We start from the raw sequence: 54,805 nt of genomic DNA, 5'->3' as shown, positions 1-54,805 counted from the left end.
GGATGCCCGGGTAGCCACCGTCACGCAGATGATCCCGGACCCCGGCGGACTCGTCGATGCGCCCGCGACCGTCTTTCGGGAGTCACGCAATGTCCTGGACCTGATCACCGCCGGGAACCTCGACGCCGCAGGTGCCGCCGCCGCCGGACCCACCCTGACCGCCTACCACGAACTCAACGCCGCCCTGGTACTCATCCGAGCCGGGGCAGTCGACGCCATTGCCAGCGCCGCGGCCGAGGCCGGGTCGGTGGCCACCGCCAGCCGTTTCACCGTTGCGTTCTTTGTGCCAACCCTGGCGGTTGGCTTCGGCCTGATGCTGGTGCGACGCCGCCGTAAGCGTGAGCAGCTGGCGGCCGATCTCGAGCGCGAACGAACCATCAACCGCTCGAAGGATCAGCTGATCGCCAACCTCTCCCACGAGCTGCGAACCCCGCTCACCGGCATCTACACCTCGGCGCTCACGATCGAGGACCTCGGCTTCGAGGACCGCGAGATCGCCGCCGAGTTGAACAGCATGATCGTGGACCAGTCCGCCGACTTGAACCGGATGGTGGAGGATCTGCTCGTCTCCGCCCAGGCAGATGCGGGTCGGCTGTCGTTCGACCTGCGCCCCACCGACCCGGTCAACGAGATCGAGTCGGTCGTGAAGGAGTTGGGCCGGATGGGTACCCCGGTCCGAGTGGCCGCCGAGCCCGCGAGCGTGATCGCCGACGGCGGGCGGCTCCGCCAGCTGCTGCGCAATCTCGTGTCCAACGCCATCCGTCACGGGGGTCCTGACGTGGCGGTCCACGGCGTCAGCCAGGACAATTCGTATGTGATCCGGGTGGAAGACGACGGGCCAGGAGTGCCGGCCGACATCGAGGAGCGCCTGTTTCAGCGGTTCGTCCACCAGGGCGACCGGCCACTGATAGTCGGGAGCGTCGGACTCGGGCTGGCGATCACCCGGGTATTGGCCGAGGGGATGGGAGGGACGATCGACTACACCCGCCAGGACTCGACCACCCGGTTCGAGATTCGGCTCGGGATCGCGGCGAGTGCCGCGCCGGAACGGATCCCCTCAGGTCATGCCGCGCCGCAACGAGTCCCCACAGATGCTGTCGCGCCGGAACGCGTCCCCTCAGGTGATGCCGCGCCGGAACCTGCCCCCACAGGTGATGCCGCGCCGGAACGAGTCCCCACAGGTGATGCCGCCCCGGAACGATTCCCCGCAGGTGATGCCGTGCTGTTCGATGACGAAGAACAGCCGGCGCTGGCTCAGGTTCCGCGAACGTCTCATGACGAACTGGATGAAATCATCAAGGGACCCGGCTTGCTGAGCCCGACGATGACAGAAGCGGCGAGGGAGCGCGTCGCGTCACTTTCCGAGAGCCTTCCCCAGTACACGCACCTGTTGACCCAACACGCGGAGCTGCGTGCGGTCCTCGATGATCGGTCCGAGATAACTTCGGTCGATGTGGACGCCGCCATCGAAGAGGCGGTTCAGACCCATTCCCTGCTCGGCGAGTACCAGCGAGCCACCCGCAGCACTCAGAAAGAGAGCCTCTACGAGCATGTCCTGATCGCGTGCGCGTTGGCACCAAAGGACGAACTCGGCTACTTCACCGCTGCCGCGGTCCGAGAGCCTCTGTCTGCGATCATGGGCAGGCCGTACGGCACCCCCGCGTTCGCTCGCCATCTCAAGCGGTTCTCGGATGACGTCACCGGCGTGCTTGTCAAGGAAGGCGAACCACGGCACCACGTGTACCGATTCGAGAATCCGTCAATGCAGCCTTACGCCATCCTCACGGGGCTGTCCAAGGGAATCGTCAAGGAGAGTCAGGTACCGCAGCATCTGTCCGGCCCCGTTCCCGATCCCACCTCGCCTGAGCGGCTCATCGAGCTATTGCCGACCGCTCCGCATTGAGTTTCGCGGCGCGTGGGCCGTCATAGAGACCATGCGCCGATGGGACGAGGAGCAGTCGCGCGACTCAGACTGACCCACTACCGAACAGCCCGCCGGCGCGCCAGTAGTTCCCTGAGGACCTTCAGTCGAACGCGCCGCCTCCGCGCTGGCCACCGACCCGCATGCCCAATGCCTCGGCGAGGAGCCGGTTCATCAGGACGCTGATGCTGACCCCTTCCGACCGGGCACGACGGCGAATGATCCGGACCAGACTGACGGGGAGGCGAGCGTCAATGCGCTCCATGGGTTGTTCCCACTCGGGGGCCACCGGCTGGCCCCAATCGGCGAGTTCATACATGAGGTCGCCTCGAATCACATTGGTGTGATTTGACGACAACCTTAGCCCCCGTTACGGCACCAGTCAGGGATTTTCGCGCACTTTTCGTTGATGGGTCCCGCTGGGGGTCATCAACCGACCGGAGTGGCCTCGATCGTCCCTTCCGCAAACGTGCTGCCGGCGGGGGTGAGGATCTTGTAGAACAGATCCCAGCCGGAGCTGTTGACGGTGCCTTCGACTTCCATCGAGGCGCCGGTCAGCTGGTCGATGGAGAACGCAGTGAAGAAAACGATGCCGTCGGCAATGGTGAACTCCCCATCGCCCAGCAGCTCGTTGGTGAACTGATAGGGCCCTTCCTGGGAGAGGTCGATCTCGACGGTGAAGGGGTCGGGATCGGGAAAGCCGAACACGTTGCCGCCTAGATCGAGGGTGAACTGGGCGACCGCCGCGTCGGGGTCGACCACGATCGAGGCATCGACCGGGCCTGTGGACCCGAAGGTGGTGTTGTTCCACTCCCCTTCGTAATCGCCTTCCAACTCCTGAGCCGCCGCCACGCGCTCAGCGGTGGGGTCCACTGCGGCACTGGTCGTGGTGGCCGGGGCTCCCGTGGTCGTAGTCGCGGGTGCCGCCGTGGTGGTGGTAGTCGCCGGCGGCGCAGACGTGGTGGTCGAAGCGGTGTCGTCATCCCCGCATCCCGCAGCCAACAACATCAGCGCGAGCGCCATCGGGCCAAAGCGTCTCATGTCGACTCCCCTGATAGTTACTGCGAGAACCCTATCGGATTCGCACACCCCCGGGTTCCAGCCAATTGCCATTGCCAGGCGAGGCGAGGGCTCTTCGCGGGTTTCGCCCATCGCCGGCCGAGCGAAGCGAAGCTTCTTACGCCACTTCGAAGAGGCCGGCGGCCCCCATGCCGCCGCCGACGCACATCGTGCTGACCACGTAGCGGGCGCCGCGGCGCTTCCCCTCGAGGAGGGCGTGACCCACCATCCGGCTCCCGGACATGCCGTAGGGATGGCCGATCGAGATGGATCCGCCGTTCACATTCAGCAACTCGTCGGGGATCCCCAGCCGATCGCGGCAATATACGACCTGCACCGCAAAGGCCTCATTGAGCTCCCACAGGCCGATGTCGTCGACCGACAGACCTGCCCGGTCGAGGAGCTTCGGCACCGCGAAGACCGGCCCGATGCCCATCTCGTCGGGGGCACAACCTGCCACCGCGATCGCCCGGTAGTAGCCAAGGGGGGTGAGGCCCCGCTGCGAGGCCAGGTCGGCATCCATCACGACGCAGGCCGAGGCCCCGTCGGAGAGTTGGCTGGCGTTACCGGCGGTGATCGTGCCACCGTCGAACACCGGCGCCAGGCCGGTGAGCCCCTCGAGAGTGGTCTCGGGCCGGTTGCCTTCGTCACGCTCGAGCACGACATCCTCGCGGGTCTCTTCCCCGGTCTCCTTGTTGCGGAGCACCTTGGTGGCCTTGACGGCCACGATCTCGTCGTCGAAACGCCCCGCGTCCTGGGCGGCCGCAGTCCGTTGCTGGCTTTGGAAGGCGTACGAATCCTGGGCGTCCCGGCCCACCGAGTATCTCTCGGCCACGACTTCTGCGGTATGGAGCATCGGCATGTACATGTGAGGCTGGCGTTCGAGGAGGGCAGGGTCCATCGCCCGGAACTGGTTCATGTGCTGGTTCTGCACCAGGCTGATCGACTCGAGACCTCCGGCCACGACGATCGGCATGCCGTCGTGGATCACCTGCTTGGCGGCGGTGGCGATCGCCATCATCCCGCTGGAGCACTGACGATCCATGGTCATCCCCGCGACCGTGTCGGGCATGCCGGCGGTGAGGGCGGCTTGACGGGCGACGTTGAACCCGGTGGATCCCTGGGTGAGGGCGTTGCCCATGATGACGTCATCGGGCTCGCCCGGCTCCACCCCGGCCCGTTCGAGGGCAGCCCGGATCGCATGGGCTGCCAGCGAGGGGCCCTCGAGATCGTTGAACGCCCCCCGATACGCCCGGCCGATCGGCGTACGCGCCGTCGAAACGATCACCGCTTCCTTCATGAATCCTCCTCGAGTCCCGCCGAGGATACGGCGTGCGTGAGGAGGACGCCTCCCGTAAGAGGAAGGCCTTCCGCCTTCCGCCATCCGCCTTCCGCCATCCGCAAGATGCGGTCAGGGCCATCGCCGCGAACACCTGGCGCTTCCAGTCGATCGCGAGAGTCAGGCCTTTCCTCGGCCCCCAGACAGGAGAGTGCGAACTCGTCGTTTCAGCCGCGCTGCCTGCATCGTCGCCGTGCCACCGAGCCCGGGGGCGAATCCATCGATCACGAGGATCGGTCGGGTGGAGGTGGTCCACTCCATCTTCCAGGGATCGGCGGCACCGGCGAACTCGTACACCCGCACTTTCTCGTCGCAGGCGCGGCGAAGGGCTTCGGCCCGCAGCAGCGAGCCCGGTGAGAAACGGGACCAGGCCGGGTCGAAGCCGGTCTTGAGCAGCCACTCGGTGCCACCGTGCACCAACGACAGGTCAAAGGCGATCGGCCTGCCGGCCACCCGGAGGAACGCGATGCGAGCCATCCCCTCGTGCGCCGCCCAGCAGGTGACTTCGCGGTAGAAGCGCTCCACCCGGCGATCGCTGGCGATCGCGGTGCCTTGAGCATCCTTCCAACCGGAGCCTTCCACCGCGAATCCCTCGCTGAGCTGACGGTCGAGGTCATGGGTACCGTCGCCGACCACGAACTCCACCGCACCCTCTTCCTCCAGCCGGCGATGACGGCGGCGAAGCTCACGCCACTTCTTCGTCGACAGCGTTTCGACATAAGAGTCCCATCCATCGGAAAAATCGATGAAGGGCGACTCGAGCCGGGGACGCGACCGCACCCGGAAACCGTGTCGGCGAAGGGCTGCCTCGAAAGTCGACGCGGTCGGGCCGCCGGCAGGCACAAAGTCGATCGTCACTCGCCGCCGTTGGGTGAGCAGGTGCACTGCCAATGCCTCGAGCGCGTCCGCGTCGGCGGCAACGGCTTCGAGCATCGGCACGTGCCAGTCGGCGGCGGTGGCTACCGCCTTTGACCGTTCGGTCACCGGAGCGACCGCCACCAGCCTTCCACCCCTCCGCACCGTCGCCGCTCGTACGTCGCGCCCGAAGGCGTCGCCCCAGGCGTGCACCCACGCGGGTCGGGAGAACGGGGCCGCCCCGGTGCGAACCGCGAGGTCATCCCACTCGGTTTCGAGCCTGGAGCCGATCTCGACGGCGGCGGCCTGCAATAGATCTGTCATGCGACATGGTTTATCGGCTCGACGCCCTGTCAGCATGAGCGTTGCCCCCCACCCGCGTAGAGTGGCTGCAACATGACCAAGATTCGTGGGTTCGTCACCGTCGTCGTGCTGACGCTCGGTGCCACCGCGTGCACCGCCACGACCCTGCCGACGACTACCACCAGCAGCGTGCCCGATACGACCACCACCACTGCCGGCGGTCGGGTGACGCTCGAGGCGAACGGCCCCATCTTCATCGCGGCCGGTTCTCGCGGCGCATATGTCGAGGCACTGCAGTTCTATCTCGTGTGCACCGGCCATGTTGAGCCGGTCGCCGGCTCGGCGGTGACCGTTGACGGCTCCTTCGGCCCGATCACCTCCAAGGCCGTCGCCTGGTATCAGGCCGAGATCCGGAGGATCCCCACCGGCGAGCCCGATGAGGAGACCTTCTGGTCGCTCGCCCGCGACTGCGCCGACGAGCGCTCCGTCACCTTCCCGACCGGTGAGGTCGTCGCCGAGGTGGCGGGAGGCGTCACCACCAGTGATCCCGAGGTCTTCGCTTTCGACGGAGCCCAGGGGCAGATTCTCACTCTCGAGGTGCTCGAGGGCGCCATCACCCTTTCGGTGGTCGGACCCGACGGCGCCGAGGTCGAGACAACGGGTGACGAGGGCCAGATCCAGGCTGAACTCGCCGGTGCAGTCGGCTACACCATCCGGGTGAGTTCGAGCACCGACACCTCCTACTTGGTGCGGGTTTCGGTCAGGTCGCCCAATGTCGTCGCAGCCGATTTCGGTCCGATGGTCCTGGACACCGACGGGCTGGGGGTGGCCGCCTTCGGCGATGACGAAATCAACACCGTCGCTGTGATCGCCCTGCTCCTCGGGCAGCCCTGGGAGGATTCCGGCTGGCTCACCGATGAGGAGGGCTGTACCGGAGCGAACCGCCACGTGACCTGGCTGATCCAGGCCGACGATCCACCCGGGACCGACCACCCTGCCTTCCTGGTCGTCGACTTCACCGACACCGGCGGCGAGCCGTACTTCTCGCAGTACTCGTACCGGTCGGCCGACCTGGCCACCCTCGACCCGATCGCCGCCGGCCTCGACACCGACGAGGGAATCAGCCTGGGAAGCACCCTCGCCGAATTCACCGATGCGTACACCACCCCGACGTTCTTCGACACGAATCGAGGCCTGGCGACGTTCGCCGGCGACGAGATGGTGGTCGGAATGGCGATTTCGGGGACCGCCGCCAGCCCCGATGCGGACGCCACCCGGGTCTGGTACGTCAGCGCAGGAGCCGACGGCTGCGACGACTTCTGACCTTCCTCGCCGCATAGGCTGGTGACGCATGTACGACCTTCGCCTCGACGACCCGCTGGTGTCGCCTGCCCTGGTGATCGCGTTCGAAGGTTGGGTCTCGGCAGGTTCGGCGGGCACCGTGAGCGCCGGGCACATCGCCGGGGATGGCGCCGTACTCGCCACCTTCGACAGCGACCGCCTCTACGACTATCGAGTCAATCGCCCCACTATCGACTTCGTGGACGGGATGTTCGACGACGTCGCCTGGCCCACTACGACGCTGCGGCGGAGGAGGATCGGCGACCGCGACGTCCTGGTGCTGTCTGGGCCTGAACCGAACTGGGGTTGGCAGGCGCTCGGATCAGCGGTCGGCGACCTGGCGACCGACCTCGGTGTATTGCAGCACGTGTCGCTTGGCGGAATCCCGTGGGCGGCACCGCACACCCGTCCCACGATCGTGGTGACAACCGCATCACGGCGCGACCTGATCGGTGCCGACGCCAACTTCCCGGATGGCCTTCTCCGGGTGCCCGCCTCCGCCTCGTCGATCGTCGAGAAGGCGGTCGCCGATCGGGGGATCCCCACCGTCGGCTTTTGGGCCAGGGTGCCCCACTACGTCGCCGGGGCGTATTTTCCCGCAGTGGTGTCCCTGGTGGAGCGGGTGTCGCGATACCTCGGGGTCGACATTCCCCTGGGTTCCCTGGTCGACGACGCCGCCGCCCAGCGCCGCCAGCTCACCGACGCCCTCGACGATCAGCCGGCGATCCAGGAGATCGTCGACCAGCTCGAGGCCGTCTACGACGCCTCGGGGGAAGTCGCCACCGGCGAAGAAATCGCCGCCGAGATAGAGCGCTATCTGCGTGACCGGGGCGAATCCGAGTAGTCGACGGGCGGCCCCGTTGACCTGCCATCCTTGAGGCCATCGGCGAAGGCTGAGGCACTGACCAGACGGCGCCCTGGAAATCATCTCGTCGTCGGCGCGCTGCTGACGATGTTCGCCCTGCTTACCAGTGCGACTCCGGCCCGCTCGGCTGGGAGCCTCCGTTCGTTCACGATCGCGGCAGCCGGCGACGTGCTGATCCACCGCCGGATCACCGAGGTCGCCCGCACCGGCCCCGGGACGTACGACTTCTCGCCCATGTTCTCGTCGATCACGCCGTGGATCGAGGTGGCCGACCTCGCCATCTGCCACCTCGAGGTGACCCTCAGCCCGGACAATTCAGGGCTGTCGTTCTTCCCGAAGTTCGTCGCCCCGTATGAGATCGCCGACGCCATCGCCGCCGCCGGCTACGACACGTGCTCCACCGCCGGCAACCATGCGCTCGACGCCGGATGGTCGGGAGTGGTGACCACCCTCGACTTCCTCGACGCCGCCGGAGTCCGCCACGACGGAACCGCCCGCAGTGAGGAGGAGCGTCTGCCCGGCCTGTACGACGTGGCAGGGGTGAGCGTGGCGCACCTGTCGTACACCTACGGCACCAACGGCCAACCGATGCCCCGCGATCATCCCTACGCGACCAACATCATCGCCGTCGACGCCATCCTCGCCGACGCCGAATGGGCGAGGGACAACGGGGCCGAGTTCGTGATCGTGTCGCTCCACTGGGGTATCGAGAACGTGGTCGGGCCTACCGGAAGCCAGGTCGCCCTGGCCGAGGCCCTGCTCGGATCGCCTCACGTCGATCTGATCCTCGGCGCCCACGCCCATGTGGTCCAACCGATCGGCATGATCAACGGCAAATACGTGGTGTACGGGATGGGCAATCAGTTGTCGAACCAGAACGGCGCCTTCGGGGAGGAGTACTTCTCCACGGAGGACGGGCTGACGGTGCTGATCAGGGTGTCGGAACGCCCCGACGGCACCTTTGCTGCCGATGGCATCGACATCGTGCCCACCTGGGTGCGCAATCTCGACTACCGGGTGCTGCCGGTGCGGGCCGCACTCGTGGAGGAGGCCGCCCCCGCCTGGGCGCTGGAGACTTCGCTGGAGAGGACGGTCTCTCGGGTGCGCCTCCTCGACGCACCCGGGATCCGCCTCGCCCCGGTCCCTCCCCCGACGGCCCGGTGTGATTGCCGACAGACCATCGACGAGGCTGACTTCGAGATCCGCCGCTCGCCGCTGGTGGACTGAGCGTCACCTTCGTCCCGCCCAGTTGCGGCTTTCCACCCCCTCCACCGGCCAGCCGGCGAATTTGCGGGCGATGAGGTTGGTGACCCCGTCGCGATGCTCCAGGGTCCCGTCGATCACCAGGCCCGGGTTGCGGCGGGCCACATCGCGCTGGGCGTCCCACACCTCGGGGAGGACGATGACATTGAGCAATCCGGTCTCGTCCTCGAGGTTGATGAAGATCACCCCCTTGGCGGTCATCGGCCGCTGGCGGTGGGTGACCACCCCGCCCACCCGCACCCGCCGCCCCGCCCGTCGTCCTTCGAGTGCCTCGGCGATCGGGACACAACCGTCGGCCGCCAGGCGCTCCCGGACGAACTCGACGGGGTGGCGCACCGATACTCCAGTGGCCCAGAGGTCCGCCCGCGCCGCCTCGGTCTCCGGCATGAGGGGAAGGGCAGGAGCATCGGTGCCGGCCGCCAGGGGTAGCCGCCCCGGCCCCATCCCCGCCAGGGCACCCGCCGCCCACAGACCCTCCCGCCGCGACACCCCCAGCGATTCGAGTGCCCCCGACGCCGCCAAACCTTCGAGAGCACCCACCGGCAGCCCGGTTCGCTGTGCCAGATCGACCACCGAAGCGAACAGACCGCCTCCGAGCCGGGCTGCCTCAATCCTCGAGATCTCCGCCTCGCCCAGGTCACGGACATACCGCAGCCCCATGCGGACCGCGGTGGCCATTCGCATGGGATCGTCGACCGAACCCCTCCCCCGCCGCCAGGCCATCCCGTAATAGGTGGCGGTGTCCTCGGGGTTGGCGAAGTGCGCCACGACGGTGCAGTCGAATTCCGAATCGTTGACGTCAGGTCCCAGCACCACCACCCCGTGGCGGGCGGAGTCCTGCACCAGCGAGTTGGGGCTATAGAACCCCATCGGCTGGGCGTTGAGCAGCCCGGCAAGGAACTCGGTAGGCCAGTGATATTTGAGCCACGCTGACATGTAGACGATGTAGGCGAACGACACCGAATGGCTTTCGGGGAAGCCGAACGAGGCAAAGCCCTGGAGCTTCTCCCACAACTCGTCGGCCGCCGCCCCGGTGATGCCGTTGCGCCCCATGCCGGCCACGGTCTCGAGCCGCAGTTTCTCCATCTCCTCCTGCGACCGCTTGTGAGTCATCGCCTGGCGGAGGCGGTCCGATTGTCCCGGGCTGTAGCCGGCGCACACCCGGGCGATCTCCATCAGCTGCTCCTGGAACACCGGCACCCCGAGGGTCTTGGCGAGGATGGGCTCGGTCAAGGGGTGGGGATACCGCACCGGTTCCTCCCCGTTGCGCCGCCGCAGATAGGGATGCACCGAATGGCCCTGGATCGGGCCGGGGCGGATGAGGGCCACCTCCACCGCCAGGTCGTAGAAGGTCTTCGGCTTCATCCGGGGAAGGGTCGCCATCTGGGCGCGGGACTCCACCTGGAACACGCCGACGGTGTCGGCCTTGGTGAGCATCTCGTAGATGCGGGGCTCCTGGGGGATCGTGGCCAGGTCGATCGACACGCCATGAACCTCGTCGATCATGTCCACCGCCAGGTGGAGGGCGTTGAGCATTCCCAGGGCGAGCAGGTCGAACTTGACGATCCCCATCGAGGCACAGTCGTCCTTGTCCCACTGGAGCACCGAACGGTCCTCCATCCGCCCCCATTCGAGCGGCACCGCCTCCCACAGGGGACGGTCGGCGATGACCATGCCGCCCGAGTGGATGCCGAGATGACGGGGGAACCCGTCGAGGCGGCGGCAGGCGTCGAGGATGAAGTCGGTGGTGGCACCCTCCGGCAGGTCGAGGTACGTGTCGATCTTGCCCGGGTCCATGGTGTCGAGGTACTTGGTGAGCCCGTTGACCTGGGCCTGGGTGAGCCCGAATGCCTTGCCCACATCCTGGAGCACCGACCGGGCCCGGTAGGTGATCACGTTGGCCACCATCGCCGCCCGCTCCCGCCCGTATCGCTGATAGCAGTACTGGATCACCTCCTCCCGCCGTTCGGCCTCGAAGTCGACGTCGATGTCCGGGGGCCGGCCCCGCTCGGCAGAGAGGAACCGCTCGAACGGCAGGGCGAGGCGGATCGGATCGACCCGGGTGAGATCGAGACAGCGGCACACCGCCGAGTCGGCGCCCGAGCCGCGGATCTGGCAGTAGATGTCGCGCGACTCGGCGAAGCGGACGATGTCCCACACGATGAGGAAGTAGCCGGCGAATCCCAGGCCCTCGATAACCGACAGTTCGTGCTCGAGACGGGCCATCGCCACCGGGTCGATCGCTGCGGGCCCGTCGCCCGGATAGACCCGTCGAGCCCCCTCGATGGTGAGGTGACGCAGATAGTCCATCTCGTTGCGGAAGTCCCCCGGCATCGGGAAGTCGGGGAGGCGGGGGGCGACCAGACGAAGATCGAAGGCCAGAGCGCCTCCCAGTTCGGCTGCCCGCTCCACCGCCCCGGGGTAGCGGGCCATCCGCCGGGCCATCTCGTCGGGCGACTTGAGGTGGCGCTCGTCGGTGGCCGGCCAATGCCCATATCCGATGTCGAGGTCGCGCCGCCCGCCGATGGCAGCGAGCACCTCGGCGATGTCGGCCTCCGACCGGTCGTGATAGTGGACGTTGTTGGTGGCCACCAGGGGAATCCGCAGCCGGCCCCCCACCTCGGCGAGCAGGTCGTTGCGAGCGTCATCTCCCGGCATGCGGTGATCCGTCACCTCGAGGTACAGCCTCCCCGGGAACACCTCCCGAAGGCGGGCCGCCGCCGCCATCGCCCCTTCCAGGTCCCCGGCCGCCGCCGCCCGGGGGACCGCCCCCTGATGACACCCGGTGAGGGCGACGAGTCTGCCCCGCGCCGATGCCTCCACCAGGTCGGCCTCGGAGTAGACCGGCCGATCCTTCTCCCCCCGAAACTGCGCCCGGGTGATGAACCGCGATATGGCCGCATACCCCCGCGGATCAGGGGCCAACAACACCAGATGATCGGTAGACGGCAAGTTGATCGGTTTGGAGCCATGCATCCGATGGGTTCGGCCCCGTCGCTTCGCTCCGGGACCGCCCCCATCGGAGTCTCCAGTCCCCAGTCTCCAGTCTCCAGCAGGAAGAAGGCCATCCGCCTTCCGCCCTCCGCCTTCCGCAAGAGGTTCGGATCTGGCTGGTGACTGGTGACTGGAGACTGGGGACTCCATTCCCACCTCCACCCCATACACCGTCGCCATCCCCTCTTTCGCGGCGGCGATGCGGAAACGGGGGGCACCGTAGAAGCCGTCGTGGTCGGTGATGGCGAGGGCCTCGTATCCCAGTTCGGCGGCCCGCTCCACCAGTTCCCCCGGATGGGAGGCCCCGTCGAGGAACGAGAAGTTGGTGTGGCAGTGGAGCTCGGCGTAGCGCATGGGGAGAGGAGTGTACGCGAGTGATCGAACATGTGTTCGATTCGATGGGTGATGGGCGAATGGCGACGCCCTCTTCCCGCCTCCCGCCGCCCGCCTCCCGCAAGGCGTCCTCCTCCGTCGTCTTCGACGGGGGAGGTGGCGCCGCGGGCACTCCCCCGCGAGGCTGCCGGCTTACTCTTCTCTATGGCCCGCCTCGCCACCCCGAACGACATACCCGCCATTTCCCGGGTGCAGGTCGGCTCCTGGGATGGGGTTTATCGGGGATTGATTCCTGACGATGTCATCGATCGGTTGAATGTCGAGCACCGCGTCATTCAGTGGACGGCGTTCTTCGAGCGGGCCGATGATCGGGAGGCTCTGTTGGTGGCGCAGCATGACCACACGGTGGTGGGCATGGCTTCGCTCGGGCCGGCGCGCGATGAGGATCTCGAGGGACCGGTCGGCGAAGTCCGGGCTATCTACGTACTCCCCGATCACTGGGATCACGGGCACGGGCGCGATCTGATCAGCGCCGGCGAGGCTTGGCTCGCCGAGCACGGCTTCGAGGCGGCCATTCTCTGGGTTCTGAGGGCCAACGACCGGGCGCGGCGGTTCTACGAGACAGCCGGATGGAGTCTCGATGGTGCCACCAAGATCGAGGACATCTACGGCGCGCTGCTCCCCGAAGTCCGCTACCGGGTGGCCCTCGACCGGTCTGTTTGACAGTGACATCATTCTGATGTCACTATGCCGTCTATGAGCATTCCCGCAGCCGTCGAGCCCCAGACCCCCGTGCCGGCATCGTCGGGAATGCGCACCTTCTTCACCGTCTGGGCGGGCCAGTTGGTCTCGGTGGTCGGCACCACCCTGACGGCCTTCGGACTCCAGATCTGGGTCTACACGGAGACGGAATCGGTGACCGCGCTGGCGATCGCCAGCCTCGCTTACGGGGTGCCTGCGACGCTCATCTCTCCGATAGCCGGAGCCCTGGTCGACAAGTGGGACCAGCGCCGGGTGATGCTCGCCGCCGACTCGCTGGCCGGGGTCGCCACGCTGATCATCGCCGTGCTCTTCTTCACCGACTCGCTCGAGGTGTGGCACATCTACTGCCTGGTGGGGGTCGGCTCCATCGGGAACGCCTTCCAGAGCCCGGCGTGGATGGCGTCGATCCCGTTGATCGTCCCCAAGAAGCATCTCGGCCGGGCCAACGGCCTGGTCCAACTCAACGACGGCCTGTCGCTGGTGCTCGCCCCGGCGCTCGCCGGAGTGATCCTGGTCACCTTCGGCCTCGGCGGGGTGCTCATCACCGACGCGGCGACCTTCATGGTGGCGATCGGCACACTGATGATGGTCCGCATCCCTCGCCCCAAGGCCCATGCCGACACCGCCACCGGCTCGGTGCTCGGTGACGCCAAGGCGGGGTGGCGCTACGTCAAGGACCGCCCCGGCCTCTTCGGCCTCCTCTGGGTGTACGCCGGGGTCAACTTCGCCCTGGCGTTCGTCAACGTGCTCATCATCCCCTTGGTCCTGGCGTTCTCCACCGAGGCGGCCGTCGGGGCGATGTTCTCTGCGGTCGGCGTCGGCGCCATCGTCGGCAGCGTCGCCGTCAGCGCGTGGGGCGGGCCCAAGAAGCGGGTTCGAGGCACGATGATCGCCATCGCCGTCGCCGGGGCCGCCTCCGCGTTCGCCGGAATCGCCCCTTCCCTGCTGGTGGTCGGTCTCGGCGGGTTCTTCATGATGGCGGTGGTGCCGGTCGCCAACACCGCCAGCCAGGTGCTGTGGCAGACCAAGGTGCCGCCGGCGGTTCAGGGCCGGGTGTTCGCCATCCGGCGGATGATCGCCTCGGCGATCTCCCCGATCGCACTGCTCGCCGCCGGACCGCTCGCGGACAACGTCTTCGAACCCCTGCTCGCCGAGGACGGCGCCCTCGCCGGATCCGTGGGGGCACTCATCGGAACCGGTCCGGGACGGGGAGTCGGGTTCATGTTCATCCTCAGCGGCCTGATGGTGGTGGTGATCGCCGCGATCGGATATGCGCTCCCCCGGGTGCGCAACCTGGAGACCGAGTTGCCCGACCACATCGAGGAGTAGGCGGCTACTCGACCTCTTCCTCCTCGCGATGCTGGTCGACGGCGAGCAGCGCCCACCCGATCCCCTCGTCGGGCGACTCGGCGGCGATCGATCCGGACCATCCGGGCGGAGCCTCCTGCGGTTCCCACAGCACCCAGCGCAACGAGGCGAGATCGTTCACGAAATCGTCGGGATCGGGTGGCCATTCCACCCCGGCTAGTGCGGCCGCCGCCCACCACGCCCCGAACCGGCCCATCGGCGCCCCCCGGCGGCGACCGTACGCCCCGCCGCTGGCCGCGGTCCACGCCATCGAGGCGAGCGCGGCAGGACCGTCGACCGCGGCGGTGCGAACCGGCCCCGGCTCGAGAGCAGCGATGGCCGCCTCGGCGGTCCCCTCCACTGCGATCGCTTCTACCCGGCCGTTCGACTGCTCGGCCCAGGGCAGGGCCAGGGCCAACAGCGCCTCCGTCGACTCGCGGTCCTCGACCGGATCACCCGCTGCCACCGGCTTCGTCGCCTCCAGGTGCGGGAGGTCCGGGGTGGGGAAGTCGGCCTCGTTCGACCGATACGCCGCGAGCCCGAAACGGGGCTCCCAGGACATGAGCGACAGGGGCACGTCGAGCACGCCCCGATCGATGCTGTCGTCTCCGCGGAGATCCTCGCCCCGCATCACCCGCTCGAGCGCGGCGAGGGCTCGAGCCGGCCCGGAAGCGATGGTGTCACGCAGTTCGTCCCAGGGGTGGGTGCTGGCCGCCACCTCCCACAGCGGTCCAAGGGCGAAGCGACCTGCCCCGGCTACGACCACCGGCCCGGCGAACTCGGCCGGCGCCTCGAGCGCCAGGCGGTACTCGGCGAACTCGGCGGCAGGCCACAGCTGCAGCCCTCGCTCCAACGCGTGCCGGCAGCGATCCCTCAACTCCACCACCCCGGCCCAGTCGCGCGACGCGCATAGCCCGTCGACGAGACGCACCAGACGGTCGAGATCGCCGGAGTCGACGGCCTCACGAATCGTCACGGCCCCGACCAATCGCCGGCGCGGTTTACGCTGATCACATGGTGTTCGACCGGATCGCCGAGCGGGTCCCCATCGGTCTGGCGCGCACGACTTCGATCGCCGCCGTGGTGGCGGGGCTGGCCGGTGCCATCTTGATCGCCCTCGCCGTTGCCTACGGCGACTGGTGGCTGGTGGCGGGGTCGGCCGCGGCGTTCCTGGTGGCAGGCTCTCTCTGGCAGGTGGCCGATCGGCTCGTAGATCGCCGCCGCCACTAGAGAGCCAGCTCGGCCAGGGTTCGCAGCGTCTCCACGTCCTGGGCGACGAGGCACAGGGTGGTGACGCCGGACTCCTTCCATGCCTCGAGTTTGTCACGAAGCGCGGCGGGCGGACCGATGAGGGCAACTTCCTCGACGAGTGCGTCGGGGACCGCCATCACCGCGGCCTCCTTCTCGCCGGCGAGGTAGAGGTCCTGGATCTTGGTGGCTTCGGCCTCGTACCCGTACCGGCAGACCAGGTCGAAGTAGAAGTTCTTGCCGCGGGCGCCCATGCCCCCCACATACAGGGCGAGCAGCGGCTTGACCCCCCACAGTGCCTGCTCAGTGTTGTCGGTGACGACGGCGGGAACCGTTGGGGCGATGTCGAAGCGGTCCCGCTTCGACGGATCACCCGACCTGGCGAACCCCTCCGCCATGGCGTCGGCGAACACCTCGCCGGCCCGGTACGGGGAGAACCAGAACGGCAGCCAGCCGTCGGCGATCTCGGCGGTGAGGGCGACGTTCTTGGGGCCGATGGCGGCGAGATAGATCGGTACCTCGTGGGTGGGATGGACGGTGAGGCGCAACGGCCGGCCGAGGCCAGACGCCCCGGGCCCGTCGTAGGGAATCTGGTAGTAGGTGCCGTGATGTTCGAGCTTCTCCCGGGCCAGGGCGGAGCGGACGATCGACACGTACTCCCGGGTCACCCCGAGTGGCTTGCCGTAGGGCACGCCATGCCAGCCCTCCACCACCTGGGGGCCAGAGGTGCCGAGGCCGAGCAGAAATCGCCCACCCGAGAGTTCCGACAGCGTCACCGCCGTCATCGCCGTCATTGCCGGGGTGCGGGCGGGCATCTGGAGGATGCCGCTGCCCAGGTGGATGCGCTCGGTGGACGCCCCGTACCAGGCGAGCATCGACACGGCGTCGCTGCCGTAGACCTCGGCGACCCACACCGAGTGATATCCCAGGCGGTCGGCCTCGACGACCAGGTCCATCCGCGGATCGACCTTCGCCCCGGCATATCCCAGATTCAGGCCCAGTCGCATGCCATTCTCCCCTTGCGTGCTGCCGCATCCTCGGATCAGGAATCGATCTGGTCAAGCCAGGTACTCTCGGCGCGCCATGAGTGTCAAGCGAAGAGTCGCGTCGGTACCCCTCGCCGTAGCCGCCATCGTCGCCGGCGAAGTCATACGAGCCGCGGTACGCCGCGACCTGCCTACGTACCCGAATCAGGATCCGTCCGGCGTCTTCGGAGACCCGGCCGCTCGCCCGTTCCGCATTGTCGCCCTGGGCGACTCCTCCACCACGGCCCCCGGGGTGGAGGACATCGAGGACGTCTGGATCCGGACCGTGGCGCGATCATTCGCCGACCGCTACCGCGTCGAGCTGATCAGCCTGGCCGTGGGCGGCTCGAAGGCCCGCGATGTCATCCAAGGCCAGCTGACCGAGGCGCTGCGCTTGCGCCCGGATGTGGTCTCGCTGTCCGTCGGTGCCAACGACGCTTTACGTGGCACCCCCGCGGCAAGGTTCCACCGGGACCTGGAGGAGATCGTGGTGGCGCTCGAGGGGGCGGGGAGCGTCGTGGTGCTCTACGGGATGGGCGACCTCGGTTCGATCCCCCGCCTACCGCCCACCTTGAGCCGGCTGGCGAGCCGGCGGTCGGCCCGGTTCGACCGGATCTGCCGCGAGGTCGCCGTTGCCCACCGGCGCACTCTCAAGGTGCACACCCGTGGTCGGATCATCGAGGCGTTCCGCGACGACCCCGCGTTGTTCGCCGGCGATCAGTTCCACGCGTGCGGCCTGGGCCACGCCATCTTCGCCGAGGAAGCGATCCCGGTGTTCGAGGCCGCAGTGGCTATGAGTCAAGATCCAAGAGTCAAGACTTCTTGATTCTTGACTCCTATCTACCTGCTTCCTGTGACCGTGATGTCGCCGGAGACGGTCTTGATGCTGAGCCGGGCCGGGGCGCCATCGCCGCCGTGGCCCACCGGGAAGTCGGTGCGCACCTCACCGCTGAGCGTCTGGAAGGCGACATCGAACTTCCGGCCTGCGGGTACGCCGAGCGAGATGTCGCCCGAAAGGCTCTTGGCATCGAATGACGGGCCGTCGAAGCGGTTGACGACGACGCTTCCGGATGCCGACTTGGCCTGGAACTCGCCGTCTACCGAGCCGACCTTGATATCGCCCGAAGCGGTCTTGATCGAGGCCGTCCCTTTGACGTGCACCGCGCGCACGTCGCCGGAAGCGGCGGCAACTTCGAGGTGGCCGGCCACGAGACCGGCCTTGATGTCACCGGAGGCCGACCTCATGGTGGCGTCTCCCAACACATCGCTGAGGTGGATGTCGCCCGACGCGCTCTCGATGTGAGCGGAGGCGAGTTCGACGGCCGAATTGATGTCCGCCGCAACCAGGCGACCGCGGAAGTTGATCGGATCGAAGCACCAGATGGTGACCTCGACCGACGACCAGCGGCCCTTCGAAGACCGCTCGGGCTCGATCACGATCTCGCCCCCGCGGTCCTCGACGATGAACCTGTCGACCGTCGAGGAACGCCCCTCGAGCTGGACGGTGATCTCGCCCGGCTCTCCCTGGACGATCCGCACCTCGCCCGACGGCAGTCGCAGCGAGACGGTCGGGGTGCCCGAGCTGGGGAAACGGAATTCCTTCATGTCTCGATCGTTCCCTGAATCGTGCGGGACTTTCCGCGGGTGTCGGCCTTGATCGAAATCGTTTTGACGAGCCACGAGTTGAGGGACTCGCCGCGCTCCTCGGCGGCCGACTCGATCAGCTCCTTGAGGGTGGGCGGGAGCCGGAGGGTGATGCGGGCGTCGAGCGACTCGCCGCCGGGTGCCTCGACGGAATCGCGCGCTCGAACCCGGATGGACGGCTCGCCGGAGGCGAGCACGACGTCGACGTCGTAACCACCGAGTTGCCCGGAGACTTCCGCCGCGGCCTGTTCGGCCAGGTCATAGGCCAGCTGCCGCACCGCCGGCTCGAGGGCGCTGAGGAGAGCTCGGGACGCGGCCTCGACTTCGGGGTCGCCTCCGGCCACGAGCACCTGCTGCTCGATCGCTCCCTGGAGTCTGGCCATCGCCATCGTGGTGTCCATCCGTGCCTCCTGAGTCATCGGCCGGTGGTTGCCGTCGAAACGAGCAGTCCGACCGGGGCCGCAAGGCTGCGGTCCAGGTCGGTCGCCTGCTCGATCGTACGGGCCCGCAGCACCACGGTCCGACGGTGCCGTTCCTGGCCGATCGCCTTGATCGTCTTGCTCGAGATCAACATTACTCCTCCTCCTGTCACTTCAGTGTCGTTGTGACAGCAGGATGATGTCATGTTGATGTCAGGTTGTCAAGGGATCCTCCCCCGGCTTTCCGGGGGAGGTGGCGAGCGAAGCGAGACGGAGGGGGCAGCTGAGACAGCGTGCGGCCAGGGCAAGCGCGTCCTCCCCCGGCTTCCGGGGGAGGTGGCGAGCGAAGCGAGACGGAGGGGGCAGCTGAGACAGCGTGCGGCCAGGACAGACCTCCCAATCGCCAATCGCCAATCGCTTCCCAAACCCCGACATCGCACCGAACACGTAGACTCAGAGCGCAAGAACACACCGGGGAGCTCGGGGAGCTGAGCTGAGAGGGTGGCCGTTCCGCCACCGACCCGACCGAACCTGATCTGGGTAATGCCAGCGGAGGGAGTCGTGACCGATATCTGCCTGATACTCGCTGGAGGCGATGCCGCGCCCCCGGTCGACCCGGTGCCGCATCCGGGATTCGTCATCGCCGCCGACGGCGGCCTGGCGATGGCCGAGCGCCTCGGACTCCACGTCGACCTGGTGGTCGGTGATCTCGACTCGGCCGATCCGACCTCGCTCCACCTCGCCGAGGAGCAAGGGGCGACCATCGAACGGCACCCGGAGGACAAGGACGCCACCGACCTGGAACTGGCGCTCGACGCCGCCGTCGCCCGCGGATTCGAGCGGGTGGTGATCGTCGGAGGAACCGCCCTCGAACGGATCGATCACTTGCTGGCCAACGCCGCGCTGGTGGCGGCGCCCCGCTACGCCGGGCTGAATCTCGAGTGGCGCATGGGTGCCTCCCGGGTGGTCCCGCTCCATGAGTCTGTCGATGTCGACGGCGTACCGGGCGACATCGTGTCCATCGTCCCCATGGGCGGCCCGGTGACCGTGTCTGTGACCGGGCTCGAGTGGGGCCTGGAAGAGGCAGTCCTGGAACCCGACTCGAGCCGCAGCATCAGCAATCGCATGATCGGCCACACAGCCCACCTCACGGCCGCCGGGGGCCAAGCACTTGTCATCCACACGAGAGGAACCTCCGCATGAAGCGCTTGATCGCCACCGGCGCCGTTCTCGCCCTGCTCACCGCGTCCTGCGTCGCCGAGCCGCCGGTGGTCCGGATCGTCGCCCACGACTTCTTCGAGGTGTCCGATGAGGTGCTCGCCGCATTCACTGCGGAGACGGGGATCGAGGTGACGATCATCCGTGGTGGCGACGCCGGGTTGATCGTCAACCAGGCGGCCCTCACCAAAGGCAACCCGGTCACCGACATCCTGTTCGGGGTCGACAACACCCTGCTCTCCCGTGCGCTCGACGCCGAGATCTTCGTGCGCTACGAGTCCTTCCTGATACCGGAGATCCCCGACGAGTTCGAGCTCAGCCCGTTCGTCACCCCGATCGATTACGGGGACGTCTGCATCAACTACGACCGGAGCGCATTCGGTGGCGAGTTGCCGCCGCCGGCGACCCTGGAGGACCTGACCGACCCCCGCTACCGGGGGATGCTGGTGGTGCAGGATCCGACGATCTCCTCCCCCGGCCTGGCGTTCATGCTGGCCACGATCGTCCGGTTCGGCGAGAGCGGTGACTACACGTGGCTCGACTACTGGGCCGACCTGCGGGCCAACGACGTAGAGATCGCCCCCGACTGGGGCACCGCCTACTACGGGATGTTCTCGGGGGCAGGCGACGGCGATCGCCCGATCGTGGTGTCGTATGCCACCTCGCCGGCGGCCGAAGTGATCGATGCCGAGCCGCCGATCCCGGAAACCTCCACCGCGGTGATCCGCGACGGCTGTTACCGCCAGATCGAGTTCGCCGGGATCCTGGTCAACGCCGACCATCCGCAGAACGCCCGCAAGTTCATCGACTTCATGCTCAGCCTGCAGTTCCAGGAGGACGTGCCGGGGCAGATGTTCGTATACCCGGTGCGGCCCGAGGCCGAGTTGCCCGCGTGGTTCGGCGAGCGGCCCACCGACACTCCGCCCGGCCTCGCCCCCGAGGTGATCGGGGCCAACCGGGAGCGCTGGCTCGACGAATGGATCGAGGTGGTGCTGCGGTGACCCGACGGACGGCGATCGCCCTCGCCGTCGTCCCGGTCGCCTTCCTGGGGGCGTTCTTCGTGTGGCCGGTGGCGTCGATCATCACCACCGGGTTGGTCGAGGGCGGGGCAGATGCCATCGGGCGGGTCTTCGGCGACCGGGGCCTGCGCGGCGTCGCCTGGTTCACGCTGTGGCAGGCGGTGGTGTCGACGGTCCTCACGGTGATCGTGGCGATGCCGGCCACATGGGTGCTGTCCCGGTTCGAGTTTCCCGGCCGCAGCCTGGCCCGGGCGATCGCCACCGTGCCGTTCGTGCTGCCCACCGTGGTGGTGGGAACCGCCTTCCTCGCCCTGGCAGGGCCCAGCGGCCTGCTCGGGATCGACCTCCACGGCACCGTGTGGGTGATCCTCGCTGCCCATGTGTTCTTCAACGTCGCCGTGGTGGTGCGACTCGTCGGCGGGGTGTGGGGCCACCTCGACCCCCGCCTCGAGGACGCCGCCCGCTCGCTCGGCTACTCCCCGTGGCGCACCTTCACCCGGGTGACCCTGCCCCTACTGCGACCGGCGCTGGCGGCAGCCTCGTCGATCGTTTTCCTGTTCACCCTCACCTCGTTCGGCACGGTGCTGATCCTCGGCGGCCCCCGCATCGCCACTGTCGAGGTGGAGATCTACCGCCGCTTCGCCCTGCTGCTCGACCTGCCCGGGGCGGCGGTGCTCGCCCTGCTCCAGATGATCGGCGTGGTGGCCGCCCTCGCCGCCTATGCCCGGTATCAGGAGCGGCACACGGTGGAACAGACGCTGCGCCCGGTGCGGGAAACGGCGCGGCGGATCCAGGGCGGCCGGGAACGGGCGCTGGTCGCCGGCATCCTCGGTGCCACCGGCCTGCTGGTGCTGGGACCGCCACTGGTGTTGCTGTGGCGGTCGCTCACCGCCGGTGGCGGGTTCGGCCTCCAGGCATACCGGGCGCTCGGGTCCGACGACCTGGTCGACAGCGGGGCGGCGATCGGCAACTCGCTCGGGTTCGCGGTGGCAGCGACGGTGATCGCCCTCGGGGTGGGCCTGCCGGCGGCCGTGTTGATCGCGGCCCGGCGCGGGCGGCTCTCCCGATGGTTCGACACCCTGCTGATGCTGCCCCTGGGCACTTCGGCGGTGACGGTGGGGTTCGGCTTCCTCATCGCCCTCGACTGGCCGGTCGACCTGCGGGCATCGCTGGCGCTGATCCCGATCGCCCACGCCCTGGTGGCGGCTCCGTTCGTGGTGCGATCGTCGGTACCGGTGCTGCGGGCGGTACGGGGTCGGCTGCGCGAGGCGGCGGCCACGCTGGGAGCGTCACCGGGGCGGACCTTCCGCGAGGTCGACCTGCCGATCGTCTCCCGGGTCGCCGCAGTGGGGGCGGCCTTTGCCTTTGCCATCTCGCTGGGTGAGTTCGGGGCCACCCTGTTCCTCGCCCGGCCCGGCGGGCCGACCATCCCCATTGCCATCTTCCGCTTCCTCGGCCGCCCCGGGGTGCTCAACTTCGGCCAGGCGATGGCGTTGAGTGTGCTGCTGATGGCGATCACCACCGCCGCGATCCTGGCAGTGGAACGAGCCCGCATGCCCGGTCCGGGGGCGTTCTGATGCTCGAGTTGCGCGCAATCTCCGCCCGGTTCGGGCCGCTACCGGTGCTTACCGGGGTCGACCTCACCGTGGGCTCCGGCGAGATCGTCGCCATCCTCGGCGGGAGCGGATCGGGCAAGACCACCCTGCTGCGGGTGGTGGCCGGGCTGCACCGCCCGGCGGCAGGCGCGGTCCTGTGGGAGGGCACCGATGTCACCGCCAGCCCGGCCCATCTGCGGGGTTTCGGGATGGTGTTCCAGGACTTCGCCCTGTTCCCGCATCTCGACGTCGCCGCCAACGTCGCCTTCGGGATCGCCGACCTGCCCGCGCCGCAGCGACGAGCCCGGGTGGTCGAAGAGCTGGAGCGGGTGGGCCTCGGCGGGTACGAGCGGCGCCGGGTGGGCGAACTCTCGGGAGGCCAGGCACAGCGAGTGGCAGTGGCCCGTGCGCTCGCCGCCCGCCCCCGGCTGCTGCTGATGGACGAGCCGCTCGGCTCCCTCGACCGAGCCTTCCGCCGCGAACTGGCCGGCGACCTGCGCGCCGCCCTCCGCTCGGCCGGTATCCCCGCCCTCCATGTCACCCACGACCCCGATGAGGCCTTCGCCGTCGCCGACCGGATCGCCCTCCTCGAAGGCGGCACGATCGCCCGGGTCGGCACCCCCGAGCGCCTGTGGCGGGCCCCCGGCACCGAAGCCGCCGCCCGCCTCCTCGGCCTCTCGACTATCGCCGACGTGACGGTGGGCCGCGACGGAGTTCGACTGGGCCACGGCGAGGGCCGCCACGCCCGCGCGGTGATCCGCGAAGAGGCGGTCCGCATCGCCCCCGACGGAACCACCGAAGGCGTGGTCGAGGACTCGGTATTCGAAGGCCCCGGTTACCTGATCGCGGTCAGCGTGACCGGCGGCACCATCCGGGTACCCCATCACCAACCAATCACCCCCGGCCAGGTGGTCCGGCTCGAAGTCCCCCCGGAGGCATTCGCCCTGTTGGACGGTTGAGGGAGGCCAGGGTCCTCCCCTGCCGCCTGGGGCGGGGGAGGTGCCGAAGCGAAGCGAGGCGGAGGGGGCAGCTGACCCTGCGAGCACTCTGACGACTTCAAGACCTCGATTGCCAATCCCCTTCTCGATTCGCCCATCGCCTCTCGTAAATGTTCTAGTCGACACGACCATAACCATGTGATATGGTTCCAGTCATGACGACACGAACTGATCCCCCGGTCGGATACGACCCCTCGAACTTTCCCCCGTTCGCCGTCACCGTCGACATCGTGATCCTCACGATGAACCACAGTGGGCTGCAGGTACTGCTCATTCGACGCGGCGAGGACCCCTTCGAGGGAATGTGGGCCATCCCCGGCGGATTCAAGCGCCCGCACGAGACCTTGGACGAAGCGGCAAAGCGGGAACTCTCCGAGGAGACCGGTGTCGACGCCGCTCGCTTGCTCACCCAGTTCGGCGCCTACGGCGACCCCGGCCGCGACCCGCGGATGAATGTGGTGACCGTCGGCTACCTGGCAGTACTGCGCGATGTGGGCGCGGTGGTGGCCGGATCCGACGCCGCCGACGCCGCCCTGGTGCCGGTGTCGCAGGTACTCAACGAGGAAATCGAGCTGGCGTTCGACCACCTCCGCATACTCCACGACGCCATCGACCGGGCTCGCGTCGAACTCGAGACGTCCGGCATCGCCACCGCTTTCGTCGGGACGATTTTCACGATCGCCGAACTCCGCGCCGTATACGAGGCCATCTGGGGCGTCCAACTCGACGCCGCCAACTTCCGACGCGCCGTCCTCGGCGAAGAAGGCTGGGTGATCCCCACCGGCCGCCGCGCACGCCCCGGCCCTGAAGGCGGCCGACCGCCCGAGTTGTTCAAAGCAGGCAAGGCTTGGCGCGACGGCGGCCCGATCCACCGGACGACCACAGAGAGGAATTAGGACATGACAACTCGAGTAGTGGCAGCAGTAGTCATGGTGGCTGGACCACCTGACGTGATCGTTTTCCAGAGAGCAGAACCGACTACCGCCGGCACCAACCGGGCACCGGCCGCCAAGAGACCCATCGACTCGATCGACATCGACCGGAGCGGGAAGCCGTTTCTCATCCGGTTCTTCAGGGAGCTGCGCTGACGATGGGCTCTCCCTCGAATCGCCCCACCGAACTGAGCCAGAGTGAGGAAAGAACGATGACCCCCGCAGCCATGATGAAGGCAGCCGTGTGCCGCCGCTACGGCCCGATCGACCGAGTGCGGATCGAACAGGTCGCCGTCCCGGCCCCGCAGGACGACGAGTTGCTGGTGCGAGTGCGGGCCACCACCGTGAATCGGACCGACTGTGGCTACCGGGCGGCAAGCCCGTTTGTCATCCGGTTCTTCAGTGGCCTTCGCCGGCCCAAGAGGCCGATCCTCGGCACTGAGTTCGCCGGTGACGTGGTGGGGATGGGTAAGGATGTCACCGCGTTCCAGGCGGGTGACCGAATAATGGGGTGGTGCGAGGGCACCTTCGGCGCCCATGCCGAGTACATGACCGTGAAAGCGGGCCGCCCGCTGACGATGCCGATCCCGGAGGGCCGGAGCTACGTCGAGGCGGCGCCGAGCACCGAGGGGTCGCACTACGCGGTGAGCATGATCCACGCCACCAACCTGAAGGCGGGTGACTCGATCCTGATCTACGGCGCTACCGGGGCGATCGGCTCGGCGGCGGTGCAACTGGCGAAGGCCAAAGGGGCGAAGGTGACCGCGGTGTGCGGCACGGCGAACCTCGAGCTGGTCAAGACACTGGGAGCCGACCGGGTGATCGACTACCAAACCGAGGACTTCACCAAGGACCGCGAGCGATACGACGTCGTCTACGACGCGGTGGGAAAGTATTCGTTCCTCAAGTGCCGGCACCTGTTGAAGCCGAAGGGCATCTATGTGGCAACCGACCGCCCGCTGCTCCACGCGCCGTTCATGTTCGTCCCGGTGTTCGCCTGGTGGCTGATCTTGGCGGGGATCACCAAGCTGTTCCGCGGCCGCCGCCAGAGGTTCGGCGGCCCGAGCCTCGACACCGAGACCCTGCAATGGCTACGCGAGCAGATCCTCTCCGGCACCTTCAAGCCGGTGATCGACCGCACCTATCCCCTCGACCAAATCGTCGAGGCCTACCGCTTCGTGGAGACGGGCCAAAAGGTCGGCAACGTGGTCATCGAGGTCTGAGGGTCAGTCGGTATCGTCACCGAAGGATGATCAAGGCCTGACAATCAGTCCTTGGAACCTGAACTCGACGACTTGCCAGCGTCTGAGCCCGACGATCCGCCCGGCTGCTGGTCGGCGCTGCGGTACACCGACTTCTGCTTCTTGCTGAGGCGCGTGTGCTTCGGGCAGTCCTTGACCGGCCCGGGACGCCATTTGCCGCTACAGAGATGAGAGGTGGACAGGCGCGGCTCCTTGATCGAACGGAGGGCTGATCGTACCCGGTCGTTCGACCAGTTCGGTCCGGCGTGCTTCGAAGCCTGCTCCCGCAACGCTATTCGCGCGGGCGTCGCGGGGTCAGGGGAAGACGACCCGCTGCCAGACCTCTCTAGTCGAGCTGCTTGGCCCCGTAGCCCGCAAGGGCGCATGCTCCGTACAGGATCAACGCGGCCGCGACGGTCGCTCCCGGTGCGTCGAAGATGTCATCCTTGAGTTGGTCGATGAACAGGACCACACCGAACACGAGGAGCAGATAGCCGGATACGCGCAGCAACGATGACGGCGGCACGGCCAACCTCGTGCCCGGGCGCTGCAGCTTCATCCACAAGACGCCGAGGATGAAGGCTGCGAGCAGGATCGCGATGTAGTTGACGAAGTAGTCCTCGGTGATCAACTCGAAGATCACATACACCGCGATCACCGCCAGCGCGCCGAGACCGACGAGCTTCTCACCCTGACTCAGGCTCGAGAAATCCATGCCGCCCGAGCCCCCGCCCGAACTCGCCGGGGGTGGTGCGGGTGGTGTTGCGTCGGAAGTCATTCCGATCCCCTCTCTGCTGAGGCTGCTAGCAGCCGAGGCTACACGCGCCGGGCGATGCTGGTCGGGGTGACCCGGGCCGGGTTCAGGACCCCAGGTCGTAGGTGAGGATCTCGAGCATGTGCCCGTTGGGGTCCTCGAAGTACACGGACGCGGTCGCCCCGTGTACCCCGGAGGATCGGCCCGGTCCCTTCATGTTGCTCGCCTTGCTCGGCCCATTGCCGAATGTGATGCCGGCAGCCCGGATCCGCTCGAAGGTGGCATCGAAGGTGTCGCGATCCATGCCGAAGGCCAGGTGGCGGGACGAGTCGACGGGGCCCTCGTAGAGATCGATCGCCAGGTCAGCAGTGACGAGCATGACCTCGAAGGGACCATTCGTTCCCCCGTGGGCCAACCCAACGACATCTCGATAGAACGCGAGCGACTCGGCCAGGTCGTCGACCTCGAGGATGGTGTGATCGAGGCGAATAGCCACGGCGTGAGACTACGCGGCGACCGGCGCGCCGCGTACACCCGTTTCTGGGCGCTTGGGGTCAGGCTCAGTCCACCATCTCACGGCCAGCGCAGGTCCTCCGGGATGCTCTCCGCGTATCGCCACGACTCCCACAGGTCGGCGGCGACCTCACGGGCATCACGAGCCACGCCGTGGCGAGCCGCCCAAGTGCAGATTCGGGCGATATCCCGGCGGAAGAGCTCATCGGCCTCCGGGTTCTGTGATGGGTCCACCGCCTGGGGGAGGTCGATCACGACGGCTCGACCCTCCCACACCAGGACGTTGTAGGGGGACAGGTCGGCGTGGACGATGCCGAGGCGCAGCATCGATCGCGCGGCAGCGAGCACCTGATCGAGCAGGAGTTCGGCCGCGCCCGGGTCCACCGGCCGATACGCCCGCAGGAGCGGGGCGGGTCCGTCCTCGTCGCCCACATAGGCCATGAGGATGGCGTCGTCGCTTCTGGCGATCGGTCTCGGAACGGAAACGCCCGCGGCGTGGAGGCGACTCATGGCCTGCCACTCGCGGTCCACCCAGGTGCCGGCCTGGACCTTCCTGCCGAAACGGGTCTTCGTGTCCATGGCGCGACGGGCGCGGGCGTCAGGAATCCACTCCCCGGCGCGGTATACGGCGTCGTGGCGGAAGTCCCGATTGTCCGACGGAACATAGACCTTGAGGGCGGCGAGGTCGGCGCCGGCGAGATCGGCGTTGGCGCGGCACAACAACACGTTTGCTTCCTTGCCGCTCTTGATGGGTCGGATAACCGAGCTGATGTACAGCTCGTCGATGAAATACTCAGACGGGTCGTCGGACAAGAGGTCTCCTTTGGATGGGCGTGAGCCGCATCCCGAGGAGATCGAAAGTGAGTGTCAGACGAACAAGTCGGGAAGCGGCGAAGGAGCGATGAATAGGAGCGTGCTCATTTTGGCCTCCCTTCCCCGGGCGACGGCAGGCCCGGATCGAGAGCGAACCCTAGCCGACGACAGTCCAGGCCCGACGGACTAGTAATCAGACCTCCAGCGCGCCGGCAAGTGGACGAGGGACGTCCCCGAGTTCGAGCTCGAGAGCCAGAAGCCGGGCGTAGCGGAGTTTGCGGCGGGCGCCGGCTCCCAGGAATCGACGCAGCTGCGCCACCAAATCACCGTCACGCCACGCCGGCTGCTTCTGGAGAATCCGGAACGACCCGAGATCTGCTTCCCGCTCCAGGATCGCCCCGACCCTCGACGGTGTCACCGCTCGGATCAGTTCGTGCTCCAGGTCCTCGACACACACGAACATGTCGATGCGCTCCCCAACTGGACTCGTGGCGCCCCCGACCCCTGCAGTCGCAGTGGTCGCAGCCCGAACGATGGCCTCCTCGGCTTCATCGACGAGGCACCTCAGCCCGATTTGATGATCGCCAAGCAGTTCGAGGTGCCGCCCGAAAGCGTGTGCGCCCCCAACGGGTAGGACGACGATGCCCTCTTGCACCAGGTCGCGCCCCTGGCGCTGGGCGACGGCATCGAGAGCCATCAGATCGCTGATCCCCTCGACGAGGATGACCATGCGAGCGCTCTCGGAGCGAGCGAGTGCGGCGTCCCGCTCACGGCTCGTCGCCCCAGGTCCGCTGGCGTACCCAGCGAGGACATGGTCGGAACGAGAACGCCGCTCAGTGCGATCCATTCGAGGAGTATGTCACCGCACAGGCGACTCGATAGCGCTCCATCGGCTCCGGCAATCGCAGTCAACCCGCCCATGTCGATCCTGGTGACGTGGCGGGCGAAGACCACCACTTGTTCCTGGCCATCGAGGGCGAACACGATTCGATTTGGCGATTGCCGACAGGCGACGGACGGGCGGGGCCCGCCCTCACCCCGCGACCGCGAACACCTCCCAGCGATCGGGTACGCCCTTCAACTCCTGGAGGCCGCGCGACTCGAACTCCAGACCCGAACCTGCGACCAGATCCTTCACCGTTCGTGACACCAGCACCTCCCCCGGACCCGCCAATGCGCCCACCCGGGCCCCGATATTGACCGCGAGTCCGGTGACATCGGCGCCCACCATTTCGACCTCGCCGGTATGGAGCCCGGCTCGAACCTCGAGCCCGAGGGACTTCATTTCGGCTGCGATGGCGCGGGCACACTGGATCGCGCGCACCGGCCCGTCGAAGGTGGCGAAGAATCCGTCACCCCAGGTGCCTACCTCTCTGCCCCGCCAACGCGCCAGGCTGGAGCGCACCAACTTGTGGTGCCGCTCCAACAAATCGCCCCACGCCCGGTCCCCCATGGTCGCGGCGCGCTCGGTGGAGCCGACCAGATCGGTGAACAGCACCGTGGCCAGCACCCGATCGGCCGCCAGCCCGGGACGATGCCCGGTGACGAACTCCTCGATCTCCTGGAGGATCACGTCACTGTCACCGGCCCAGAACATGTGGTCGGCCCCCTCGAGTTCCACGAATCGTGCCCCCGGGATCCGCGAGGCGATCCAACGGCCCTCCTCCACGTTCACGTCGGGATCGTGGGTCCGGTACAACAGCAACGCCGGCACGCGCAGTGCGGGCAACACCTGGGTGACATCGATCTGCGAGTTCATTCGCAACAGCGCCGCCGCAGCCCGTGGGCTGGCGGAGAGGCGGGTGTAGCGCATCATCCACTGACGAAACGCTGGGTCGTTTGCGCGGCTCGGGGCGTTGTAGTCGGTCGGGTCGACGGTGCCCCAGGTGGCCTCGGTTTGCTCGATCTCGACGAGGCGTTCTTCCCAAGTCGGCGCCCACGGGTACTCCGGACTGCGAATCCGCGCCGCGTACGAACCGGTGAGGATCAGCCCGTCCACCCGGTCCGGGTAGGTGGCGGCGAACAACACGCACATGCTGCCCCCTTCGGAGTGGCCGAACAGCGTCGCCCGCTCCGACCCAACGGCGTCCATCACCGCACGCAGGTCGTCCATCCGGGTCTCCAGGGTGGGGAGATGCTCCACCGGCACCGGGTCCGACAGTCCCGTCCCCCGCTTGTCGAAAGCGATCAGCCGGGCAAACCCGGCCAGGTGCTCCAGGAATCGAGCCAGCCCGGGGTCCTCCCACATCACTTCGATGTTCGATACCCAGCCGGGGACGTAGACCAGGTCGCGCGATCCGTCGCCGACGACCTGATAGGCGATGTTGACATCACCGCTGCGGGCGTAGCGGGTGGTGGGCATGGGATGGAAGGGTAGGGGGAAGGTGGCTCGGGGATTCGGGTGGCCCGATTGGGGCGCGGAGGTCGCCGCAAACCCTTCGGACCACCGACACGAGCGACTCCTGCGGGATCGGGGGTGCTCTCGTACCATGACCCGCATGGCTTCAGGCGATTTCGCCCACCCGATCAATCTCAACCTCAACGTCCGGGGACTCGGACACTCGGCCACCCTCGCCATCAACGAGCGGAGCAAGCGGCTGCAATCGGAGGGCCGGCATGTCTACCGGCTCGGTCTCGGCCAGTCTCCCTTCCCGATCCCCCAACCCGTGGTCGACGAACTCCGCGCCAACGCCCACCAGAAGGACTACCTCGACGTTGCCGGCCTTCCCGCCCTCCGGGATGCGGTGTCGAACTACTACGAGCGCCGGTACGGCATCGGGTGCACTGCCGACGATGTGCTCATCGGGCCGGGATCCAAGGAACTCATGTTCCTCGCCCAGTTGGTGTACTACGGCGACCTGGTGATCCCGACGCCGAGCTGGGTGTCCTACGCCCCGCAGGCGCACATCATCGGACGCAAGGTTCGTTGGGTGCCGACCACCGCCGAACACGGCTGGCCGCTGCAGCCGGCTGAACTCGACGCCGTTTGCCGGGAAGACCCCTCTCGACCGCGGCTGGTGCTGCTCAACTATCCGTCGAATCCCACCGGCCAGACATACGACATCGAAGCCCTCCAGGAACTCGCGGCCGTGGCACGCCGGTACCGGGTGATCCTTCTTTCCGACGAGATCTACGGCGAACTCGATCATCAGGGGCGACATGTCTCGATCGCCAGCTTCTACCCCGAGGGCACCATCATCAGTGGCGGTCTCAGCAAGTGGTGTGGCGCCGGGGGTTGGCGCCTCGGAACCTTCACGTTCCCGCGGGCGCTCGGCTGGCTGCGCGAAGCGATGGCGGCCGTCGCCAGCGAGACCTACACGTCGACGAGCGCGCCGATCCAGTTCGCAGCCGTCCGCGCCTTCCAAGGGGGAAGTGAACTCACCCGCTATCTGGTCAATGCGCGGCGCATCCTGCGGGCGCTCGGTGCCGCCTTCGCCGAGAGGCTCCGCTCGGCCGGCGTGTTCGTCCCCGGTCCGCAGGGGGCGTTCTACCTCTTCCCGGACTTCTCACCGCTTCGAGCGCCGCTTGCCGAACGGGGCGTGCGGACCTCCACCGATCTCTGCGAACAACTGCTCGTCGACACCGGCGTCGCCCTCCTGCCGGGAGCAGCGTTCGGGCGCAGCGCCGAAGAACTGACCGCCAGGGTCTCCTACGTCGACTTCGACGGCACCCGAGCCCTGGCCGCCGCCGAAGCGATCCCCCTCGACCAGGAGCTCGACGCGGCCTTCCTCAAGCAGTACTGCACCAACACGATCCAAGCAGCGGACGTCATGGCGGAATGGATCGCGGCCTGAGAGGCAAGTCGCGAGCCAGGGTGCGGGGGGTGTCGGAGAGCCGACTCGAACCTCCACGCCCACGCCTACTCACTCACCTCCACCCACTCCGCTCCTGCCGCGCGGACCAACTCCTCCAACTTGATCGGGAACACCGTCGTCGGCGTGCCGCCTGCCGCCCACACCAAATCGTGGCGTCGCAAGGCCTCATCAGCGAACACCCTGACCGGGCCGGGGTATCCGAACGGCGGCGTGCCTCCGGGGGCGAATCCGGTGGCCTCCCTGGCCTCCTCCAGCGTGGCTCGGCGTACCGAATCGACACCAACCACCGCCGCGAGTTTCCCCACGTCGATCCTGGTGTCGCCGCTGGCGAAGACCACCACTTGCTCTCGGTCGTCGAGGGTGAAGACGATCGATTTGGCGATCGCCGACAGGTCGCAGCCGATGGCGGCGGCGGCGTCGGCGGAGGTCTTGGTGCCTTCGGGGAACACGTGGATGTCGATCTCCACGCCCAGTGCCCGGCCGCCTTCGATCACCCGTTGCGATGCCTCCGGAATCGTCATGCACCCTCCAATTCGGGTCGGGCCGGGCCTGTGCCCGGAATCCCCCGTTTGCTCATCCATACGATCGCCATCAGCGAACCGATGAGGTGCCAGCCGAGGTCCCAGGCCGTGTTAGCCGCATCCCCCACGTTCGACCCCTCCACCAACGCCGCAAAGATGTTCTCGACTGTCTCGTTGACCACGCCGATCCCCTGGGCGAACAGGAACGCCCACCACAGGGGACGATCCGTATCACGCGCCGCGTACGCCAGCACCGCGGTGGCAACGCCGATGCCGAAGCCGTGGACCACATGGTCCCATTTCAGGTATCCGTCGAGCAGCCACCAGTTGTAGAGGATGTCGCGTCGGCCGCTGGGGTCGGGGGCCAGTCCCCCGGCGAGATGCATCGCCGCCCATATCGACAGCAGCCACAGCAGCACCGTGGGGATCGGCCCCCACTTGTGATCGATCCACACCACGACGGCGATAGAAGCCGCCAGTAGGGGCAGGTAGATCCACAGGAAGGTCTGGCCTCGGGCCACCCCGACGATGGTGAACACCACCACATGAGCGGCGGTGAACCAGGCCACCGCCGGAACCCGCCGCACCAGGGCGACGAGCGGCCTCACCCACCCCATCCCAGGAAGTCGAGCAGATCGTCACCGGCGGCGGCGGCCACCCGGCGGGCCTCGGCCTCGGCCGCGGGGACCTCGTCGATCGAAGCGGCCGACCCCCGGATGTCGGCATACACCTTCAGTTTGGGTTCGGTGCCGCTGGGGCGGACCAGCACCCGGCTGCCGCCCTCGAGTGAAAAATCGACCAGCGGGGTCGCGGGGAGCCAGAAGGGGCGGTCGGCGGCTCCCTGCCGGTAGTCGGTGAACCCGGTGACGGCCAGCCCTCCCAGCGTCGTCGGCTGCGACCCGGCGAGGCGGTCCATGGCGGCGGCGATCTCCTCGACCCCGTCGGCGCCGGCGCGGACCACGCTGCGGGGGACGCTCACCCACAGCCCGTCTCGCACATAGAGGTCGGCGAGGTGATCGAACACGGCCCTCCCCCGCGCCTTCTCGACGGCCACCAGGTCGGCGAACCACAACGCCGCCGAGAAGCCGTCCTTGTCGTGTACCACCGGGCCCACGGTGTATCCCAGCGCCTCCTCGAAGCCGAAGACGAACCGCAGGCCCTGCTCCTCGAGCGCCAGGGCGGCGTTGCAGATCCACTTGAACCCGGTGAGGGTCACCTCGTGGCGGGCGCCGTGGTGGGCGGCCACTGCGCCCAGCATCGGCGACGAGACCACGCTGCTCACCACCAGACGGCCATCGCCGGCAGTCCGTTCGAGGATGAAGTCGCCGAGGAGAATGCCGATCTGATTGCCGCTCAACTGGGTCCAGCCGCCGTCGTGAGGAAGGCTCACCCCCAGCCGGTCGCCGTCGGGGTCGTTGGCCAGCACCGCATCGGCCCCCACCCGGGTGCCCAGCGCCTCGGCCAGGTCGAGGGCGCCCGGCTCCTCTGGGTTGGGGAAGGCGACCGTGGGGAAGCGCCCGTCGGGCGCCCACTGCTCCTCGACCACATGGACGTCGCCGTGGCCGCCGGCGGCGAGGATGCGGATCGCCAATGGGCCGCCCACCCCGTGGAGGGCGGTATATGCGAGGCGGATCGGGGCGCCCGCGGGGGGATCGCCCCGGAAGGCAAAGACCTCCTCGACGTAACGCTCCTCCGCCTCCAGCCCGATGGGGAGGGCGAACTCGTGCCCGTCCTCGAAGACCCCCCCGATCCGGGGCACCGCGGCTGCGGGGCCGACCGCGTCGATGGCGGCGGCGATGTCGGTGTCGACCGGGGGGATGATCTGGGCGCCGTTGGCGTCGTACGCCTTGTACCCGTTGTCGGCGGGCGGGTTGTGGCTGGCGGTGACCACCACCGCCATCTCCGCCCCCTCCATCAGCGCGGCGTACGCCACCAGCGGTGTCGGGGTCACCGCCGGGAACCAGCGGGTGGGGATGCCGGCGGCGGCGAACACCCCCACGGCGTCTTCGGCGAACTGCTCGCTGTCGGTGCGCCCGTCGAACCCGACGACCACCGGCCCGGCACCGCGGCCACGGGCAATCAGATAGTCGGCGATCCCCCGGGTGACCCGGATCACCGTGGCCCGGTTCATCCGATTCGACCCGGCCCCCACCTGGCCACGGATGCCGGCGGTGCCGAAGCGGAGGACGGCTCCCATGCGGTCTTCGAGCGCCTCCGGGTCGTCGAGGAGCGCCTCCAACTCAGCCCGGGTGATCGGATCGGGATCACCGGCGATCCAGGTCCGGGCGGCGGCGACGAGGTCGGCGGTCATCGGCGGACCATACCCACGCCGGATTCGGTCGCTAGATGGGTGACCAGCACATCGTGTTCCTCTCGGGGAAGCCGATCGACCACCACCGCATCGGAGGCGACGCCGACGAGCGCGCAGTCGGGCGGCAGCCGGGGAAGCAGCCGGTCGTAATGGCCCCCTCCCCTGCCCAACCGCACCCCGGCCCGGTCGAATGCCAGCCCGGGGAGCAGCACCACATCGATGTCGGCCGGATCGATCTCCGGCGATCCATCGATCGGCTGGGAGAACCCGAGACGATGAACCTCACGCACCGAGTCGTACGGATGAACCGTCAGCCCCCCATCGTCCGGGGTGCGGGTGACGAAGGTCGCGAACGACGCGACCAGGGGAAGCAGGTCGACCTCGTCGGGCAGCGGGTCGTAGAGCAGCACCCGGCTGTCGGGGGGAATCCACTCATGAAGGGCGGCGACCACCGCTTCGGATACGGATGGCCAGTCGATGTCGCCCCGCACCCGACGGACCCACTGCCGCCACTCCGCCTTCCCCGCCGTTGTGCCGGGGGTATCGGTTTCGCCGGGAGTCACTTGGTGGCTGGCGTGCTGGCGGGCGAGTCCGCTGGCCCTCTCACGAGAAGAGCAGCGGGGCGAGCTTCTGCAGCTCGTCCTGGTTGGAGGCGGGGACGATGTAGCCGGTCTCGTCGCGGATCTCGTCGAAGTGCTCGGCGATGTCCTCGAGAGTGAGGGCACCTTCCTTCTCGGGATGCTTGAACCAGCCCGGGGTGAGCCCGACGAACATCCGGCTCACCACCCCACCTGCCGCCGAGAAGACCTCGGCGGTCACCGGGCACGCCTCCGAGCAGAGGAAGGCGACCACCGGCGAAACCTGCGACGGGTCGAGTTTCTCGGCGATAGGCCCGAGGATGTCCTCGGTCATCCGGGTGGCGGCAACGGGGGCCACCGCGTTCACCTTGATGTCGTACTTGGCGCCCTCGATGGCCAGCACGTTCATCAGCCCGACCAGCCCCATCTTGGCGGCGCCGTAGTTGGCCTGGCCGAAGTTGCCCAGCAGCCCCGAGTTGGAGGAGGTCACCACGATCCGCCCATAGGACTGCTCGCGCATGTGCCGAAAGGCGGGCCTGGTGACGAAGAAGGCACCCTTGAGGTGCACGTCGAGGACCGCCTCGAGGTTGGGCCACTCGAGATTGTGGAACGCCTTGTCGCGCAGGATCCCGGCGTTGTTGACCACGATGTCGATCCGCCCGAACTCGTCGATCGCCCTCTGCACCATGGCTTCGGCCTGCTCGGGGTCGGAGACGCTCCCGTAGTCGGCGACGGCGGCTCCACCCGCCTCCTTGATCTCGGCGACCACCTCATCAGCAGGACGAGCCTCCGATGCGGTGCCGTCGGTAGCCACCCCGGGGTCGTTGACCACCACGGCGGCGCCGCGGGAAGCGAGCAAGCGGGCATGACTGGCCCCAAGGCCCCTACCCGCCCCGGTGACCAGCGCGACCCGATCCTGAAAGTCGATCATGCGTTCAATCCTCTTGCCGCCCGTCGAGAAGGCAAGGGTAGGCGGGAGTGGTCGGAGCTTGGCTATCCGGCTGCGGACGAGCCCGCTACGCCTAGGGACTTCCGACAACCGCCAATGTGACGTTGGTGGGAACGGCCCCCGTCGGACTGACGGCACTCGTCGGTCAGGAGCAGGGCACCGAGACGATGGTGCCGCCGCTGGCGGCGACGATTGCGTCCAAGAGCGCCTGGTCCTGGGCGTTGTTGACGACGGGCGGTTGCGCGGTCCACGACACGACGTCTACGTACATCCAGGCGCTGACGCGTGAGCAGAGAGTCGAGCGGGCGAAGGCCTCCATCCCGTCTGCGTCGATCCCCTCGGGCCATAGGGCAAGGGAAATCGAACCGCTGGTCGTCCCGCAGGTCGCGGTCGGTTCGTCGCCGACTAGCGACCCCGAGGACTGGAGGAGTGGCTCACACACGAGTCCTCCGGCGGCGAGGACTTCGGCGATCTCCTCGAACGAAACAGCCTCGATGAGGGCGGACGTGGTCGTCGACCCGCCATCTCCGCTTCCTCCTCCACACGCGGCAACCAGAACGAGACTGAAGGCAATGAGGCTGCGGACGAGTGTGGTTGAGTGCATGGCGGCGAGTGTATGAGTGCCTAGGTCGTCGTCAAGGTGTGGGATCGTCACAAGATGGCAGTGGGCGACTGCGCGCCACAGCCGCGTCATGGCCCGATCCAGAACGGAACCTGCACGGCGGGGAACTCCCAGCCGGTGCCGAGGGGCTCTTGGTGGCGTTGATCAGCAGTTGGCGACTGCTTCGAGGGCCATGCAGATCCGCCGGTGCCCATCGGGGCCGAGCTTGCCGAGGCGTGTGGTGAGCACCGATTTGGGCACGGCGGCGAGGTTGTCGAAGGTGGCCACGCTGTCGTGGTCGATGCCTTCGTCCGGTCCGACCGGAATACAGGTGGGGATGGCGCGGATCGTGCTGGTGATGGGAGCCACGATGATGTTGCTCAGGACCGCGATGACCTCGTCGCGGGTGACTACGAGCACCGGTCTGCGCTTCTGGTTGGGGGTCTCCATCAACCAGAGTTCGGTCTGGGCTACCACGGCTCCGCCTCCGTCATTGCGATGGCGCTGGCCATGGCGAGGGCGTCGTCCTCGGCGCTCTGGGGCTGTTCGCGATACGACTGCGCTATGGCTTCACCGATCTGAGTTCGGCGAACGGCATCGGCGAGGTGATGGATGCCGCGGCGGATCACCGCCGATCGGCTGTCTCCGATGCCTCTGGTCACGAGTTCGTCGATGAGTGCGAGTTCCTCGTCGGTGAATCGAGTTGGGATTGGGGTTGTCATACCGATGAGTATACGCAACGTATACCAACATGAGAAGGTCGTTCGCCGTTCCATCACCCTTACGGCTCCACGATCACTGACCACCGATGCCTGGTGGTGTGATCCGGGAATGGGACCTGAGCAACGGCCAACTCTCGACAGGGTTTCCGAGGGCTTGAGCTGCTCCTAGACATGGCCCCGCCGGGGGGACCGGTGATGGGGCCTGGCGCGGTGTATTCCACGCAAATAGGGACCTTCGCCCATATCCCCTGCAGGGCTGGCCTGACACGATCGGGTCATGACTTCAGCCGATGTTGAATCGATAACCATCGAATCGGCGGCCGACGGCTTCTCGGCGTTGGGCGACCCGATCCGGCTGCGGGTGCTGGCGGCGCTGGTCGACGGGCACCAGTGCGTCTGCGACTTGCTGGAGGCGATCGAGGTCGCCCCCAACCTGTTGTCCTATCACCTACGGGTGCTGCGGGAAGCGGGGCTCATCGTCGGAGAGCGACGAGGGCGGTGGGTCGACTACTGCCTCGCCCCCGAGACGCTCGACCGCCTGCGGTCGGCAATCCCGTCGGAGCGCGGCTCATGAGCGGTACTGCCATCGAAGACCGACTGCCGGCGCGCCGGTCGACGGGCAGGTCGCCATGGCTCGGGCTGGCCGTCGCCACGGTCATCTGGGTTGCCGCGTACGCCGGCAATCGCCCACTGTGGGACTGGGCGGTCCACGACCTCGCCGGCTTGGAAGCAGGCTCCCACCTCGCGGGGTCGGTCCACTTCTTCCTGTACGACTCGGTGAAGATCGCCCTGCTCCTCAGCGGGATCATTTTCGCCGTCGCCGTCTTGCGGACCTTCATCTCCGTCGAGCGCACCCGGCAACTCCTCGGTGGTCGCCACCAAATCGCCGGGTACGCGCTGGCCGCGGTCCTCGGCGTCGCCACCCCCTTCTGCTCGTGCTCGGCAGTCCCGGTGTTCATCGGGTTCGTGGCGGCCGGGGTGCCCCTCGGGATCACCATGACCTTCTTGATCGCCAGCCCCCTCGTCAACGAGGTGGCGGTGGTGCTGATCGGCGGCACCTTCGGATGGCAAGTGGCTGCCCTCTACATCACTGCCGGCCTCGCCATCGCCCTCGCCGCCGGTGTCACCATCGGGCGGCTCGGTCTGGAACGGTGGGTCGAAGGGTTCGTATACGAGGCGCGGGTCGGCGGGGCGGGTGCGGCGGGTCAGCATCTCTCGTGGCAGGCACGGTTCGCCATCGGCCGCCGGGAGATGGCGGCGATCTTCCGTCGCGTCTGGCCATACCTCCTCGCCGGTATCGGCATCGGCGCGGTGATCCACGGGTGGGCCCCGGAGGACTTCTTCGCTCGATACGCCGGACCCGACAATCCCCTCGCCCTCCCGGTGGCGGTGTTGGTCGGGATCCCCCTCTATTCGAACGCCGCCGGCACCATTCCCCTGGTCGAGGCGCTCCATGCCAAGGGGGTGGCCCTGGGCACCTCGCTCGCCTTCATGATGTCGGTGGTTGCCCTCTCGCTCCCCGAGATGGTGCTGCTGCGAAGGGTCCTCAAGCCGCGGCTGCTGGCGATCTTCGTCGGAGTCGTCGCAGTGGGCATCCTCGCCGTTGGTTACCTGTTCAACGCCGTGCTGTAGAAAGGACATGATTGTGCATATCAAAGTGCTCGGCGCCGGATGCGCCAGCTGTCACACCCTCGAGGACCGGACCAACGAAGCGCTCACCCAACTGGGCGCGGACGGGACAGTGGAGATGGTCACCGATTACATCCAGATCGCCGGATACGGCGTGATGAGCACCCCCGCCCTCGTCGTCGACGATCGGGTGGTGTTCAGTGGACGGGTGCCCAAGGTGGCGGAACTCATGACGATCCTCGCCGGAACCGGGTCGTGACCTCGGCACACCCCGTCGAGGAGCAGGCGGTTCTCGCCCGCCTGTCGGTGCTGGATCGGTTCCTGCCGGCGTGGATCCTCCTCGCCATGGCGATGGGAATCGGCCTCGGGCGGCTGTTCCCCGCGCTGAATGACGCGCTGGACACGATCAAGATCGGTTCGGTGTCGCTGCCGATCGCCCTCGGGCTGCTGGCGATGATGTACCCCGTGCTGGCCAAGGTGCGGTACTCGAAGGTGACCGAGGTGGCCGCCGACCGGCAGATGCTCACCCTCTCCCTGGTACTCAACTGGGTGATCGGCCCCGCTTTGATGTTCACCCTCGCCTGGCTGCTCCTGCCCGACCTGCCCGAGTACCGCACCGGGCTGATCATCATCGGACTGGCCCGCTGCATCGCCATGGTGCTCATCTGGAACGACCTCGCCTGCGGAGACCGGGAAGCCGCGGTGGTGCTGGTGGCTCTCAACTCGATCTTCCAGATCGTCGCCTACTCGCTGCTCGGCTACTTCTACCTTCAGCTGCTCCCCACCTGGCTGGGTCTCGACACCGACACGCTCGATGTGTCGCTGTGGGAAATCGCCCGCATCGTGCTCATCTTCCTAGGCATCCCCCTGGTAGCCGGGTGGCTCACGCGGGTATGGGGCGAGCGGGCCAAAGGGGTCGAGTGGTACGAGGAGCGCTTCATCCCTCGCATCGCACCCTGGGCCCTCTACGGGTTGCTGTTCACCATCGTGGTGCTCTTCGCCCTCCAGGGCGAGACGATCACCGCCAAGCCTTTCGATGTCGCCCGCATCGCTCTGCCACTGCTCATCTACTTCTTCGTGATGTGGGTGGTGTCGTTCGCCATCGGATTGCGGATGCGGATCGAATACCCCCGCAACGCTTCGATCGCCTTCACCGCGGCGTCCAACAACTTCGAACTGGCGATCGCGGTGGCCATCGGCGTCTACGGGGTCACCTCGGGTCAGGCGCTCGCCGGGGTGGTCGGCCCATTGATCGAGGTGCCGGTCCTGGTCGGGCTCGTCTACGTCGCCCTGTGGGCACGCCATCGCTTCTACCCGGCGAGCGCCGAGAGCGAATCCGATCGGGAACCGGAGTCATCTGGAAGAGTCGGGCGCCAGCGGTAACGTCGCCGGGTGCGGGTGCCCAGCCTCAAGTGAATGTCCTCCTGGTCGAGCCGTACTTCGTCGGGTCGCATCGAGCCTGGGCGGAGGGTTACGCCGCCCACTCGAATCACGAGGTTCGGCTGGTCACCCACCCGGGGCGATGGTGGAAATGGAGGGTCCGGGGGGCGGCGCTGACACTTGCCGGGTCGCTCGCCGAACTCGACGGTTGGCGGCCCGATGTGGTGCTTGCCTCCGACATGATCGACCTGCCCCAGTTCCGCTTCTTCGCCCGGCCACACCTCGGTGATCCCCCGACGGTCCTCTACTTCCACGAATCGCAGCTCACCTACCCCCCACCCGCCGAGAGCGAGCCCGACCTTTCCTACGCGGTGACCAACTGGCTGTCGGCAGTCGCCGCCGATCGGGTGCTGTTCAACTCGGATTACCACTTCGAGGTGTTCTTCGACCAGCTTCCCCGGCTGCTCCGCAACTTCCCCGACCTGACCCACGACCACCTGATCGGCGAGGTCGCCGCCCGCAGCGAAGTGCTGCCGGTAGGGGTCGACCTGTCCTGGATCGGCGACCGGGCGCCTCGGGAAAGACCGCCCCGGATCCTGTGGAACCACCGCTGGGACCACGACAAGGACGCCGACGCCTTCGCCGCCGCAATCGAGGCGCTGATCGACGATGGAGCCGACTTTGAGCTGGTGCTGCTGGGCGCCCGGCCGCCCAACCCGCCGCCCGCCCTGATCCGGCTGCGCCAGGTCGCCGGCGACCGGATCGTCTACGACGGGGAGGCACCCCTCGACCAGTACCGGAGCCTGGTGGCCGGCTCGGATGTGGTGGTGTCCACCGCCCGGCAGGAGTTCTTCGGGGTCTCCGTGGTCGAAGCGATCGCCGCCGGATGCCGGCCGGTGCTGCCCCATCGGCTCTCCTACCCCTGGATCGTTCCTCCCGAGTACCACGACACCGTGCTCTACAGCGAGGACGGGTTGGTCGACGCGCTGAAGACGGCGCTCGCCGAACCGATCGCCCCGCATGGGCTGGCTGCCGCCATGGCCCGCTTCTCCTGGGACAGGCTGGCCCCGGAGTACGACCGGGTGATGGAGTCGGTTGCTCCGCGTCGGTGAGGCGCGATCGGACCCTACACCGCCCGGCGTAACTCTCCCGCCAGGTCGCCCTTGGGTCCCACTTCGATCTCGCCGAGACCCAACCACCGCGCCATCTCGGCCAGTTCGATCGCCAACTCCCGCGCCACTCGCTTGGCATCCTGGCCCGTTTCGAGAAACGCTCCCGGTATCCGCAACACGCCGGCTTTGCGATCGGCCTTGAGGTCGACCCGGGCGACCAGGTCGTCGCCGAGGAGGAACGGGAACACGTAGTACCCGAAGGTTCGCTTCGGAGCGGGGACATAGATCTCGATCCGGTACTGGAACCCGTGGAGTCGTTCGAGGCGATCGCGATTCCAGGCGTAGGTATCGAAGGGGTTGATCAGGGTCCGGGCGTCGACCGAGCGGGGGATCCGGGTCGCCGGGTCGATGTAGGCCGGCTCCTTCCAGCCCTCGACTTCAACTTCGACGATCGAGCCCTTGTCGACGAGTTCTGCGAGCAGCGGCCTTCCGGTCGCCGGCCTAATCCAGTAGTAGTCGACGATGTCCCGGGCGGTCCCCACCGCCAACGACCGGGTGGCGTTCACCAACAACTGCTTCTGAGCCTCACGCGGCTCCAGGGTCTTCGCGCCGCGATGCTGCTCCGGCACCACCCGTTCGATGATGTCGTAGTACCGGGTGAAATTGTTGCGGTGGGAAACTGCCACCTTCCCCGCGCCGAACAGGTGCTCGAGGGCCACCTTGCCGTCGGCCCATCCCCACCAGGGACCGCCCCGGTCGCCCGGTTCGTCCAGGTCGGACGCGGTCAGCGGCCCCCGCTCGGCCACCTGGCGGTACACGTCCTCGATGGGGCAGAACGACGCCATCCGCCCCCAGTACTCGAAGATGCGCCGCTCGTCGAGTGCCCGCCACAACAACCCGGTGTCGTAGGGGCCGAGTCGGGAGAACAGGGTGAGATGGTGGGCCCGCTCGACGACGTTCACCGAGTCGATCTGCAGCACCCCGGCGGTGCGGATCGCCCTGGTCAGGTGACTGAGGTTGGGTGACTTGGGGCGCGGCGCGGCCAGTCCCTGGGCGGCGAGGGCGGCCCGCCGGGCCTGGACCACGGTGAGGCGCCTCACTCTCCGGTGAAGTTCGGTGGGCGCTTCTCGAAGAAGGCGGCGATCGCCTCGGCGAAGTCCTTGGTGCGGAACATCGGCAGCAGTTGGAGCAACGCCCGCTGCACATGCTCGGAGTACTCGTCGGTGCGCCCGGCCCGCATCAGGCGCTTGGCGGCTCGAACCGCCTGAGGCGGCATCGCCACCACCTGCGCCGCCAGCTCGGCTGCCCGCGCCTTGGCCCCGTCCGAATCCTCAGCCAACTCCGAGACAATCCCGGCGGCGAACGCCTGGTCGCCGCTCATGTCCTCGCCGAGGAAGTAGAAGCGGGCCGCCTGCTCCCATCCGGCGAGCCGGGGCAGCAGCCAGGTGTCACCGCTCTCGGGGAGCAGATTGCGCTTGGTGGCGGGGACGAAGCGGGCGGTGCGGGCCATCACCCGGATGTCGGCGTTGATCGCCAGGCCCACGGCGTATCCGGCAGCGGCGCCGTTCACCGCGGCGATCACCGGCACCTCGAGTTGCTGGAGGATCACCGCCGGGGAGCGTTGAGGTTCGAAGGTGAACGCCACTTCGTCGAGACGGTCGATCTGGTTCGCCGCCTCGGCAAAGTCGAGACCGGCGGAGAAGGCATCGCCCGACCCGGTGAGGACGATGCAGCGCACCTCACGATCAGCCGCAGCCTGATTGAGCAGATCGCCGAGCAGGTCGAACATGTCGACCGTGAAGGCGTTCTTCTTCTCGGGCCGGTTAATGGTGATGGTGGCGACATGGTCGGCCACTGAGTACAGGACGTCGGGCACGGGTCGGTAGCCTACCGCCATGATCCGCCGCCTCCTGGCGCCGATTCGCACCGTATTTGCCCTCACCGTCGTCGCCCTGACGACGATCATCCTCGGCACCTACATCATCGTCCTGCTCAAGATCCGCCCCCGCACCCGGCAGGTAACCCGGCTGATGCGGGTTTGGGGCGGAGTGTTCCTCGCCGTTACCGGCACCCGTGCCACGGTGGAGGGGCTCGAGAAGATCGACCCGGCGGCGTCGTATGTGTTCACCGGCAACCACATCTCCAACATCGACGTCCCGGTGATCGCCCGCCACCTCCCGGTGCCGATCCGATTCCTCGCCAAGAAAGAGCTGTTCCGGGTGCCGGTTCTCGGCGGGGCGATGAAGGCGATCCACATCGTCCGCACCGACCGCCAGGCGGGCACCGCCGCCCACCGGTCGATCAACGAGCAGGTGACCCAGGTGGTCGCGGCCGGGCTATCGCTGGTGATCTACCCCGAGGGAACCCGGTCGAAGGATGCCGAGATGAAGGCCTTCAAGAAGGGGGCGTTCCGCATCGCCATCGACAACGGGCTGCCGGTGGTGCCGATGACCATTACCGGGGCCGAGAAGGTGTGGCGTCCCGGCGGCAAGCTCATCTACGGCGGGAACGTGCGGCTGGTCATCCACGATCCGATCCCCACCACGGCGATAGGACCCGGGGACATCGACGGACTACGCGACCAGGTGCGGGAGGTCGTCGCCGCCACCTACGAGCAGATCAGGACCTGACCGCCACCGTCACGTTGTCGAGGGCGACCCGCATGCCGTCCTCGGTGTCGACCGGCCGGTCCACCCGTTCTGACCGCTCCACCGAAAGGGTCTTCGCCACCACCGCGGCGACCTCGTCGGCGGTGAACAGCACCGCCGGGTCCTGGGGTCCGCCGTATCCGTCGACGAGGTTGCTCGAATCGTGCCCGATCACCACCAGGCGGCCTCCGTCGCACACCGCGGCAGCGGCGTTGCGCCACACGCTCGCTCGATGCTCCGCCGGGATCTGCAGGTAGACGATCAGGACCAGGTTGGCTGTCGCCTTGGCCGGTTCCCAGGCGAGCAGGTCCGCCTCCATGAAGCTGACCTCGGATGTCACCCCGCGCGCCTCGGCCAGGGTGCGGCCCTTCTCCAGGGCGACCTTCGACCAGTCGAGCACCGTCACCCGCCACCCTTGTTCGGCGAGCCACACGGCGTTGCGTCCCTCACCGCCGGCGAGGTCGAGTGCGGTACCCGGCTCCAGTCCTGATGCGATCTCCACCAGAAACCGATTGGGCTCGGCGGTCCACAGCAGTTCCTTGTCGCGGTAACGCTCGTCCCAGGCGTGGCGATCCATAAGGCAAAGGGTAACGGGCGTGCGCCCAGCGGCCCTGCGCTGTTGCGATACCAGCCCTGCCGGCCACATACCCTTCCGAGGGATGAACGACGACCGAGAGTGGCTCGAGGCCATGTGGAACCAGCACGCCGGGAAGATCTATGCCTATGCCGCCCGCCGGGTCGGCCGTGATGCGGCCGATGACGTCGTCGCCGACACCTTTGTCGTGGCGTGGAGGAACCGAGGGAGCCGACCCTCGCGTGAGCTCCCCTGGCTCTACGGCGTGGCGCGGCGGGTCATCGGCGACCGAAGGCGATCGGGCGATCGTTTCCAGGGTCTCGTGGATCGTCTGACCACTGGTTCAGGGTCGCTCCACAACCCCGACCCGGACGCGCGGCTCGCCGCCAGGGCTGCCCTCGACGCGCTCAGCGAGGATGACCGCGAGGTGCTCCTGCTGGCGGCCTGGGAAGGGCTCGACGCCGGTGACGCGGCGCGTGCTCTCGGAGTGTCCTCCCCCTCCTACCGCATGCGTCTGTCGCGGGCGAGACGCCGTCTCGCCAAGGCGATGGCCGCCCAATCCGGAGAGGAAACTCCATGAAGCGCCGCATCGACCTCGATCACCTGAACCCGGTTTCCGGGGATCAGGGCGACCGATGGGTGCGTTCGCCGGCTGGCACGCGCGCTCGTGACCGCACCCTTGCGAGCACCGAAGTAGCCGTGGGCGCCGAACCCGCGACCCCGGTAACGAGGGGGCTTGCCCGCTATCTAATACCGGCGGCGGCTTTGGCGCTGGTGGCGGCAACGGTCGTCTTCGTCAGGGACGGCGGCCCCTGGCCGGTCACGGGTGGCGAATGCCCGGTGACCTTCGCCACCCCGCCGTACCTGGTCCCACCCGAGCCGTGGCCCGCGACCCCGCCCGGCGAGGTTCCTATCCACGAGGGCCACTGGTACGGCACGGAGGATCTCTGGACGGTCATCCCGTCCACTGGTGCGGCGATATACGCCCCGGGCGACAAGCTCTTCTACTGGAGCAGGCACTTCAGGACGGCGTCTCACGACTTCGCGGCACCCGAGCTCATAGTCACGGCGGTTCGGCTCGACGGGGACGCCCCGACCGCGACCGCTTCCCGGGCCAACAACGGAGGCCGTGCAGACACCGGGACCTTCATGGTGACCGGGTTGGTGCTTCCCACTCCAGGCTGCTGGGAGATCACCGCCGAGTATCGGGGCGCCCTGCTCTCTCACATCGTCTGGGTGGCAGAATCCTCCTAATTCTGTTCAAGATTCTGGGAGGAACGTGCCGATGACGCCCCCATGCTCCAGAATCAGGAACGGAGGGTCATCACACTCAAATACGCCGGCCGTTGCGCGGATTGTGATCACCCGATGGAAGTGGGGACCAAGGCGCATTGGGATCCGGCGGCGAGCACCGTCCGCTGCATCGTGTGTCCAGCACCGGTGGCGGACCCATTCGATCTCGTGCCCATCGATCGGATCCGCCGCGGCGTAGCGGGTCGATCGGCCGGAGCGGAGGCGGTCAAGCGAGGCGAGCGACGGGGCCAGACCTGGCGAAAGGGAGAGGAGGGCGAGATCGTCCTCGGCGGCCTGCTCGACCGCAAACGCGAAGCCGATCGGGACATCGAGACCCTCCATGACCGCATCATCCCCGGCTCCAAGAGGAACATCGACCACATCGTGGTAGCGGCAAGCGGCGTGTTTGTCATCAACGCCAAGAAATGGTCAGGGACGATCGAGATCAAGGCGCCGTTCCTGGAGAAGAAGCGGCTTATTGTCGGGGGCCGCAATCGTAAGGAGGACCTCGAAAAGGCCGGCGAGGAGGGCAAGATCGTAAAGGCCAGCCTCGAGTATGAAGTTCCGGTGCGGAGTGTGCTCTGCTTCGTAGAAGGCGATTGGGCCAGCCTGTTTCGGACGGAATGGGTCAACGGAGTCTTGGTGGCGTCACCGCGCGGACTCATCAAGCGACTCGGAAAGAAGGGTCCGATGGCGGCGGGGGGGCGGGAGCTGATCGCCGACCAGCTCGCCAGAGCCTTCCCTGAGTTCTGATCGAATTCAGGGCTCCACGAGGATCGCCCCAGGCGCTGCTGAAACGAAGGATGCGTCCGTGGTGATGATCGGCAGGTTCAGCCGTTCGGAAAGCGCCGCATACAGCGCGTCGGTTAGCCGAAGGTTATGACGTCGCGACCACGCTTCCCCGACCAGAGAGTCGAGTGGATGTCGCTGAACGGGCGATGCCGCCAGCGACCTCAACCGTGCGGTCGCCGCCTTCGCCGAGATGGCGCCGGCGCGATGCAGCCGTCCGATCGCAGACAGCACCTCTGCATCGAAATGGCCCGGGGCGTGGAGCACTCGACCCCTCGTATGGTCACGAATCGCCTGTGAGGTTCTGGCGCCGACGAGCACGTCAACCATCGCCGACGCGTCCATGATCAATCCCTCAGCCACGGCCCCGCTCGAGGTCGTCTTTGGCGCCCGCAACGGCGTCCCTGACCAGTACGGGGTCGATGTCAAGGGGACTCAGCCGGGCCATCGCATCGAACCAATCGTCGGTGGCCGATGCCGCCAGGGCCGAGCGAACTGCCTCCTGGGCGAGACCCGAGATATTGAGCCCCGACGCCTTGGCGGCTCGGGCTAGATCATCCGGGAAGTAGATGTTGAGGCGCGCCATGCGCATACTGTACACACACTCTCGTAACCATCAGGATCGTCTCACGACCTCGCTGTCGGTACTAGAGGTCCGGCCAGGCGCTGACCCGCTCAGTTGCCCCGAGTCATCCGCGATGCCGCCAGACGGCCCAACGCCCGTCGGCTGCCGCGGTTGGCGGCCAATGCTTCCATCACGACTTCCCGCTCGAGGCGAACCACGGTGGTCGGGACGGTTGCCACCACCGTGGCATTCCGGGGGGCGTCGGTGAGCAAGGCGATCTCCCCGAACACGTCGCCGGTTTCGAGGGACCGCAACTCCGCACCGTCTCGCACTATCGACACCACGCCATCACCGATCACATACATCTCCGTGCTCTGCTCACCCTGGGTCAGAATCGCCGTGCCGGCGGCAACCGTCATCAGGCGGCCGCCTCGGGCGAGACGCTCGATCATCGGCGGAGCAAGCGGAGCGAACATGGTCGCCCCCCGCAGGATCTCGAGCACCCTCATTGGCACCTCGAACGAGGCGTCGGCGCGGCGGAGGCTGCCCCACCGCCTGACGACGACCACGAAGAACAGGAGCCCGAAGACGCCGAACGCTCCCTCGCCACCGACGCGGTCGATCACAAAGGGGGAGGTCATCGACCCCAGCGCGAGGCCGATGAGCATGGCCCCTTCGAGTCGCCCGAAGGCGGCTCCCAGGCCTCTCATCGGAGCGGTCCGCTGGAGCAGCGTGCGATTGGCGACCTCGGCCACCGAATACCCGAGACCCAGCACTCCGATCAGCAATGGGGCAACTGGAACCACGGAGATCAGGGCCATCGCAGTGGCGGCAACAGCCGCCCCGAGGACCAGAGCGGGGCCCAACCTCTTCGCCCCTACCAGCGAGGCCGCCACGACGCTGCCGAGCACGCCCCCAAGACCCAACGCGGCGTTGAGGTAGCCGGCGCCGGCGTCGCCGAGCGCCAGTATGTCGAGAGCGAGTACGACGATGAGGACGTCGCTGGCCCCGGCGATGACTCCCAACATCGCGCCGATGAGGATGGGGGTGGCCACACGAGTGGTCGGCTCGTCGTCGACCAGTTCCGAAAGCCGGTCCCCCGATGTCCCAGCGGAAGAGTCGTCGTCGGGTATCCGCAAGGACACGATGATCGCCACACCAAACGCCATCAAGACGGCGCTCGCCAACACGGCGAATCCGGGCGACGCCAGCGCCATGATCAGACCGGCCATGCCGGGCCCGAGGAGAGTGCCCATGGCATCGGCAGAGGTGGAGACGACGTTGGCCGCCACCAGGTCCTCGGGTTCGTCGACGAGACGGGGAACGATGCTGAAGTGGGCGGGGCGACCCATGGCGATCACGACAGTCGCCAGCATCGACATGCCCACGACGACCGGGAGGGCAAGGCCGACCAGCATCGCCACGGCGGTGGCGGCCAGCAGCACCGTGACCGCACCGTACGCAACCCGGAGCACGGCGCCGCGACGGATGCGATCCAGCCGTGAGGCGAGCACGGGGGCGAGCAGCGCAGCCGGAACGAGCTGCACGACGGCCACGATCGCCACCGTCGTGGCATCGCCCTCCGACATGGCGTAGACGAGGACGGCCACCCAGGCGGCGAACTCGACGCTGCAGAAGGCGAGGTAGGCAAGCAGCGTCCGCCGCAGCCCGCCGTGGCCGGCCACCCGGTTGAAGGCGGCCCGGCGCGCCGAGGTGCCCTGCCGCTCCAATCTCATCGGGCCATGGGGCGACGCACCCGCCCGGGGAGGAGCAACAACGTAAGGCTGTGGGCCACGAATCGGAGGCTACCTGGGCAACGTCCTCGGCGAGCCGGATGCTGTGACGGTGTCGGAAGGTACCGTCCCTTCCGATGACCGAGCCCGCCGAACTCACCGACCGGATCACGGGCCTCGGTGCGCTCGCAACGCGCGACCCGGCGAGCGCCCGTCGCGAGCTCGCTGCATTGCGAGCCCGATGGCAGGACCAGCCTGAGGACTTCACGCCCGACTCCATCGCCCGGCTGCGCCAGGTCGGCGCACAACTCCAATCGACGATCAGCGACGACCTCGACGCCGCCCTCCGGGAAGTCTTCGGATTCTCCGAGTTTCGGCCTGGCCAGCGGGAGATCATCTCCGCCCTGCTCATCGGCCGCGACTGCATCGGGATCATGCCGACCGGCGCCGGTAAGTCGCTCACCTTTCAACTGACCGCCCGGCTGCTCGGCGGGACCACCCTGGTGATCTCTCCGCTGATCGCGCTGATGAAGGACCAGGTCGATGGGTTGGACGAGGTGGGGATGCGGGCGACCTTCCTCAACTCCAGCCTCGAACCGGAGGAACGGCGGCAGCGGGTCGACCGCATGCGTCGGGGCGAGTACGAGTTGGTGTACGCCGCCCCGGAAGGGATCGACGCCTCGGTGGGCGCCGCCCTCGAAGGGGTCGACCTGCGGCTCATCGCCGTCGACGAGGCGCACTGCATCAGCCAGTGGGGCCACGACTTCCGCCCGTCCTATCGCAATCTGCGCGGGTTGAAGGGCCGGTTCGGCGTCCCGGTGCTCGCCCTCACCGCCACCGCCACCGCCGAGGTCACCCGCGACATCGTCGACCAACTCGGGTTGGAGGATCCGCTGATGCTGCGGGGCTCCTTCTTCCGCCCCAACCTGAACCTCCACGTCGTCAAGAAGGGTGAACAGCCCGACGGCAAGAAGGTGAACACGCGCAGTGCGATCGGACAGATCTGCAAGGACCGGAAGGGCGAGAGCGGCATCGTGTACACCCTGTCACGCAAGGCGGCCGAGTCGACCGCCGACTACCTCCGCAAGCAGGGCGTCCCCGCACTCGCCTATCACGCCGGGATGTCGTCGGATGACCGCACCCGCGTGCAGGACGCCTTCATCCGCGACGAGGTGGGGGTGGTGTGCGCCACCGTGGCCTTCGGGATGGGGATCGACAAGTCGAACATCCGCTTCGTGATCCACCGCGACATGCCGGCGTCGGTCGAGTCGTACTACCAGGAGATCGGCCGGGCGGGACGGGACGGACTGCCCAGCGACTGCGTGCTCTTCTACTCGTGGTCCGACGTGATCGGCCGGGAACGCCTCTGGGCGGGCGAGGCCGGCGCCGACCTGCGCAGCGAGCAGATCCGCCGGATGTACCACTGGGCGGAGAATCCCCGCTGCCGCTGGCGCAATCTGGTCGGCTACTTCGGCGAGACGATCGACCAGTGCGACGACTCGTGCGACTCGTGCCGGGGATCGACTCTCGATGTGACCACCAAGAAGGACCAACGCGCGGCGAGGAACGTCAAAGCGGGAGTAGCCGACGACCCGTTGTTCAACCGCCTCCGCGAACTTCGCAAGCAACTCGCCGACAAACGAGGCGTTCCCGCGTATGTGATCTTCAGTGACGCCACCCTGAGAGACATGGTCGCCCGGAGACCGCAATCGAGATCCGAGTTGCTCGAAGTCAGCGGGGTAGGCCCGATGAAACTCGAGTCGTATGGGGAGGCGTTCCTGGAGGTGCTGGGCGATTAGCGAGAAGCACGAGGACCTCACCTTCCCGACGTCTCCCTCCGGCTTCCGGGGGGAGTACCCCGAAGGGGGGAGGGGGGGCGGCTGACCCTGCGAGAGGGACTGGACCCGGTTCTTGAAGAAGTCGTCCGACCGCCCGCTGTCTCCGCCGCCCCCTCCGTCACCGCCGAAGACGGCGGCGCCACCTCCCCCGTCGAAGACGACGGAGGAGGACGCTCTTCTTATCTCCTCCGGGTTCCGGGAGGAGATAAGACTCTTCTCTTCTTTCTTGCCAATCGCCAATCGCCAATCGCCTGGCCGCCGAAGGCGGCCGCTAGTCATACACCCCCACCAACCAACACCTCTCTTCCCTCACCTCGCACAGGAAGGCGCCGGCGGAGGTGACGATCTGATAGCGGTCGGCGGCGGGCTCACCTTCCCACCACTTGCCGGTCCGGCGCCAGGGGCCGGCCCAGCCGAGGACCGGCTCCCAGCGGCTCCCCAGGCGGACCCTGGTGGGGAAGCCGTCTTCCCATTCGACTTCGAAGGGCCGCGGGTCGGGGGGCACCAGGGCGGGTGAGGGCTGGGACAGCCTTCCCGGCCAGGGGGCCTTCGGGTCCCGCGCCTCGGCGCCCGGCGGTTCGCCCCATCGGTACCAGTGGACCCGCTCCCCCGGGTCGCGTCCTCCTTGGGGCATCGCCTGGAGCACCGCGTCGGGGCCGATCAGCCCCTGGGCCCGGCTGAGGGCCCGGCGGGCATCATCCTCGGAGGCGGCGTCCTCCCCCAGTTTGAGTTGCCGACCGAGGTCGGACAGGTCGGCGGGGGCCAAGCGGATCCGGATGATCCCCCCGGGCACCCCGCCCGATTCGATCCACGCCCTGATCTGCCACCGGACCCGCTCGGCCAGTTCCGCTTCGGAGAACGGATGGGCACTCCGCCAGGTGCGGGTGCGCAGCTCCCCCAGGGCCGACTCGGCCTCCACCTCCACCCGGTGGGGCATCCCCCCGGTGGGCGCCACCGCCTCGAGGAGCCTCCCCGCCAGCCCCCGGGCCGCGAACGATGCCCGCTCGAAGTCCTCGAGTGGATGCTCGAAGACCTCTTCCACCGCGATCTCTTCGCCGATCCGTCGCGGCTCGACCGGACGATCCTCCCCGCTGGCGATGCGGTGGGCATCCAATCCGATCGGCCCGAATCGGGAGGCGATGGCGGCGCGGGGCAGGGAGGCGAGGTCTCCGAGGGTGCCTACTCCCAACCACCGGAAGGTGGCGACCAGATCGTCCGCCCCCAGGGTGGCGACATCCAGCCCGGCGAGGAAGGCGGCGGTGTCGACGACGATCAGGGGCTCCTCTACTGCAGCCTCGGCGGCCAGCCGGGCGGCGAAAGGCCCGTCGGCCAGTCCGAAGCGGCCCCCTGGCGCCATCGCCTCCACCGCCGCCACCATCTTCCCCACCAGAGCATCCTCGGACCCGTAGTAGTGGACTGCCCCGGCGGCGGGCACGAACACCAGGCCGGGGGCAGCCAACTCCATCCGGGGCACCACGGCTTCGATGGCAACGGCCACCGGCTCGAAGGCCACCGCCTCGGCGCCGGGGTCGGCCACGAGGGTGACCGCATTGGGACAGAGCGCCTCCGCCTCGCGACGACGCATGCCGGTGCGGACCCCGGCGTCGACGGCATCGGCGGTGGCCGCCACCACCATCCCCTTGTCGTCGACGACCTGGCAGGGCCTATCCGGCGGCGAGTCCGGACGGCGCAACGGCCAGTCCGGGAACCAGACGCACAGCGTGCGTGCCATCGTCCTCCATCTCCACTACCCGCTCGATGCCCCGAGCCCCCTTGCCCGAGGCGAGCAGGGTGAGGTGGCGCCGCAGCAGGGCGCCATGGCCGCGGTCCACCCCCTCCCAACGGACCGCCGTCGCCTCGATCCGCAGATGGAGCACTCCGGCAGGGAGGTCACCCGAAACCGGGCGAAGCAGCAATGCCGCCCGCCGCGCCCGTGACAGGGCGGCGAGGCGACGCAGGTCGGCCTCAGCGGTGCCCACGGGCACTTCGGCGAAGACGACGGGAAAGCCTTCGAGGAGGGAAGCGGTGACCTGCCGCCATGCCCGACGATCGGGGCAGCGAACCATCACCAGCCGCTCGGGGTCGACCCCCACCTCCCAGGCGGCCACCGGGCACAACCAGCCCCGGACATCGACCACGGCGACCATCCCGGTGAGGGAAGGGGCGGCGAGCAGGCTCAGGCCGAGACGGGTGAGCCCAAAACCGGCGGGCCCCACCAGGCCGAGCACCCGGCCGGGCTCTGCCTGGATGGCGAAGGGCGCGGCCGGTTCGTGAGAAGGGGCACTTGTTGCGCCGGCGAGGAGAAGAGATGCCCGGTCCAAGGGCACTCGATCTTACCGAACATATGTTCGATGCGCAATGCAATGCGCGATGCGCGATGCGCACCGCGACAGAGCGCCTTATGGGATGCGAAAGGCGAAGAGCGAAAGGCAGAACCCGACTAGCGCGCCTCTTGCTGGAGGATGGAGGCTGGGGGCTATCCCCCCATGTCCTCCACGATCTGTTCGAGTTCGCTCTCCCGATCGCTCGCCTGGTCGGCGACCTCTTGGGACCGCTCGACATTTCCGGTGATGAGCCCGTCGTCCTGCCCTGCGGGCACCGACGGATCACCCCCACCGCCACACGCGGTGACGATCAGGAAGCAGGCGATGAATGAACGAACCTTCATCCCCCCACATCGGCATTTCGCCCGAAAGAATTGACCTGGTCACCCATAAAGAAGCGGTTGGGACCCCGTAAGACCCCAACCGCTTCTGGGCTAATCGCCAGATCGCGGGGCGGCCGTTGGCCGCCTTGCTACTTCCCGCTTTCGAACTCCTCTTCGAAGGAGACGACCGAACGGCCGGGCTTCTCGGCGGGGGCGGCGGCCGGCTTGCGGTCGCCTCCCCGGCTGCCGCTGCGGTCTCCGCCGCGGTCACGGCTTCCCCGATCGCGGCTGGCGCCGCCATCGCGGTTGCCACGATCGCTGCTGCCGCCGCCGCTGGCGCCGTCGCGGCCGCCGCGGGGGGCGCGGTCGGGGGTCCGGTCGCGCTCGCCGCGGTCGCTGTTGCCCGGTTCGGGGGCCGAGTTGTCGTCGTCGTCGCCCGAGGGAACCTCGGCGCCGGCGACGTCGAGGCTTACCTTGCCCCGGTCGTCGATCTCACGGACCACGACCTGGACCTTGTCACCCAGCGAGTACACGTCCTCGACGTTGTCGATCCGCTTGTTGCCGCCGATCTTCGAGATGTGCAGCAGCCCGTCCCTGCCCGGCAGGATGTTGACGAAAGCACCGAACTTGGTGATGTTCACCACTTCGCCCTCGTACTCCTTGCCGACCACGGCCTCGGGCGGGAAGGCGATCGCCAACACCCAGTCCTTGGCCTTCTGCAGCGACTCTCCGTCGGTTGCGCCGATACGCACCGTGCCGTCGTCGTCGATCTCGAGCGTGGCACCGGTCTTCTCTTCGATCTCGCGGATGACCTTGCCCTTGGGGCCGATGATCTCGCCGAGCTTGTCCTTGGGCACCTGCACCGCCTCGATACGCGGGGCGTTGGCGCTCAACTCCGCCCTCGGCTTCGAGATGACCTTGTTCATCTCACCGAGGATGTGGAGCCGGGCGGTCCGTGCCTGGTCGAGAGCCTGCGACAGCACCTCCGCCGGCAGCGACTCGATCTTGGTGTCGAGCTGCAGGGCGGTGATGACGTCGGCAGTGCCGGCCACCTTGAAGTCCATGTCGCCAAGGGCGTCCTCGGCACCGAGGATGTCGGTGAGCGTCACGAAGTTGCCGTCGTGGGCGATGAGGCCCATCGCCACCCCGGCGACCGCGGCCTTCACCGGCACGCCCGCATCCATCAGCGAGAGGCTCGAACCACAGACCGAGGCCATCGACGACGACCCGTTGCTCGACAGCACCTCGGATACGAGGCGGAAGGCGTAGGGGAACTCGTCTGCCGTCGGCACGATCGGA

General features: G+C 67.8%; 59 protein-coding genes and 1 riboswitch (2 of these 60 running past the window's edge). Of the genes, 26 read left to right on the top strand and 33 right to left on the bottom strand.

The features are described from left to right. Positions 1-1,903: the 3' portion of an ATP-binding protein gene (locus tag WD184_11110; protein ID MEX0827287.1), read on the top strand. It extends 293 nt beyond the left edge of the window; 1,903 of the gene's 2,196 nt are visible here — the last part of the coding sequence; its start codon lies beyond the left edge, outside the window; its stop codon occupies positions 1,901-1,903. Positions 1,904-2,024: 121 nt separating this feature from the next. Here WD184_11110 and WD184_11105 read toward each other — a convergent pair whose 3' ends face one another. From WD184_11105 to WD184_11090, 4 genes are all read right to left on the bottom strand, one after another. Next, positions 2,025-2,258 (bottom strand): hypothetical protein, encoded by a 234-nt coding sequence (locus WD184_11105; protein MEX0827286.1) that lies wholly within the window; start codon positions 2,256-2,258, stop codon positions 2,025-2,027. A 92-nt stretch (positions 2,259-2,350) separates the two neighbouring features. Further along, complete coding sequence (locus tag WD184_11100) at positions 2,351-2,962, bottom strand: hypothetical protein (protein MEX0827285.1); 612 nt, start codon at positions 2,960-2,962, stop codon at positions 2,351-2,353. A 136-nt stretch (positions 2,963-3,098) separates the two neighbouring features. Then, positions 3,099-4,280, bottom strand: a complete 1,182-nt coding sequence (locus tag WD184_11095; GenBank protein MEX0827284.1) for an acetyl-CoA C-acyltransferase — start codon at positions 4,278-4,280, stop codon at positions 3,099-3,101. Between the two features lie 159 nt (positions 4,281-4,439). Then, complete coding sequence (locus tag WD184_11090; protein ID MEX0827283.1) at positions 4,440-5,498, bottom strand: GNAT family N-acetyltransferase; 1,059 nt, start codon at positions 5,496-5,498, stop codon at positions 4,440-4,442. A 72-nt stretch (positions 5,499-5,570) separates the two neighbouring features. On the opposite strand from WD184_11090, the gene WD184_11085 reads away from it, so the two are divergent. The 3 genes from WD184_11085 to WD184_11075 all read left to right on the top strand — a co-directional run bounded on the left by WD184_11085 (position 5,571) and on the right by WD184_11075 (position 8,910). Continuing rightward, positions 5,571-6,800 carry a peptidoglycan-binding domain-containing protein gene (locus WD184_11085; protein MEX0827282.1) on the top strand — a complete coding sequence of 410 codons (1,230 nt, stop codon included), beginning with the start codon at positions 5,571-5,573 and terminating at the stop codon, positions 6,798-6,800. A gap of 28 nt (positions 6,801-6,828) precedes the next feature. Continuing rightward, a complete protein-coding gene (locus tag WD184_11080; GenBank protein MEX0827281.1) occupies positions 6,829-7,662 on the top strand; it encodes a PAC2 family protein in 834 nt (277 codons plus the stop codon). A gap of 108 nt (positions 7,663-7,770) precedes the next feature. After that, positions 7,771-8,910 carry a CapA family protein gene (locus WD184_11075; GenBank protein MEX0827280.1) on the top strand — a complete coding sequence of 380 codons (1,140 nt, stop codon included), beginning with the start codon at positions 7,771-7,773 and terminating at the stop codon, positions 8,908-8,910. A 3-nt stretch (positions 8,911-8,913) separates the two neighbouring features. Here WD184_11075 and WD184_11070 read toward each other — a convergent pair whose 3' ends face one another. Then, positions 8,914-12,294, bottom strand: coding sequence for an error-prone DNA polymerase (locus WD184_11070; GenBank protein ID MEX0827279.1), 3,381 nt, complete (start codon positions 12,292-12,294; stop codon positions 8,914-8,916). A 183-nt stretch (positions 12,295-12,477) separates the two neighbouring features. Here WD184_11070 and WD184_11065 point away from each other — a divergent pair, with 183 nt between their 5' ends. Then, the gene (locus WD184_11065; GenBank protein MEX0827278.1) at positions 12,478-12,996 is read left to right on the top strand and encodes a GNAT family N-acetyltransferase; all 519 of its coding nucleotides are present in this window, start codon (positions 12,478-12,480) and stop codon (positions 12,994-12,996) included. Positions 12,997-13,029: 33 nt separating this feature from the next. Next, positions 13,030-14,364, top strand: coding sequence for an MFS transporter (locus WD184_11060; GenBank protein ID MEX0827277.1), 1,335 nt, complete (start codon positions 13,030-13,032; stop codon positions 14,362-14,364). A 4-nt stretch (positions 14,365-14,368) separates the two neighbouring features. Here the strand turns inward: WD184_11060 and WD184_11055 are convergent, their stop codons facing one another. Next, on the bottom strand, positions 14,369-15,358 hold the full coding sequence (locus WD184_11055; protein MEX0827276.1) for a hypothetical protein: 990 nt from the start codon (positions 15,356-15,358) through the stop codon (positions 14,369-14,371). A 38-nt stretch (positions 15,359-15,396) separates the two neighbouring features. Here WD184_11055 and WD184_11050 point away from each other — a divergent pair, with 38 nt between their 5' ends. After that, positions 15,397-15,612 carry a hypothetical protein gene (locus WD184_11050; GenBank protein MEX0827275.1) on the top strand — a complete coding sequence of 72 codons (216 nt, stop codon included), beginning with the start codon at positions 15,397-15,399 and terminating at the stop codon, positions 15,610-15,612. Here WD184_11050 and WD184_11045 read toward each other — a convergent pair. Then, positions 15,609-16,637, bottom strand: a complete 1,029-nt coding sequence (locus WD184_11045; protein MEX0827274.1) for an LLM class F420-dependent oxidoreductase — start codon at positions 16,635-16,637, stop codon at positions 15,609-15,611. The two genes, WD184_11050 and WD184_11045, sit on opposite strands and share 4 nt — an antisense overlap. Before the next feature lie 76 nt (positions 16,638-16,713). On the opposite strand from WD184_11045, the gene WD184_11040 reads away from it, so the two are divergent. After that, entirely contained in the window at positions 16,714-17,481 is a 768-nt protein-coding gene (locus WD184_11040) for a GDSL-type esterase/lipase family protein (GenBank protein MEX0827273.1), read from the top strand. 14 nt (positions 17,482-17,495) lie between these two features. On the opposite strand, the gene WD184_11035 is transcribed toward WD184_11040, so the two are convergent. The 3 genes from WD184_11035 to WD184_11025 are packed head-to-tail and all read right to left on the bottom strand — an operon-like array spanning position 17,496 to position 18,873. Beyond that, positions 17,496-18,260, bottom strand: coding sequence for a DUF4097 family beta strand repeat-containing protein (locus WD184_11035; GenBank protein MEX0827272.1), 765 nt, complete (start codon positions 18,258-18,260; stop codon positions 17,496-17,498). Further along, positions 18,257-18,700, bottom strand: a complete 444-nt coding sequence (locus tag WD184_11030; GenBank protein MEX0827271.1) for a toxin-antitoxin system HicB family antitoxin — start codon at positions 18,698-18,700, stop codon at positions 18,257-18,259. Before WD184_11030 ends, WD184_11035 begins: the two co-directional genes overlap by 4 nt. Positions 18,701-18,714: 14 nt before the next feature. Beyond that, positions 18,715-18,873: a hypothetical protein gene (locus WD184_11025; protein ID MEX0827270.1), complete on the bottom strand. Its 159-nt coding sequence runs from the start codon at positions 18,871-18,873 to the stop codon at positions 18,715-18,717. Between the two features lie 307 nt (positions 18,874-19,180). Beyond that, positions 19,181-19,294, top strand: a riboswitch (TPP riboswitch). On the opposite strand from WD184_11025, the gene WD184_11020 reads away from it, so the two are divergent. The 7 genes from WD184_11020 to WD184_10990 all read left to right on the top strand — a co-directional run bounded on the left by WD184_11020 (position 19,280) and on the right by WD184_10990 (position 25,703). Then, a complete protein-coding gene (locus tag WD184_11020) occupies positions 19,280-19,921 on the top strand; it encodes a thiamine diphosphokinase (protein MEX0827269.1) in 642 nt (213 codons plus the stop codon). It overlaps the preceding riboswitch by 15 nt. Beyond that, positions 19,918-20,937, top strand: a complete 1,020-nt coding sequence (locus tag WD184_11015; protein ID MEX0827268.1) for a thiamine ABC transporter substrate-binding protein — start codon at positions 19,918-19,920, stop codon at positions 20,935-20,937. Before WD184_11020 ends, WD184_11015 begins: the two co-directional genes overlap by 4 nt. After that, complete coding sequence (locus WD184_11010) at positions 20,913-22,532, top strand: iron ABC transporter permease (protein ID MEX0827267.1); 1,620 nt, start codon at positions 20,913-20,915, stop codon at positions 22,530-22,532. The genes WD184_11015 and WD184_11010 overlap by 25 nt, the downstream gene beginning before the upstream one ends. Further along, positions 22,532-23,509, top strand: a complete 978-nt coding sequence (locus WD184_11005) for an ABC transporter ATP-binding protein (protein ID MEX0827266.1) — start codon at positions 22,532-22,534, stop codon at positions 23,507-23,509. The genes WD184_11010 and WD184_11005 overlap by 1 nt, the downstream gene beginning before the upstream one ends. A 194-nt stretch (positions 23,510-23,703) precedes the next feature. Next, on the top strand, positions 23,704-24,444 hold the full coding sequence (locus tag WD184_11000) for an NUDIX domain-containing protein (protein ID MEX0827265.1): 741 nt from the start codon (positions 23,704-23,706) through the stop codon (positions 24,442-24,444). A gap of 3 nt (positions 24,445-24,447) precedes the next feature. Next, complete coding sequence (locus WD184_10995; GenBank protein ID MEX0827264.1) at positions 24,448-24,636, top strand: hypothetical protein; 189 nt, start codon at positions 24,448-24,450, stop codon at positions 24,634-24,636. Positions 24,637-24,692: 56 nt separating this feature from the next. Next, the gene (locus tag WD184_10990; protein MEX0827263.1) at positions 24,693-25,703 is read left to right on the top strand and encodes an NAD(P)-dependent alcohol dehydrogenase; all 1,011 of its coding nucleotides are present in this window, start codon (positions 24,693-24,695) and stop codon (positions 25,701-25,703) included. Between the two features lie 364 nt (positions 25,704-26,067). On the opposite strand, the gene WD184_10985 is transcribed toward WD184_10990, so the two are convergent. The 5 genes from WD184_10985 to WD184_10965 form a co-directional block, all read right to left on the bottom strand. Further along, entirely contained in the window at positions 26,068-26,499 is a 432-nt protein-coding gene (locus tag WD184_10985; GenBank protein MEX0827262.1) for a hypothetical protein, read from the bottom strand. 82 nt (positions 26,500-26,581) lie between these two features. Then, complete coding sequence (locus tag WD184_10980) at positions 26,582-26,971, bottom strand: VOC family protein (protein MEX0827261.1); 390 nt, start codon at positions 26,969-26,971, stop codon at positions 26,582-26,584. 77 nt (positions 26,972-27,048) lie between these two features. Beyond that, positions 27,049-27,801 carry an RIO1 family regulatory kinase/ATPase gene (locus tag WD184_10975; protein MEX0827260.1) on the bottom strand — a complete coding sequence of 251 codons (753 nt, stop codon included), beginning with the start codon at positions 27,799-27,801 and terminating at the stop codon, positions 27,049-27,051. Positions 27,802-27,994: 193 nt separating this feature from the next. Next, on the bottom strand, positions 27,995-28,648 hold the full coding sequence (locus WD184_10970; protein MEX0827259.1) for an ATP-dependent endonuclease: 654 nt from the start codon (positions 28,646-28,648) through the stop codon (positions 27,995-27,997). A 186-nt stretch (positions 28,649-28,834) separates the two neighbouring features. Next, on the bottom strand, positions 28,835-30,163 hold the full coding sequence (locus WD184_10965) for an adenylate/guanylate cyclase domain-containing protein (protein MEX0827258.1): 1,329 nt from the start codon (positions 30,161-30,163) through the stop codon (positions 28,835-28,837). Between the two features lie 136 nt (positions 30,164-30,299). Between WD184_10965 and WD184_10960 the strand changes: the two genes are divergently transcribed. Then, the gene (locus tag WD184_10960) at positions 30,300-31,595 is read left to right on the top strand and encodes an aminotransferase class I/II-fold pyridoxal phosphate-dependent enzyme (GenBank protein MEX0827257.1); all 1,296 of its coding nucleotides are present in this window, start codon (positions 30,300-30,302) and stop codon (positions 31,593-31,595) included. A gap of 65 nt (positions 31,596-31,660) precedes the next feature. Here WD184_10960 and WD184_10955 read toward each other — a convergent pair whose 3' ends face one another. The 8 genes from WD184_10955 to WD184_10920 form a co-directional block, all read right to left on the bottom strand. Continuing rightward, positions 31,661-32,137, bottom strand: a complete 477-nt coding sequence (locus tag WD184_10955) for a YbaK/EbsC family protein (GenBank protein ID MEX0827256.1) — start codon at positions 32,135-32,137, stop codon at positions 31,661-31,663. Continuing rightward, entirely contained in the window at positions 32,134-32,745 is a 612-nt protein-coding gene (locus tag WD184_10950) for a hypothetical protein (protein MEX0827255.1), read from the bottom strand. Before WD184_10950 ends, WD184_10955 begins: the two co-directional genes overlap by 4 nt. Further along, positions 32,742-34,448, bottom strand: coding sequence for a phospho-sugar mutase (locus WD184_10945; protein ID MEX0827254.1), 1,707 nt, complete (start codon positions 34,446-34,448; stop codon positions 32,742-32,744). The genes WD184_10950 and WD184_10945 overlap by 4 nt, the downstream gene beginning before the upstream one ends. After that, the gene (locus tag WD184_10940; GenBank protein MEX0827253.1) at positions 34,445-35,011 is read right to left on the bottom strand and encodes a 5-formyltetrahydrofolate cyclo-ligase; all 567 of its coding nucleotides are present in this window, start codon (positions 35,009-35,011) and stop codon (positions 34,445-34,447) included. Before WD184_10940 ends, WD184_10945 begins: the two co-directional genes overlap by 4 nt. A gap of 40 nt (positions 35,012-35,051) precedes the next feature. Beyond that, a complete protein-coding gene (locus WD184_10935) occupies positions 35,052-35,957 on the bottom strand; it encodes an SDR family NAD(P)-dependent oxidoreductase (GenBank protein MEX0827252.1) in 906 nt (301 codons plus the stop codon). A gap of 163 nt (positions 35,958-36,120) precedes the next feature. Further along, positions 36,121-36,579, bottom strand: a complete 459-nt coding sequence (locus tag WD184_10930) for a hypothetical protein (protein MEX0827251.1) — start codon at positions 36,577-36,579, stop codon at positions 36,121-36,123. A gap of 162 nt (positions 36,580-36,741) precedes the next feature. Beyond that, positions 36,742-37,053: a type II toxin-antitoxin system PemK/MazF family toxin gene (locus WD184_10925; protein MEX0827250.1), complete on the bottom strand. Its 312-nt coding sequence runs from the start codon at positions 37,051-37,053 to the stop codon at positions 36,742-36,744. After that, positions 37,047-37,298: a hypothetical protein gene (locus tag WD184_10920; protein MEX0827249.1), complete on the bottom strand. Its 252-nt coding sequence runs from the start codon at positions 37,296-37,298 to the stop codon at positions 37,047-37,049. Before WD184_10920 ends, WD184_10925 begins: the two co-directional genes overlap by 7 nt. Before the next feature lie 277 nt (positions 37,299-37,575). Here WD184_10920 and WD184_10915 point away from each other — a divergent pair, with 277 nt between their 5' ends. The 5 genes from WD184_10915 to WD184_10895 are packed head-to-tail and all read left to right on the top strand — an operon-like array spanning position 37,576 to position 41,419. Beyond that, positions 37,576-37,872, top strand: a complete 297-nt coding sequence (locus WD184_10915) for a metalloregulator ArsR/SmtB family transcription factor (GenBank protein MEX0827248.1) — start codon at positions 37,576-37,578, stop codon at positions 37,870-37,872. Further along, positions 37,869-38,930, top strand: coding sequence for a permease (locus WD184_10910; GenBank protein ID MEX0827247.1), 1,062 nt, complete (start codon positions 37,869-37,871; stop codon positions 38,928-38,930). Before WD184_10915 ends, WD184_10910 begins: the two co-directional genes overlap by 4 nt. Before the next feature lie 7 nt (positions 38,931-38,937). Further along, positions 38,938-39,186: a thioredoxin family protein gene (locus WD184_10905; protein MEX0827246.1), complete on the top strand. Its 249-nt coding sequence runs from the start codon at positions 38,938-38,940 to the stop codon at positions 39,184-39,186. Then, positions 39,183-40,310: an ACR3 family arsenite efflux transporter gene (arsB, locus tag WD184_10900; GenBank protein MEX0827245.1), complete on the top strand. Its 1,128-nt coding sequence runs from the start codon at positions 39,183-39,185 to the stop codon at positions 40,308-40,310. The genes WD184_10905 and arsB overlap by 4 nt, the downstream gene beginning before the upstream one ends. Before the next feature lie 29 nt (positions 40,311-40,339). Next, positions 40,340-41,419 (top strand): DUF3524 domain-containing protein, encoded by a 1,080-nt coding sequence (locus WD184_10895; GenBank protein ID MEX0827244.1) that lies wholly within the window; start codon positions 40,340-40,342, stop codon positions 41,417-41,419. Positions 41,420-41,433: 14 nt separating this feature from the next. On the opposite strand, the gene WD184_10890 is transcribed toward WD184_10895, so the two are convergent. Together WD184_10890 and WD184_10885 are read right to left on the bottom strand one after the other, a co-directional pair. Then, positions 41,434-42,519 carry a crosslink repair DNA glycosylase YcaQ family protein gene (locus WD184_10890; protein MEX0827243.1) on the bottom strand — a complete coding sequence of 362 codons (1,086 nt, stop codon included), beginning with the start codon at positions 42,517-42,519 and terminating at the stop codon, positions 41,434-41,436. Continuing rightward, a complete protein-coding gene (locus tag WD184_10885) occupies positions 42,516-43,316 on the bottom strand; it encodes an enoyl-CoA hydratase-related protein (GenBank protein MEX0827242.1) in 801 nt (266 codons plus the stop codon). The genes WD184_10890 and WD184_10885 overlap by 4 nt, the downstream gene beginning before the upstream one ends. Between WD184_10885 and WD184_10880 the strand changes: the two genes are divergently transcribed. Next, positions 43,315-44,049, top strand: coding sequence for a lysophospholipid acyltransferase family protein (locus WD184_10880; protein ID MEX0827241.1), 735 nt, complete (start codon positions 43,315-43,317; stop codon positions 44,047-44,049). The two genes, WD184_10885 and WD184_10880, sit on opposite strands and share 2 nt — an antisense overlap. On the opposite strand, the gene WD184_10875 is transcribed toward WD184_10880, so the two are convergent. Next, on the bottom strand, positions 44,039-44,644 hold the full coding sequence (locus tag WD184_10875) for a class I SAM-dependent methyltransferase (GenBank protein MEX0827240.1): 606 nt from the start codon (positions 44,642-44,644) through the stop codon (positions 44,039-44,041). The genes WD184_10880 and WD184_10875 overlap by 11 nt on opposite strands. An 82-nt stretch (positions 44,645-44,726) precedes the next feature. On the opposite strand from WD184_10875, the gene WD184_10870 reads away from it, so the two are divergent. From WD184_10870 to WD184_10860, 3 genes are all read left to right on the top strand, one after another. Beyond that, complete coding sequence (locus WD184_10870; GenBank protein ID MEX0827239.1) at positions 44,727-45,221, top strand: RNA polymerase sigma factor; 495 nt, start codon at positions 44,727-44,729, stop codon at positions 45,219-45,221. Continuing rightward, the gene (locus WD184_10865) at positions 45,218-45,895 is read left to right on the top strand and encodes a hypothetical protein (GenBank protein ID MEX0827238.1); all 678 of its coding nucleotides are present in this window, start codon (positions 45,218-45,220) and stop codon (positions 45,893-45,895) included. The genes WD184_10870 and WD184_10865 overlap by 4 nt, the downstream gene beginning before the upstream one ends. A 114-nt stretch (positions 45,896-46,009) precedes the next feature. Continuing rightward, positions 46,010-46,687, top strand: coding sequence for a nuclease-related domain-containing protein (locus tag WD184_10860; GenBank protein MEX0827237.1), 678 nt, complete (start codon positions 46,010-46,012; stop codon positions 46,685-46,687). 6 nt (positions 46,688-46,693) lie between these two features. Here the strand turns inward: WD184_10860 and WD184_10855 are convergent, their stop codons facing one another. The 3 genes from WD184_10855 to WD184_10845 form a co-directional block, all read right to left on the bottom strand. Continuing rightward, the gene (locus WD184_10855) at positions 46,694-47,068 is read right to left on the bottom strand and encodes a type II toxin-antitoxin system VapC family toxin (GenBank protein MEX0827236.1); all 375 of its coding nucleotides are present in this window, start codon (positions 47,066-47,068) and stop codon (positions 46,694-46,696) included. Between the two features lie 10 nt (positions 47,069-47,078). Then, the gene (locus WD184_10850) at positions 47,079-47,309 is read right to left on the bottom strand and encodes a type II toxin-antitoxin system CcdA family antitoxin (GenBank protein MEX0827235.1); all 231 of its coding nucleotides are present in this window, start codon (positions 47,307-47,309) and stop codon (positions 47,079-47,081) included. An 89-nt stretch (positions 47,310-47,398) separates the two neighbouring features. Continuing rightward, positions 47,399-49,024, bottom strand: coding sequence for an MFS transporter (locus WD184_10845; protein ID MEX0827234.1), 1,626 nt, complete (start codon positions 49,022-49,024; stop codon positions 47,399-47,401). 134 nt (positions 49,025-49,158) lie between these two features. Here WD184_10845 and WD184_10840 point away from each other — a divergent pair, with 134 nt between their 5' ends. Continuing rightward, positions 49,159-50,820: an ATP-dependent DNA helicase RecQ gene (locus tag WD184_10840; GenBank protein MEX0827233.1), complete on the top strand. Its 1,662-nt coding sequence runs from the start codon at positions 49,159-49,161 to the stop codon at positions 50,818-50,820. A 310-nt stretch (positions 50,821-51,130) separates the two neighbouring features. On the opposite strand, the gene WD184_10835 is transcribed toward WD184_10840, so the two are convergent. The 4 genes from WD184_10835 to WD184_10820 all read right to left on the bottom strand — a co-directional run. Further along, a complete protein-coding gene (locus WD184_10835; protein ID MEX0827232.1) occupies positions 51,131-52,591 on the bottom strand; it encodes a DNA polymerase Y family protein in 1,461 nt (486 codons plus the stop codon). Then, on the bottom strand, positions 52,524-53,180 hold the full coding sequence (locus WD184_10830; protein MEX0827231.1) for a hypothetical protein: 657 nt from the start codon (positions 53,178-53,180) through the stop codon (positions 52,524-52,526). The genes WD184_10835 and WD184_10830 overlap by 68 nt, the downstream gene beginning before the upstream one ends. Before the next feature lie 155 nt (positions 53,181-53,335). Continuing rightward, positions 53,336-53,527: a hypothetical protein gene (locus WD184_10825; protein MEX0827230.1), complete on the bottom strand. Its 192-nt coding sequence runs from the start codon at positions 53,525-53,527 to the stop codon at positions 53,336-53,338. Between the two features lie 128 nt (positions 53,528-53,655). Beyond that, on the bottom strand, positions 53,656-54,805 hold the 3' end of the coding sequence (locus tag WD184_10820; GenBank protein MEX0827229.1) for a polyribonucleotide nucleotidyltransferase. Its footprint extends 1,286 nt past the window's final position; only the last 1,150 of its 2,436 coding nucleotides appear in the window; the start codon falls outside the window, past its right edge; the stop codon is at positions 53,656-53,658.

The sequence above is a fragment of the Acidimicrobiia bacterium genome (assembly GCA_040878325.1).
GTDB lineage: Bacteria > Actinomycetota > Acidimicrobiia > Spongiisociales > UBA11373 > JAUYIV01.
Note: the sequence above shows the minus strand (reverse complement) of the source record. Positions and strands in the feature narration are given on the sequence as shown.

What these genes read in the sequence shown, in the direction of transcription:
- WD184_11100 (MEX0827285.1), bottom strand. Translation starts at nt 2,962, where the DNA reads ATGAGACGCTTTGGCCCGATGGCGCTCGCGCTGATGTTGTTGGCTGCG.
- WD184_11095 (MEX0827284.1), bottom strand. Translation starts at nt 4,280, where the DNA reads ATGAAGGAAGCGGTGATCGTTTCGACGGCGCGTACGCCGATCGGCCGG.
- WD184_11090 (MEX0827283.1), bottom strand. Translation starts at nt 5,498, where the DNA reads ATGACAGATCTATTGCAGGCCGCCGCCGTCGAGATCGGCTCCAGGCTC.
- WD184_11085 (MEX0827282.1), top strand. Translation starts at nt 5,571, where the DNA reads ATGACCAAGATTCGTGGGTTCGTCACCGTCGTCGTGCTGACGCTCGGT.
- WD184_11080 (MEX0827281.1), top strand. Translation starts at nt 6,829, where the DNA reads ATGTACGACCTTCGCCTCGACGACCCGCTGGTGTCGCCTGCCCTGGTG.
- WD184_11075 (MEX0827280.1), top strand. Translation starts at nt 7,771, where the DNA reads ATGTTCGCCCTGCTTACCAGTGCGACTCCGGCCCGCTCGGCTGGGAGC.
- WD184_11070 (MEX0827279.1), bottom strand. Translation starts at nt 12,294, where the DNA reads ATGCGCTACGCCGAGCTCCACTGCCACACCAACTTCTCGTTCCTCGAC.
- WD184_11065 (MEX0827278.1), top strand. Translation starts at nt 12,478, where the DNA reads ATGGCCCGCCTCGCCACCCCGAACGACATACCCGCCATTTCCCGGGTG.
- WD184_11060 (MEX0827277.1), top strand. Translation starts at nt 13,030, where the DNA reads ATGAGCATTCCCGCAGCCGTCGAGCCCCAGACCCCCGTGCCGGCATCG.
- WD184_11050 (MEX0827275.1), top strand. Translation starts at nt 15,397, where the DNA reads ATGGTGTTCGACCGGATCGCCGAGCGGGTCCCCATCGGTCTGGCGCGC.
- WD184_11045 (MEX0827274.1), bottom strand. Translation starts at nt 16,637, where the DNA reads ATGCGACTGGGCCTGAATCTGGGATATGCCGGGGCGAAGGTCGATCCG.
- WD184_11040 (MEX0827273.1), top strand. Translation starts at nt 16,714, where the DNA reads ATGAGTGTCAAGCGAAGAGTCGCGTCGGTACCCCTCGCCGTAGCCGCC.
- WD184_11035 (MEX0827272.1), bottom strand. Translation starts at nt 18,260, where the DNA reads ATGAAGGAATTCCGTTTCCCCAGCTCGGGCACCCCGACCGTCTCGCTG.
- WD184_11030 (MEX0827271.1), bottom strand. Translation starts at nt 18,700, where the DNA reads ATGGACACCACGATGGCGATGGCCAGACTCCAGGGAGCGATCGAGCAG.
- WD184_11025 (MEX0827270.1), bottom strand. Translation starts at nt 18,873, where the DNA reads ATGTTGATCTCGAGCAAGACGATCAAGGCGATCGGCCAGGAACGGCAC.
- WD184_11015 (MEX0827268.1), top strand. Translation starts at nt 19,918, where the DNA reads ATGAAGCGCTTGATCGCCACCGGCGCCGTTCTCGCCCTGCTCACCGCG.
- WD184_11010 (MEX0827267.1), top strand. Translation starts at nt 20,913, where the DNA reads ATGGATCGAGGTGGTGCTGCGGTGACCCGACGGACGGCGATCGCCCTC.
- WD184_11005 (MEX0827266.1), top strand. Translation starts at nt 22,532, where the DNA reads ATGCTCGAGTTGCGCGCAATCTCCGCCCGGTTCGGGCCGCTACCGGTG.
- WD184_11000 (MEX0827265.1), top strand. Translation starts at nt 23,704, where the DNA reads ATGACGACACGAACTGATCCCCCGGTCGGATACGACCCCTCGAACTTT.
- WD184_10995 (MEX0827264.1), top strand. Translation starts at nt 24,448, where the DNA reads ATGACAACTCGAGTAGTGGCAGCAGTAGTCATGGTGGCTGGACCACCT.
- WD184_10990 (MEX0827263.1), top strand. Translation starts at nt 24,693, where the DNA reads ATGACCCCCGCAGCCATGATGAAGGCAGCCGTGTGCCGCCGCTACGGC.
- WD184_10985 (MEX0827262.1), bottom strand. Translation starts at nt 26,499, where the DNA reads ATGACTTCCGACGCAACACCACCCGCACCACCCCCGGCGAGTTCGGGC.
- WD184_10970 (MEX0827259.1), bottom strand. Translation starts at nt 28,648, where the DNA reads ATGGATCGCACTGAGCGGCGTTCTCGTTCCGACCATGTCCTCGCTGGG.
- WD184_10965 (MEX0827258.1), bottom strand. Translation starts at nt 30,163, where the DNA reads ATGCCCACCACCCGCTACGCCCGCAGCGGTGATGTCAACATCGCCTAT.
- WD184_10960 (MEX0827257.1), top strand. Translation starts at nt 30,300, where the DNA reads ATGGCTTCAGGCGATTTCGCCCACCCGATCAATCTCAACCTCAACGTC.
- WD184_10955 (MEX0827256.1), bottom strand. Translation starts at nt 32,137, where the DNA reads ATGACGATTCCGGAGGCATCGCAACGGGTGATCGAAGGCGGCCGGGCA.
- WD184_10945 (MEX0827254.1), bottom strand. Translation starts at nt 34,448, where the DNA reads ATGACCGCCGACCTCGTCGCCGCCGCCCGGACCTGGATCGCCGGTGAT.
- WD184_10935 (MEX0827252.1), bottom strand. Translation starts at nt 35,957, where the DNA reads ATGATCGACTTTCAGGATCGGGTCGCGCTGGTCACCGGGGCGGGTAGG.
- WD184_10930 (MEX0827251.1), bottom strand. Translation starts at nt 36,579, where the DNA reads ATGCACTCAACCACACTCGTCCGCAGCCTCATTGCCTTCAGTCTCGTT.
- WD184_10920 (MEX0827249.1), bottom strand. Translation starts at nt 37,298, where the DNA reads ATGACAACCCCAATCCCAACTCGATTCACCGACGAGGAACTCGCACTC.
- WD184_10915 (MEX0827248.1), top strand. Translation starts at nt 37,576, where the DNA reads ATGACTTCAGCCGATGTTGAATCGATAACCATCGAATCGGCGGCCGAC.
- WD184_10910 (MEX0827247.1), top strand. Translation starts at nt 37,869, where the DNA reads ATGAGCGGTACTGCCATCGAAGACCGACTGCCGGCGCGCCGGTCGACG.
- WD184_10905 (MEX0827246.1), top strand. Translation starts at nt 38,938, where the DNA reads ATGATTGTGCATATCAAAGTGCTCGGCGCCGGATGCGCCAGCTGTCAC.
- WD184_10880 (MEX0827241.1), top strand. Translation starts at nt 43,315, where the DNA reads ATGATCCGCCGCCTCCTGGCGCCGATTCGCACCGTATTTGCCCTCACC.
- WD184_10885 (MEX0827242.1), bottom strand. Translation starts at nt 43,316, where the DNA reads ATGGCGGTAGGCTACCGACCCGTGCCCGACGTCCTGTACTCAGTGGCC.
- WD184_10875 (MEX0827240.1), bottom strand. Translation starts at nt 44,644, where the DNA reads ATGGATCGCCACGCCTGGGACGAGCGTTACCGCGACAAGGAACTGCTG.
- WD184_10870 (MEX0827239.1), top strand. Translation starts at nt 44,727, where the DNA reads ATGAACGACGACCGAGAGTGGCTCGAGGCCATGTGGAACCAGCACGCC.
- WD184_10865 (MEX0827238.1), top strand. Translation starts at nt 45,218, where the DNA reads ATGAAGCGCCGCATCGACCTCGATCACCTGAACCCGGTTTCCGGGGAT.
- WD184_10860 (MEX0827237.1), top strand. Translation starts at nt 46,010, where the DNA reads ATGGAAGTGGGGACCAAGGCGCATTGGGATCCGGCGGCGAGCACCGTC.
- WD184_10855 (MEX0827236.1), bottom strand. Translation starts at nt 47,068, where the DNA reads ATGGACGCGTCGGCGATGGTTGACGTGCTCGTCGGCGCCAGAACCTCA.
- WD184_10850 (MEX0827235.1), bottom strand. Translation starts at nt 47,309, where the DNA reads ATGGCGCGCCTCAACATCTACTTCCCGGATGATCTAGCCCGAGCCGCC.
- WD184_10845 (MEX0827234.1), bottom strand. Translation starts at nt 49,024, where the DNA reads ATGAGATTGGAGCGGCAGGGCACCTCGGCGCGCCGGGCCGCCTTCAAC.
- WD184_10840 (MEX0827233.1), top strand. Translation starts at nt 49,159, where the DNA reads ATGACCGAGCCCGCCGAACTCACCGACCGGATCACGGGCCTCGGTGCG.
- WD184_10835 (MEX0827232.1), bottom strand. Translation starts at nt 52,591, where the DNA reads ATGGCACGCACGCTGTGCGTCTGGTTCCCGGACTGGCCGTTGCGCCGT.
- WD184_10825 (MEX0827230.1), bottom strand. Translation starts at nt 53,527, where the DNA reads ATGAAGGTTCGTTCATTCATCGCCTGCTTCCTGATCGTCACCGCGTGT.